We start from the raw sequence: 57671 nt of genomic DNA on the forward strand, positions 1-57671 counted from the left end.
CCCAGGGCCCGGCCCGAGACCGGGCCGGGCCCTGGGACCGGAGCGGGAGAGGGCGCGGACCCGCACAGTCCGCACGCTCTCCCGCCGGTGGAGGTCCGCCCGGGACGGCCGACGGCCCCGGGCGGACGGGGTCAGCAGTGGCCGCCGGCTCCGGCCTCGCGGTCCACGAGCGCGGGAACGGCGCGCGGCGAGTCGACCTTGGTCCGCAGGACGGGGGTCCATCCGGCGCCCGAGGCGAGCTGCTCGGCGGGGACGCCCGCGTTGTGGACGGCGATCAGGTCGGTCTTCTTGCCGTTGACGTAGTTGTCGCCCGCGGTCAGCGGGGACTCCTTCCACTTCTTCAGGATGAGCGCCGGGTCGTGGTCCGCGGAGAGCGTGAACGCGTTGTGCTCGGCGACGAGCTGGGACTCGATGCCGATGCCGTAGGAGTAGCCGTACGGGCTGCCGGCCGTGGACACGAAGTGGTTGTTGTACGAGTCGACCTGGCCGAAGCGGACACGCGGGGCGCGCTCCTTGAGGTTCTGGAACAGGTTGTGGTGCAGGGTCACCCGGAGCTTGCCCCGGTCGGTCGCGCCCGCGCTGTCGCTGTTGCCGATGAGCATCGTCTTGTCGTGGTCCTTGAGGACGTTCCACGAGACGGTGACCAGGTCGGCGCCGCGCACGATGTCGAAGAGCCCGTCGTGCTGCTGGTAGACCGTGCCGAAGTAGTACGGCTGGGCCGAGTCGGGACGGTCGCCGTCGCTGAAGGTGTTGTGGTCGACCCAGACGTGGGTGGAGCCGGTGACGACGAGGTTGTCGTACTCGGAGTTCCAGGCCCCGGTGTCGGTGTCGGTCGGGTCCCACTGCGGGAAGCAGTCGTAGGTGTCCTCGAAGGTCAGGTTGCGGACGATGACGTTCGAGACGTCCTTGATCTGCAGGCTGGCCCCGATGACGGTCGCGTCGTCGCCGACGCCGATCAGGGTGGTGTTCGAGGGGACGTTGACGTTGACGGCCGCCGCCTGGAGTGCGGCGGAGGCGGCGCGGGCGTCCTCCAGCGGGCCGCTGGGCACGGTGTCCGTGCCCCAGACCGCCGGGTCGTAGGCGGCGAGGTACTTCTCCAGGGTGTAGCCGCCGGTGTAGTAGTCCTCGCAGCCGATGGGGGTGCCGTTCACGTCGGAGTTGCCGTGGACGGTCCCGTCGATCTTGACGATCTTGGGGGCGTCACCGGCGTCCTCGAACGCCGCGATCAGCTCCGCGCGGTTGGTCACCGTGTAGATGTGGTCGCGGGTGGCCGCCGAACCGCCGGTGGTCGAGCCGTCCGCTGCGGCCCAGCCGTCGTGGGCGGGGAGCACGGCGCGCTCGATCGGGTTCGCGTGCGGCCGGGAGGCGGCCTGGGCGGGCAGCGACACGGCGAGGGCGAGGGACGCGCAGCCCATCACCACGGTGATGGCACGGATGTGACGCATGCGTGCGGGCATGGGGTTCCTTCGTTCGTTGCGACGGATGGGGGTGGGACGTGCGACGGAGTGGGGGGACGGGCGGTGCCGTGGTCCGGTGGGGCGGAGATCGGGGGTCATGGCCGCGGCCAGGTGATCCACTCGGTGGGGACGGGGGCGTCGAGCCGGCGCACCTCGCCGGGCGCGAGCACGCGGGCGTCCAGGAGGGCGCGGACGGTCGTCCGGGCCACGTCGAGCGCACCGCGCGGCTGGAAATGCGTGTTGTCCTGCACTCCGTCCGGGTAGTTGGGGGACTCCCCGGGCGCCTGCCAGTTGAAGTAGTCCTGGGTGGCGTCCGGACCCAGCTGCTGCCAGCGGGCCAGGGTGAGTGCCTGGGCGTCGATCAGCGGTACGCCTTCCTCGGCGGCCAAGGCCCGCATGGCGGCCGGGTACTCGCCGTGGCTCGGCCTGGCGGTGCCGTCCTCGGCGAAGCGGCGGCGCTCGACCGGGGTGAGCAGGACGGGCCGGGCGTGGCGTGCGTGGGCCTGGGTGACGTACGTCCGCAGGTGGTCCTGGTAGGTGGTCCAGGGGTCGGTGCCGCGCAGCGGGTCGGTGGTCTTCTCGTCGTTGTGCCCGAACTGGACGAGCAGGAAGTCACCGGCGCGGACGTCCCCGAGCAGCGCGGCGAGCAGCCCTTCGTCGATGAAGCTCTTCGAACTGCGTCCGTTCATCGCGTGGTTGGCGACGCGCAGGCCGGGGCCGAGGAAGAACGGCAGGGCCATGCCCCACCCGGTCTCGGGCGCCGCGTCCGCGTACTTCTGCGCGGCCGTCGAGTCGCCGGCGATGTGCAGGGTGCGGGGACGGGGGCGCGGTCCGGTGCTCTTCGCCGTCGCCGGTGTGGCGGCGAGGGCGAGGGGCAGGGCCGCGAGCGCGGCGGCGGTCCGTCTGCGGGTGAGTGACACGGTGTACCTGCCTCACTGGACGGGATGGAGGGGACGGGATGGAGGGGACGGCGGCGGTGGGTGGTCCCGGGCCGCCGCCGTCCCCGGCGTGCGGGGTGGGTGCGAACGGGCGGGCGCCGGTCAGCCGTTGCCCAGTTCCTTCCACTCCTTCTGGGCCGCGTTCAGCTCGTTGGCCAGCTTGTCCAGGAAGTCCTTCGCGGAGACCTTGCCGAGCAGCAGCTTCTGGAACTCCGGCTCGTTGTCGGCCTTGCTGATGTTGTTCCAGTCGGGCAGGTAGTACGGCAGGTTCACGATCTTGGTGGATCCGTCGGTGAGGGCCTTGGCCGCGAGCGCGGTCGGCTCGGAGGCGGTGATCCACGGGTCCTGCGCGGCCTCGGTGTTGGCGGGGATGGCGCCGGCCGACTCGTTCCACTTGCTGTTGGAGGCGTGCGAGGCGGCGAACTCGATGAACTTCCACGCGGCGGTCTTGTTCTTGCTGCTGCGGAAGAGGCCGAGTCCGTCGACCGGGTTGGAGACCTGGACGCGGGTGCCGCTGTCACCGATGGGGTTCGGGATGCCGGCGAACTTGCCGTCGCCGAGCGCCTTCACGTGGTCCTGGTAGGAGCCGAGGTTGTGGCTGAGCATCCCGATGGTGCCGGTGTCCCACTGCGCCACCATCTTGGTGAAGTCGTTGTTGACGTCGGCGGACGGCGTCGCCTTCTTGAACAGCCCGACGTACTTCTCCAGCGCCGCGACGTTCTTCGGGTCGTTGACCGTCGTCGTGTCGCCGTTCCAGAAGTCCGTGATGCCGGACTGGCCGTAGGCGGCGTCCAGGGCCTGGGCGATCGAGCCCGCCCCGCCTCTGATGGTGTAGCCGAACTTGTTGTTCTTGGAGTCGGTCAGCTTGTCGGCCGCCTCGTAGAACTTCGCCCAGGTGGACGGGGCGTCCAGGCCCGCGGCCTGGAACAGGTCGGTCCTGTACCAGAGCGTTCCGTTGTTCGCGGAGGTCGGCACGGAGTACATGTCGTCGCCCCGGCCGCCGGCGTCCTTGACGCTCGCGACCATGCCCTCGACGAGCTTGCCCTTCAGCGAGGACTTCTCGATCCGGTCCTGGACCGGCTCCAGCGCCTCCTGGGAGACGATGTTGGCGAGGTAGGCGGTGCCCACACCGCCCACGTCCGGCAGGCCGCCGCCCGCGATGGCGGTGTCGTACTTGGACTGCACGTCGGCGATCGGGATCGGGACGTACTTGACCTTGATGTCCGGGTTCTCCTTCTCGAAATCCTTGATGATCTCGGTCCAGATGGCGGTGCGCGGACCGCCGTTGTTGTCCCAGAAGGTGATCTCGCCCTTGCCGCTGCCCTCGGTGCCGGAGCTGCTGCCGTCGTCGCCGCAGGCGGTGGCCGTGAGGGCGAGCATCGCGGTCAGCGAGACCGCTGCCGCGGCGCGCCCCCGGTACTTCTTGAACATGGTCATGGTTCTGCTCTTCTCTGTGGGTGGGTACGGATGTGCCGTGTACGCCGTGCAGGTGGGGGGCGTCAGCGCCGGCGGTGCGGTGCCCAGCCGTCGTCGCCCGCGAGGTAGTCGCCCACCTCGTGGAGCGCGGCGTCGGCCGGGGACATCTGGGGGCGGTCCGGGGTGGCGGCGGCGCCGGGACCGTGGGTCCGGTACTCGCTGAACCGGGCTTCCCGCCAGGAGAAGCCACTCATGTCGGACCAGGGGCTCGCCTTGACGGCGGCGGGCAGCGAGGTCTCGCGGATCAGCACCTGGCCGATCGCGTCCGGGTTGCCGCTCGGGTGCCAGGGGCGGCCGAGGTGGAAGGTGTCCCGAGGGGCGTCACTGATGATCCGGCTGCGGGTGATCAGGATGCCGTACGGGTTCTCCTTCCAGGTCGAAGCGGCCGTGATGTAGCCGTTGTTGGTGTCCGAGCCGCGGCTGAGCGCCTTGATCACGGAGTTCTCGACGACGGTGGTGGCGCGGCCGTAGAGGAAGTCGACGTCACCCTCGATGTACGAGCCGGTGAGGTAGACGCGGGCCTTCTGGGTGAGCGCGGGGGTGTCGGTCATCAGGGTGTCCTGATTGCCGAGGAACGCGGTGTTCTCGAAGGTCAGGCGGTCGCCGGTGGTCTTCACGGCGAGCGCCTGCTCGCCGCTGATCTCCACGGCGGCCTCGTCGAAGTCGTTGGAGAAGGTGAGGTTCTCGGCCGTGAAGTCGTGGCCCTCCACCAGGACGGTGGCGCTGCCGGTGGATCCCTGGGTGGTGCCGTCCGGCTTGAGTTCGCCCTGCGGCGTGTCGAAGACGATCAGGGTGTCGGACCGGCGCTCGCCGGTGCCGACGAGGGAGACGTACGGCTGGTTCTTGCCGACGCGGACGTGCTCCCGGTAGGTGCCGGGCGCCAGGCGCACGGTGATCCGCCCGTCGTTGCCCTGCGGCACGGCGTCGACGGCCGCCTGCACGGTGGGGTAGTCGGCGGGGACCCGCAGCACGGTGTCGGTGCCGATGTCCTGCTGCGGGCCGGAGTCACGGGTGACGATCCCCGGCACGTCGGCGGCGCGGTCCAGCCGGTACGGGTAGAAGGCGTGCGGGTCGAAGGCCGCGCCCCGGGCGTCGGTGCGGCCCGTGGTGTGCCTCAGGATCGAGCCGCGCTGCACGAGCTGGGCGGTGGCGTCGGCCTGGTACGGGTGCTGGACGTCCCTGTAGTAGCTGTTCTCGATGACCATCTTCGTGGCGCCGCGCGCCCAGTTGCCGTAGGTCCACACCGGGTCGCCGTCCGCGACCTGCGCGGAGACGTAGTTGTTGTAGAGGTGGGCGTAGGCGCAGTTGTCGGCCGAGGGGTTGCGCTGCTTGGTGCCGGTGAACCAGTTGTGGTCGATGGTGATCTCGGTGGTGACGTTCGTCGTCCAGCCGATCCCGAACGCCTTGTTGTGGTCGGCGAACTGGTTGTACGAGACGGTGATGTACCGGCTGTCCTTGCGGATGTCGAGCAGCCCGTCGCCCATGCGCGTGAAGCGGTTGTGGTCGATCCAGACGTGGTCGGCGGTGTCCATCTGGATGGCGTCGAAGTCCGTGGTCTTCCCGTCCCAGTCGCCTTCGACGTAACTGTCGCGGATGGTGAGGTTGCGGATGATCACGTTGTGCGTGCCGGGGTTCAGATGGAGTTCGCCGTGGACGATCTCAGCGGTGTCCCCGACGCCGACGATGGTCTTGTCCGAGGTCACGTCGATGTCGTGACCGAAGGGCTCGACGGCCAGCGAGCCGGCGACCCGGATGGTGTACGGCCCTTCGGCACCGGCGTACCGCGCCAGACCGGCGGCGGTCGTGACGGTGACGACCGGGCCGCCCGCCCCACCGGTGGTCCCGCCGGCCAGCGAGGCGAACCCGTGCGGGGCGTCGGACCATGTCCCGTGCCGGGCGGAGGGTCCCGCGCCGGCCGGTGCGGATGCCGGGCCCGCCGCGGCTGCCGGGCTCGCGGGCAGGAGGAAGGACCCGGCCAGGGCGAGCGCGGCGGCGAGCGCGCTTCCCCGGGTGCGCGAGGTACGGAGGTGCGTCATTGCGGCTCCCCTGCGTGCGGTGCGGATGTGTCCGTACGGCGGTACGACGTGCCGTGCGGGCGGTACGTGACGTGCGGCGGTGCGGGCGGTGCGGCAGTACGTGACGTGCGGCGGTGCGGGCGGTGCGGCAGTGCGTGACGTGCGGCGGTGCGGGCGGTGCGGCAGTGCGTGACGTGCGAGGTGCCGGTGCGAAGGTGCGTGACGTGCGGTGGTGCGGGGCGACCGGTGTGCGGTGGTGCCCGTACGCGCGACGGTGCGCGTACGGGCGGTGGCGCGGGTTCCTCGGGTGGTGCGGGGTGGTGCGGTCCTGCGGGTACGTGCGGTGCGGGTCGGGCGGGTGATGCGGGTCAGGCGGGCGGGGCGGGGACGCCGAATGCGGTGAACTCGGCGGTGCCCGCGGGGCCCGTACCGGCGGGGGCGGTGGCGAAGAGGCCGAGCAGCGCGCCGACCCAGCGCCACGGTTCGGCGGCGAAGACCTGGCCGGAGGGGCGGAAGCCGTCCCCGGTGTCGGCGTGGAAGCGGCAGCGGGCCCCGGCGCTCACCTCGACGCGGAGCCGGACCCGCCCCCCGGGTGCCAGGCGGCCCGGTGCGGCGTCCCGTTCGTGCTCGGCGACGCTCTCGGCGTACCGGTGCACGAGCGACACCGAGCCGTCCTCGCCGCGTTCGAGGCCGATCCAGCTGAACGCGTCGCCGAGCACGGCGAGTCCGGCCTTGGCCCCGGGGACGTCACTGCCGAGGGCGAGCTCCACCTCCACGGTGAACTCCTCGGCGGGCAAGCGCTGGACGAGTACGTTCGCCAGGGTCCGCAGGTCGTGCGCGTGCGGGGTGCGGACACAGGCGAGGCGCAGCCCGTCCCCGGCGTGCTCGACGGTCCAGCCGGCCCGCGGGTTGGCGGTCCACTGCCACTGTCTGCCGTACCGGCCGCCGGGGAAGCCGTCGGCGAACGCCGGTGCCTCCACGGGCTGTTCGGGGGCGATCGGTTTGGCGTGCGTGAGGACGGGTTCGCCCTCGTCGCCGAGGACCGGCCAGCCCTCGCCGTCCCAGCGCATCGGCTGGAGGTGGACCACCCTGCCGTACGCGCCCCGCTCCTGGAAGTGCAGGAACCAGTCCTCGCCCGCCGGGGTGCGGACCCAGCCGCCCTGGTGGGGGCCGTTGACGGCGGTGCGGCCCTGGGCCAGGACGACGCGCTCCTCGTACGGGCCGAAGAAGTCCTTCGACCGGAAGGCTCCCTGCCAGCCGGTGGTCACCCCGCCGGCCGGGGCGAGGATCCAGAACTCCCCCTCGTGCCGGTAGACCTTGGGGCCCTCCAGGGTGAACCAGCCGGGGATCAGGTCCCCGTCGATCAACGTCGTACCCTCGTCGAGGAGTTCGCGGCCGTCGGCGCTCATCCGGTGGCCGGTCAGCCGGTTCTTGATCCCGGAGCGGGACTTGGCCCAGGCGTGCACGAGGTAGGCCTCGCCGGTCTCCTCGTCCCAGAGCGGGCAGGCGTCGATCAGGCCCTTGCCCGCCTTCACCAGGTGCGGTGCGCTCCACGGGCCGCGCACGTCCTCGGCGTTGATCTGCTGGATGCCGTGGTCGGGGTCGCCCCAGAAGATCCAGAAGCGGCCCGCGTGGTGGCGGATCGAGGGCGCCCAGACGCCCCGGTCGTGGCGCGGCGCGGCGAAGTCGGCCGCCGGTTCGAGGGTGTCGAGGGCGTGCCCGATCAGGGACCAGTTGACCAGGTCCCGGGAGTGCAGCAGCGGCAGTCCGGGGGCGCGGCCGAAGCTGGACGCGGTGAGGTAGTAGTCGTCGCCGACGCGCACCAGGTCCGGGTCGGACCAGTCGGCGTTGAGCACCGGGTTGCGGTAGGTGCCGTCGCCGAGGTCGGCGGTCCAGGGTCTCGGGTTCACGCGGTCACCACCTTGCGGACGAGGGCGGCGGCCTCGTCGCGGCCGAGCTTCCCGTCCGCGACGACGGTGACGATCCGCCGTACGACGGTCGCGCCGGGCTCCACCGGCAGCCGGTCCTCGGCCGCGAGGGAGGAGCCGACGCCCGGGTACTCCGCGGTGCGGACGAACCACGGGTCGCGCCGGGTGTCCCCGGTCGCCCCGGCGAAGACGAGGGTCCAGCCGTCGCCGGCGAGGGCCAGCCAGTCGGCCCGTGCGCCGTGCACCGCCGCCTCGCCCTCGCGGGCGGCGCTGAACACCTCGGGCGCCCGGTCCTCCTTGGGGGCCCGCCAGAAGAAGCCGCCGTACCCGGCGCCGGGGCGGCCGTTGGTGGCGGGACTGCCGATGGACAGGGGGTTACGGCTCCGGTTGGTGAGGGAGAAGGAGAAGTCCAGCGCCCAGGCGGTGTCGGTCAGCGGGACGACGGCCACCGTGCGGTGTTCGCGCAGGAGTTCGGTGCCGTCGGCCTCCCAGCCGAGCTCCTCCACGAAGCCGTCCGGGTCGCGGAGCTTCCACCCGAGGTGGCGCTGCACGCCGTGGTTGTCGAGCACGGTGGGGCCTTGGCCGCGGACGAAGGTGCGCCCGCCCCAGAAGTTGTACCCGGCGACGTCGGGCACGGCGACCGAGGCACCGAGGTGGTGCAGGTGGTCGGCGGGGCGTTCCTCGGTGACCGGGGTGCCCGCGAGGGTGGTGACGGGGTGGAGGTAGGGGCGGCCGTCGTGGACGTCGGGGTGGTAGCCGTAGCGGCCCACGGGGCGGCCCGCGCAGCTGAGGCGCACCGTGTTCACGAGGCGCTCACCTCGCGGGAGCGGGCCCAGGGGACGCCGAGTTCGGAGAAGAGGGCGAGGGAGTCGGCGCCCGCGTCGACCACGGCGTCGATGCCCTTGACCACGCGCCGGGGCCCCTGGGTGGCGGGTTCGCTGTACCAGGCGTCGGCGGGCAGGGCGGCGGGCTCGGCTCCGGTGCGTACCGCCTCGACCACGCGCATGAAGGCGCCGGTGCGGTGCGGGGGGACCAGGAGGGGGGTGCCGTCGGTGAGGTGGGCGGCGAGGTTCTCCAGCAGGTCGGTGCGGCCGTGCACGGTCTCCTCGGGGCCGTGTCCGGCGCGCTGGAGGAGGACCCGGTCCTGCTTGTACCAGAAGGTGATCCGGCCCCGGTCGCCGTGGACGACGACGTACGGTTCGGCGGCGCGTTCGGCGCAGAGGGTGACGCAGACCGTGACGGTCAGGCCGTCGGTGGTGGTGACGCGGAGGCTGCTGGTGTCGTCGGCCTCGATGTCGTGGGCCCGGAAGAGCTCGGTCTCGATGTCGGCGACGTCCGCGGCGGTGCCCCGGTCCGCGAGTTCGAGGGAGGTGGCGACGGCGTGGGCGAGCGGGTTGGTGAGGACCCCGTCGACCACGTCGGTGGAGCCGAGCCGGCGGCGCCCGGCCCAGGGCGCGCGCCGGTAGTAGGCCTCCTCGCGCACCCAGGCGCCGGCCGCGCCGATCCCCCGGAGCGAACCGATCGCGCCGTCCGCGACGAGGTCGCGGATGGCGGGCACGGCGTGCGAGCCGAAGGACTGGAAGCCGATCTGGCAGGCGGTGCCCGCCTCCCGTACGCCCTCGCTCATCCGGGTGAAGTCGGCGAAGGTCGCCGCCGGGGGCTTCTCCAGGAGGAGGTGGACGCCGCGCCGCGCGGCGGTCAGGGCGAGGTCCGTGTGGGTCGGGATCGGGGTGCAGACGACGGCCGCGCGGGCTCCGGTGGCGTCGAGCAGTGCCCCGAAGTCGGAGGACTGCCGCACGTGTTCCCCGGCGAACGCGCCGAGTTCGGCGTCGGTCAGGGGGTCGAGTTCACAGATCCCGGCGAGCCGGACGACGCCTTGGCGCTGGAGGCGTTCGATGTTGGCGAGGTGCCAGCGGCCGTGGCCCCTGGCGCCGGCGAGGACGATCGGGAGGGGGGTGGTCATCGCGGGTCAGCCCTTCACCGCACCGGCGCTGAAGCCGGTGATCAGCCACTTCTGGATGAAGGCGAAGACGATCACCACGGGGACCGCGGCGATGACTCCGCCCGCGGCCAGCGCGCCCAGGTCGACGCTGTCCGCGCCGATGAGGGTGTTCAGGCCGACCGGGATCGTCTGCTTGTCCTGCTCGCTGAGGAACATCAGGGCGAACAGGAAGTGGTTCCAGCTGTGCACGAAGGCGAAGGAGCCGACGGCGATCAGCCCGGGGCGCAGCAGCGGGAGGACGACGGCACAAAAGGCGCGGAAGCGCGAGCATCCGTCCACCCAGGCGGCTTCCTCCAGCGTGACGGGCACGTTCTTGATGAACCCGCTGATGAGGATGATCGACAGGGGGAGCTGGAAGACGGTCTCCGCGATGACCACACTGCCCAGCGAGTTGATCATCCGGAGGTTCTTGAAGATCTCGAAGAGCGGTACGAGCATCAGCGCGCCCGGGATGAACTGCGAGCAGAGCAGCGCCAGCATGAAGGCGCCCTTGATCTTGAAGTCGAAGCGGGCGAGGGCGTATCCGCCGGCCAGCGCGACCAGGGTGGTGGCGATCAGGGTGGCGATGCCGACGATCATGCTGTTCTGGAAGAAGACGGCGAAGCTGCGTTCCGTCCAGACCTTCTCGAAGTGCTCGCCGGTCATCGGCCAGGGCACCAGCGAGGTGGAGCCCGCGGGGCGGACGGCGAAGAGGAGCATCCAGTAGAACGGGATGAGTGTGAAGAGCAGGTAGACGCCGAGGGGCACGTAGATCTGCCAGCGCGGGACGTCGTCGTACCCGCGCTCGCGTCCGCGGCGGCGGTTGCCGGCCGGGGGCGGCACGTCGGCGACCGGAGGCGAGGTGGTGCCGGTCTTCTCGGCGAGTGCGGCAGTCATTTGTGGTCGCCTCCGAACTTGCTCAGGCGCAGATAGACGATCGAGCAGAAGAGCAGGATGACGAAGGCGACGGTGGTCAGCGCGGACGCGTAGCCGAAGTCGTGTCCGTCGATGCCGGTGTTGGCGACGTAGAGCGGGAGCGTGGTGGTGACGCCCGCAGGGCCGCCGCCCGTGAGGGTGTACAGCAGGTCCACGTTGTTGAACTCCCAGACCGCGCGGAGCAGGGTGGAAAGGACGATCGCGTCCCGCAGGTGCGGCAGGGTGATGTGGAAGAACTGCCGGAACCGTCCGGCCCCGTCCACCGAGGCCGCCTCGTAGAGCTCCTTGGAGACGGACTGGAGGTCGGCGAGGATGAGGATGGCGAAGAAGGGGACGCCGCGCCAGAGTTCGGAGACGGTGGCGGCCCAGAACACGGTCCCGGTGTCGGAGAGGACCGAGGTGCCGTAGTCGCCGATTCCGGCGTCCGCGAGGTAACGGCTGAACCCCGTCGAAGAGTTGTAGAGCAGGATCCAGATGGTGCTGGTCAGTACACCGGAGACGGCCCAGGGCGAGAAGACCATCGCGCGGGAGATGCCGCGGCCGATGAAGGACTGGTTGACGATCAGCGCCAGGGCGAGTCCCAGCACGAGCTGGAGGCTGACCTGGGTGACGACCCACTGGGCGCTGAAGCCGAGGGTGGTCCAGAACTGGTCGTCGTCGGTGAAGATCCTGGTGTAGTTGTCCAGTCCGGCGAAGCCGTTCCGCCAGGGCTTGGTGACGTTGTAGTTCTGCAGGCTGTAGTAGAAGACGCTGATGACCGGATAGGCGATGAACCCCACCATCAGCAGACCGGCGGGCGCGATCAGCAGATAGGGCAGCTTGCGGGGGTTCGCCGAACGGCGCCTGGGCACCTTGGGCGGTTTGGCCACGGCGGCGGCTTGTGCCATGACACCTCTCCGTTCTCTCGTGTTTCCGGTCGTGGTGCGGTCCTGCTGCAAGCGCTTTCTCCTTGCCGTGCGAGGCCCCGGAGGGCTTCGCGGACGGAGGGGGTGCGCCGGAGTGCTGCGGCGGCCGGTGTCAGCCGGCGTACGGGTCGGGTACGTCGCCCTCGCGGGCCAGGAAGGCGAAGTCGCAGCCGGTGTCGGCCTGGGTGATCTGGTCCTGGTAGAGCGCGCCGTAGCCGCGGCCGTACCGGGCGGGCGGCGGGGTCCAGGCGGCGCGGCGGCGCTCCAGTTCCTCGTCGTCGATGTCGAGACTGAGGCGGCGGGCCGCCACGTCGAGGGTGATGGGGTCGCCGGTGCGGACGAGGGCGAGCGGGCCGCCGACGAACGACTCGGGCGCGACGTGCAGCACGCACGCCCCGTAGCTCGTGCCGCTCATCCGGGCGTCGGAGATCCGCACCATGTCGCGCACCCCCTGCTTCAGCAGGTAGTCCGGGATCGGCAGCATGCCGTACTCGGGCATCCCGGGGCCGCCCTTGGGGCCGGCGTTGCGGAGCACCAGCACGTGGTCCGGGGTGATCGCGAGGGCCGGGTCGTTGATGGTGCGTTGCATCTCCCGGTAGTCGTCGAAGACGACGGCGGGCCCGGTGTGGCGGAGCAGGTGCTGCTCGGCCGCGATGTGCTTGATGACCGCGCCGTCCGGGCAGAGGTTGCCGCGGAGCACCGCGACCCCGCCCTCGTCGGCGAGCGGCTTCCCACGGTCCCGGATGACGTCGTCGTCGTGCACGAGGGCCCCGGCGAGCTGTTCGCGCAGGGTGTCGTGGGTGACGGTGGGCCGGTCCAGGTGGAGGACGTCGGTGAGCCGGGAGAGGAAGCCGGGGAGCCCGCCCGCGAAGTGGAAGTCCTCCATGAGGTACTTGCCGCCGGGGCGGAGGTTGGCGAGCACCGGCACGGTGCGGGCGATGCGGTCGAAGTCGTCCAGGGAGAGCTTGATGCCGGAGCGGCCGGCCATCGCGATGAGGTGGATGACGGCGTTGGTGGAGCCGCCGAGCGCGAGGACGGTGGCGACGGCGTCCTCGTACGCTTCCGGGGTGAGGATCTGCGACAACGTTCGTTGCTGCCACACCAGTTCGACGATACGGAGGCCGGACTGCGCGGCCATCCGGTCGTGGCCGGAGTCGACGGCCGGGATCGAGGAGGCGCCCGGGACGGTGACGCCCAGCGCCTCGGCGGCGGCCGTCAGGGTGGACGCGGTGCCCATCGTCATGCAGTGGCCCGGGGAGCGCGCGAGCCCGTTCTCCAGTTCGGCCATCTCGCAGTCGCCGATGATGCCGGCCCGCTTGTCGTCCCAGTACTTCCACATGTCGGTGCCGGAGCCCAGGACCTCGTTGCGCCAGTGGCCCGGCAGCATCGGTCCGGCCGGTACGAAGACGGCCGGCAGGTCGACGGAGGCGGCGCCCATCAGCAGCGCGGGGGTCGACTTGTCGCAGCCGCCCATCAGCACCGCCCCGTCGACCGGGTAGGAGCGCAGCAGCTCCTCGGTCTCCATGGCGAGCATGTTCCGGTAGAGCATCGGGGTCGGCTTCTGGAACGTCTCCGACAGGGTGGAGACGGGGAATTCGAGCGGGAAGCCGCCCGCCTGCCACACCCCGCGCTTGACGGCCTGCGCCCGGTCACGGAGGTGGACGTGGCAGGGGTTGATGTCGGACCAGGTGTTCAGGATCGCGATCACCGGCTTGCCGAGGTGCTCCTCGGGGAGGTAACCCAGCTGCCGGGTACGCGCCTTGTGGCTGAACGAGCGGAGTCCGTCGGTGCCGTACCACTGGTGGCTGCGGAGCTCCTCGGGAGCGATGCGGGTGTTCACACGGACCACCCGGCGATCTGGTCGGCGACCTCGGCGCGCTGCGCCTCGGGCAGGACCCGGCTGGGGGCGCGGACGTCGCGGCGGCAGAGGCCGAGGACCGCGAGCGCCTCCTTGACCACGGTGACGTTGTTGGCGGACTGCCGGTCGGCGCGCAGCTCCTCGAAGCGCCGGATGCGCTCCCAGACCTTCATCGCGGCGGCGTAGTCGCCCGCCCGCAGCGCCTCCAGCATGCCGAGCGAGACGGCGGGGGCGACGTTGACGAGGCCGGAGGTGAAGCCGGTGGCGCCGGTGGCGAAGTACGAGGGGGCGTACAGCTCGGCGAGGCCGGCGATCCACACGAACCGGTCCAGTCCCGCGTCCCGGGCGAAGGCACCGAAGCGGGCGGCGTCCGGGACGGCGTACTTGACGCCGATCACGTTGGGGCAGTGGTCGGCGAGTTCGGCGAGCCGCTCACCGGCGAGCAGCGGGTTGCGGATGTACGGGACGACGCCGAGCTCCGGGACCGCCTCGGCGATCGCGCGGTGGTAGTCGACCCAGCCGTCCTGGGAGACGTACGGGTGGACCGGCTGGTGCACCATGACCAGTTCCGCGCCCGCGTCCCGGGCGTGCTCGGCGGCGGCGACGGCGGTGGGCACGTCGTGCCCGACGCCCACCAGGACGGTGGCCCGGCCTCTCACCTCGTCGATGGTCAGCTCGGTGACGGCCCGCCGCTCCTTCGGGGTGAGCGCGTAGAACTCCCCGGTGTTGCCGTTGGGCGTGACGATGCGGACGCCGCCGTCGAGGAGCCGCCGCAGCAGCGCCCGGTGGGTGTCCTTGTCGATCGTCCCGTCCTCGGCGAACGGGGTCACGGGGATCGCCACGACGTCGGCGAGGGCCGCCTTGAGCGGGATGAGGTCCATGCCAACTGGCCTTTCGTCGATGTGGTTCACGCCTGACCACCCTCGTCCGCGGCGACGGTGCCGTCGGGGAAGGCGCGGCGCACGAAGGACGCGATGTGGTCGTGGAGGGCGGCGGCGGCCCCGGCCGCGTCGGCCGCCAGCGCGAGCCGCAGGATCTCCCGGTGCTCGGCCGCCTCGCGCTCCCAGGACGGATCGGCCGCCCAGGCCACGGTGGAGACGAGCGCCGCCTGGTCGCGGACCTCGTCGAGCATCCGGCCCAGCAGCGGGTTGCCGCACGGGAGGTACAGGGCGCGGTGGAAGTCCCGGTTGGCGAGGGAGCGTTCGGCCTTGTCGGGCGCCGAGTCGGCGCGTTCCAGAGCGTCTTGGGCCGCGTCGAGGGAGGCTCCGCAGGTGATCGTGCGGCGCAGCGCCTCCGGTTCGAGGAGCAGCCGTACGTCGTAGACCTCGCGTGCCATCCCGGCGTCCACGAGCCGGACGGTGGCGCCCTTGTACTGGCTCATGACCACCAGACCGGTACCGGCGAGCGTCTTCAGCGCCTCGCGCACCGGCGTCTTCGACACCCCGAAGCGCGCGGCGAGTTCGGTCTCCACGAGCGCCTGCCCCGGCTGGAGCCGGGCCGTCAGGATCGCGTGCTTGATCGCCTCCAGCACGAACTGCGTCCTGGACGGGATCGGGGTGGGCGCAAACGTCATGAAGGGCTCTCGCATCTCGCGTATCGCGTCTCATATATGACGTACGAAGTACGACGCGATGAAGCTAGAGCGGGCGCGAATGTTTCGTCAACGCTTCGGACAGAAGAAGTTGGCTCGACTTCTCGGACGCGCTGCCGTGTGCCGGACACCGGCGGCCGGCCTGGACGTGATCCTCGGGAGGCCGCGGCGCAGGTCGGGACGGGCGCCGGGGCGCGTGCCGGAGCGGCGGTGGGCGGGCGCCGGAGCGGCGACGGAAGGGCTGCCGGAGCGGGCGGTGGGACGGCGGCCGGTGCGGCGGCGGGGGCGGCGGCGGTCGGCGTCGGAGCGACGGTCCGGGCGGCTTCAACCGCCGCTCGCGGTCCGGGCGTACGGGACGCGTGTCCCTGGACGCGGGCATGCCGACGACCGGCGGGAGGTCAGGTCTCCCGCCGGTCGTCGTGTCGGGGCGGCCGGTGCGGCCCGTACCGGAATCCGGTACGGGCCGTCTCATGCCCCGGCGGGCGTCGTCCTATGCGGCCCGTGCGGTTCATCCGGCTCGTGCGGTTCACACGGCCCGTAGGGTTCATCCGGCCCGTGCCGCTGCTCCTACGGCTGTCCGGTGATGCGTTCCAGCGCGCCGGAGACGGCCGCGAGGTCGGCGTCGGAGGCCAGTCCGGCGTGGTAGAGCCGGAGTTCGGTGGCGCCCAGGGACGCGGCGTGGGCGGCGTCGCGCTCCAGCGTGGCGGGGCTGCCGCCCATGCCGGAGACCACGCCGAAGTTGGCGGCGAGCACGCCCCGGTGGTCCGCGAACGGCCCGAGGACCGCCTCGCGGGCGGCCTCGCCCCCGGTGCACGGCAGCACCACGCCGTCCGCGACGGAGAGGATGTGCCCGGGGTCGACGCCGACGTTGGCGCCGGTCCGGTGGAACGCGGGGTCCGCGTGCAGCAGGACCTGGAAGTCCGCCCCGTCCGCGGCCCCGGCGGCTGACTCCCGTACGGCTGCGACGGCGGCCTCCTGGAGGCCGTGGGCGACCTCGCGGCGCCAGCCGAGGGTGGCCGCCGCCGTTCCGGCGCCGAGCAGTTCCTCCACCCCCGCCCAGCCGGCGGCGGGCTCGGCCCCCGTCCACACGGGCTCCAGCGCGCGGCGCGCGGCGGCGCGCAGCCCGTCCGGATCGAGCCCGTGCCGGGCGTACCCGGCGGCGCACTCCGCGCAGAAGCAGAGCGACATCAGGTACTGGGCCGCCTCACCGAGCGCCACCCCCTGGACCTTGTCGTGGCCGTGCAGGTGCGCGAAGCCGTACCAGCCGCACGACTCCAGTTCGGTGCCGCGCGCGCCGGGGCGGGTGGCCGCCTCGGCGGCCAGGTCCACGAGGAGGGCGCGGACCTCGGGCCGGGCGATGCACGGGGCCCACGGATAGCGGTCCCCGTAGGCGTTGACCACGGACGTCCCGGGGAACTCCTCGCCGAGGCGGGAGTTGTGCGCGAGGACGACCCAGCTGTGCACCTGCAGACCGGCGTCGGCGAGCGCTTCGGCGGCAACGGCCCAAGGGTCCTCACCCGGGGTCCAGTTCTGCCTTCGCGGCGCCAACTCCCGTCCCGCCCACCGCTTCTCGTCCGGCGGGTAGAGCACCGCCGCGTGCGAGGCGGTGACGATCCGGGTCGCGGGGTGACGCGGGGTGAGCGCCCGGGTGGAGTGGTACGCCGAGGCGAGGGTCACCTGCTGGACGCCGAGTCCCGCGATGCGGGCGGCGGCGTCCGGGTCGCCGACGACGTCCCAGGGGTAGAGGAAGACCGAGGACTTCACGCCCCGCCCCCCACGGCGCGCTCCGCCAGCAGGGCCCGGCCGTCGTCGATGATCTGGGCGAGTTCCTTGACGTGCGCGGCGGGCGGTTCGGTGAGCGGGGTGCGCACCTCGCCGACGTCGAGGCCCTGGAGCCGTACGGCGGCCTTGACCAGGGAGACGGCGTAGCCGCGCCCCTTGGCGCGCAGTTCGACCAGCGGCCGGTAGAACCGGTCCAGCAGGGCGTCGGCGAACGCGTCGTCGCCCGACTCGAGCGCGCGGTAGAAGGCGAGCGCGACGTCGGGGGCGAAGGCGAAGACGGCGGAGGAGTAGAGCGTGACGCCGATGCCCCGGTAGGCGAGCCCGGTGAGTTCGGCGGTGGGCAGCCCGTTGAAGTACAGGAAGTCGCCGCCGGGCAGCGCGGTGCGGACGGCGGAGACGATGCGCTGCATCAGGTCCAGGTCACCGACCCCGTCCTTGAGGCCGATGATGCCGGGCGTGCGGGCCAGGGCGACGACGGTCTCGGGGGTGAAGACGGCGTTGTCGCGCTGGTAGACGATCGTCTCCAGGCCGGTCGCCGCGGCGAGCGCGGTGTAGTGCGCGAGCAGCCCCCGCTGGTCGGCGACGACGAGGTACGGGGGCATGGCGAGGAGCCCGTCCGCACCGGCCGCCTCGGCGATCCTGGCGTACTCCACCGCCAGCGCGGTGCCGTATCCGGCCCCGGCGACGACGGGTACCTGTCCGGCGGTCTCCTCGACCGCCGCGGCGACGACCCGCCCGAACTCGGCGGGTGTCAGCGCGTGGAACTCACCGGTGCCGCAGCAGGCGAAGACCGCCGCCGCACCGGCGTCGATGCCCGCCCGGACGTGGCGGCGGAAGGTGGCGAGGTCCACGTCCCCGTCCGGGCCGTACGCGGTGACGGGGAAGAAGAGCGGCCCGGCGACTGCGGTGAGCCGGGCGGCGAGGGGGGCTGAGGTCACGGGCGCTCCCTGAGCGAGTTCCGGGCGTACACAATTCTGATTGATGTCCATATGCATGAACGACGTCACGCTAGGGCAGCGCCGGGGGGCCGGTCAAGGCGGAAACCACGATGGGCGAAGCGAGTTCGACGCGCCCCCCACCCCTTGACGAGGCGCGCCACCCGTCCCTACGTTGTCCACGCATGTGAATGTCGTCCATGAATCTGGCGTGTTGCGGTGCACCACCCGCCGCGCCGAGGAGGCCCAGTGCCCGGTTTGCCCGCTCCCCGCACGATTCTGCTCACCGGAGCCGCCGGCGGTCTCGGCACGCTGATGCGCGACCTGCTCCCGGCGTACGGATACGAGCTGCGCCTCCTCGACCTCGTGCCGGTCGAGGGCGAGCCCGGCGCGATCGTCGCCGACCTGGCCGACCGGGAGGCGCTGCGCGAGGCGGTACGCGGCGTCGACGCGATCATCCACCTCGCCGGCATCTCGCTGGAAGCCTCCTTCGACAAGATCCTGCGCGCCAACATCGAGGGCACGTACAACCTCTACGAGGCGGCCCGCGAGGAGGGCGTGCGCCGGATCGTGTTCGCCTCCTCCAACCACGCGATCGGCTGGACCCCCGCCCCGGCCGCCGGGGAACCGCTCGTCCCCATCGACACGCCGCGGCGCCCCGACACCTTCTACGGCCTCTCCAAGTCCTTCGGCGAGGACCTGGCCCAGCTCTACCAGGACAAGCACGGCATCGAGACCGTCTCGGTCCGCATCGGCTCCTGCTTCCGCGAGCCGACCTCGGTGCGGATGCTCTCGGTCTGGATGAGCCCCGAGGACGGCGCCCGCCTCTTCCACGCGGCGCTCACCGCCCCGGACGTCGCCCACACCGTGGTCTACGGCTCCTCCGCCAACACCCGCCTGTGGTGGGACCTGTCGACCGCCCGCGCGCTCGGGTACGAGCCCCAGGACGACTCGGAACGGTTCGCGGAGAAGCTCGTCGCCGAGTTCGGCGAGCTGGACCCGGCCGACCCGGCCCAGACGCACGTCGGCGGACCCTTCGTCACCGACCCGCCGATCTGGCCGTACTGAACCGGGGCCCGAAGGAGCGCCGGGGCCGGCCGGAGAGGGGCGTGCGGTCCCCTCCGGCGCGCTCGCCCGGACGGGTACCGTTCCGGAAGGGCACGGAAGGGACGGAAGGTAAGGGAACGGCAAAGCCGGGTCGTTCGTTACCCCGGTCATGACCGCAATGACCCCCGGCTCGAACATCCCTCTCTCCGCCGTCCGCGTGGCGGTGGACGTCGCCGCCCCGGTGCGGCTCGACGTCTCGGGCCTGCTGCTCACCGCCGACGGCAAGGTCCGCTCCGACGACGACTTCATCTTCTACAACCAGCCCTCGGGCCCCGGAGTGACCTACCGCTCCGGCGGCGGCACGGCACCGGACTCGATCGTGGTGGACACCGCGGCGGTGCCGCCCGGGATCGAGAAGATCGTCGTCACCGCGAGCCCCGACGCGGCGGGCCAGACGTTCCACGGCATCGAGCCCACCGCCACCGTGCGCGACGCCGACAGCGGCAGCGCCCTCGCGACCTTCACCCCGCCGCGCCTGGGCACCGAGACGGCGCTCGTGGTCATCGAGATCTACCGCCGCCAGGGCGCCTGGAAGGCCCGCGCGGTCGGCCAGGGATACGCCAACGGCCTGGCGGGCATCGCCACGGACTTCGGCGTGACGGTGGAGGAGGAGCCCGCCGCACAGGCCGCTCCCCCGGCCCCCGCCGCCCAGCCCGCTCCCCCGGCCCCGCAGGCGTACCCGCAGGCCGGGCAGGCGTACCCGCAGACCGCGCCCGTGGACCCGAGGATCGCGCCGCCGATGCCGCCGATGCCTCCCGCTCCCCCGGCCGCCGCGCCCCCGTCCTCCGGGAAGATCAACCTCGACAAGGGCCGGGTCAGCCTCCAGAAGAACCAGACGGTCTCGCTCGTCAAGGGCGGCCGTCCGCTGCTCTCGCGGGTCAAGATGGGCCTCGGCTGGGAACCCGCGTTCCGGGGCAAGGACATCGACCTGGACGCCTCGGTGATCGCCTACGGCCCCGACCGCAAGCACCTGGACAGCTGCTACTTCGGCAAGCTGTCCATCCTCAACGGCGCGATCAAGCACTCGGGCGACAACCTCACCGGCGAGGGCGCGGGGGACGACGAGGTGATCGTCGTGGACCTCGGCCGCATCCCCGCGGAGGCCACCGGTCTCGTCTTCACGGTGAACTCCTTCACCGGCCAGAAGTTCACCGAGGTGGCGAAGGCTTACTGCCGCCTGCTCGACGCGGCCACCGGCGAGGAGCTGGTCCGCTTCGACCTGAGCAGCACGGAGCCGCAGACCGGCGTGATGATGGCCAAGCTGATCAAGCAGTTCACCGGCGAGTGGGAGATGACCGCCATGGGCGAGTACGTGAAGTCACGCACCGTACGCGGCATGGTGAAGCCCGCAGCCGCGGCACTGTAGGCCGTACGGCCCCGAGCCGTCCGCTGTCCCGCGGACGGCGGGAAGGGCCCCGGAAAGGCTTCCGGGGCACCTGGTGTCCCTCAGGTGCCCCGGTTCCGGATGTCCTCCGGCGGACGGCCGCTGGTGCCCGTGGACATGTCCGTCCGACACGTCCTCGGCGCTCTCAGAGCTTGGTCAGCTTGGAGTACGGGCTGAGGATCCTCCCCTGACGCCCGGCGAAGTCGATCAGGACTGCGTCGTTGTCGCCCTCGACAGCGAGAACCCGCCCGAGGCCGAACTGGTCGTGCGACACCCGGTCGCCCACGTCGAAGCATTCGACCGGTGGGGCCGCCTGGGCCGGGCGGTTGAAGGGACTGGAAGGCAGGTGGCGCCGGGATCCGGCTGACTGTTTCATTACCTTGAGTATGCGCCACCCGGACGCCCGGCGCTATGCCCGTTCCCGCCCTCGGCCCAGTAGTGCCGCATTCGTGATGCGCCCGCGACCAGGGCCGGTAGCCGCCGCGAAGCGCTCCGGACGGCGCGGACGCCGGGGTCGCCGGGCCCGAAAGACCCCCGAAGGTGTGGCGGTTCGCCCGCGTCCCGCGGGTACCCAGGCGGGACGCGGAGGCGACCTGCGCCCGATCCGCAATGCGGCCGGCCCGGCGTGCCCGATCCGCAGCGCGGCCGACGGGCTGCCTCCACCCGGCCGGCCGGACACCGTGCCCCGGCCCGGCTCCGCGCGCCGTGCGTCGCCGCGCGCATCGCCCCGTCCTCCGCCGGACGCCACGCGGGCTGTAATGCCCGAGTAACGGCCTCTGCCTAACGTCCGGGCTCCCCCGTACCGTCCCTGGAGGAGCACCCCCGATGCACCTGCCCCGATCGTCCCGGCGCAGATCCGCCGCGCTGGTGGCCGCCGCGCTCACCGCCGCGGGTCTGCTGACCGTCCCACCGGCCGCGGCGGCCGGCGGCGCACCGTCCCCGTCCCCGAAGGTCGACTCCGCCCTGCGAGCCGCCGTCGACGGCGGCGGCGACGCGACCTTCTTCGTCACGCTGAAGGACCAGGCGGACCTGTCCTCCGCCAAGAAGCAGAAGTCCCACGCGGCGCGTGCCAAGGCGGCCTACGGCGAGCTGCGCGCCCACGCCGAGTCCAGCCAGAAGTCGCTCAACTCCTTCCTCGACAAGGAAAAGGTGAGCCACGAGGGTTACTGGATCGCCAACACCGTCAAGGTGACCGGTGACCAGGACCTGATCAATCGGCTGGCGAAGCGCTCGGACGTCGCGAGCATCGTCCAGGAGCGGCACTACCGGCTCGACGACATGGAGACGTCCGACGCGAGGATCACCGCGTCGCGCACCAACCCCTCGGCCGCGGGCTCGTCGGCCAAGAGCGCCACGGACTCCTCCGCGAACGGTGACACCACCCCCGAGTGGGGCGTGGCCGACATCAACGCCGACGACGTCTGGAACCAGTACGGCGACCGCGGCGAGGGCATCGTCATCGCGAGCGTCGACTCGGGCGTGCAGTTCGACCACCCCGACCTGGTGGCCCAGTACCGGGGAAACAACGGCGACGGCACGTTCACGCACGACTACAACTTCTACGACCCGTCGGGGAACTGCGCCGCCGACGGCACCCCTTGCGACAACAACGGTCACGGCACCCACACCATGGGCACCATGGTCGGCAAGAACGGCATCGGCATCGCCCCGAACGCCAAGTGGATCGCCGCCAAGGGCTGCGAGTCGAGCCAGTGTTCGGACGAGTACCTGCTCGCCGCGGGCCAGTGGATCCTCGCGCCGACCGACCACAACGGGCAGAACCCTCGCCCGGACCTGGCGCCGAACATCGTCAACAACTCCTGGGGCGGCGGCGACACGACGTTCTACCAGGACATCGTCGAGGCCTGGAACTCCGCCGGCATCTTCGAGGCGTTCGCGGCCGGCAACGACGGCGACGGGACCACCTGCTCCACCGCGCACGCCCCCGGTTCGCAGGCGCCCGCCTACGGTGTCGGCGCGTACGACGCGAACGGCAAGATCGCGTCCTTCTCCGGCTTCGGCCCCTCGCTGGTCGACGGTTCGGCCAAGCCGAACATCTCGGCCCCGGGCGTGAACGTCGAGTCGACGTGGCCGGGTTCCTCGTACAACACGGAGAACGGCACCTCGATGGCCACCCCGCACGTCGCGGGCGCGGTCGCGCTGCTGTGGTCGGCGGCCCCCTCGCTGATCGGTGACATCGACGGCACCCGCGCGCTGCTCAACCAGGGCGCCCGTGACGTCGACGACACGCACTGCGGCGGCACCGCCGACATGAACAACGTCTGGGGACAGGGCAAGCTCGACATCCTCGCCTCCATCGACGCCGCCCCGCACACCGCGGCCACCGTCAGCGGCACGGTCACCGACAAGGCGACCGGTGCGGCCCTGGCCAACGTCACGGTGAAGGCCACCGACGCGGCCGGCTCGGTCCGCACGGTCACCACCGGAGCCGACGGCACCTACCGCATCCAGCTGACCCCCGCCACGTACTCCTTCGCCTTCGGCGGCTACGGCTACGCGGCCGGCACGACCACGGGTGTCACGCTCACCGAGAACCAGGTCTACCCGCAGGACGTCGCGCTGACCGCCGTCCCCTCGCACAAGGTCTCCGGCACCGTCCTCGACGTCACCGGCAAGGCCCTGGCCGGCGCGAAGGTCCAGCTGGCCGGTGCTCCGCTGGACGCCGTCACGACCAACGCCAAGGGCAGGTACAGCTTCGCCAAGGTCGCCGAAGGCTCCTACGGCCTGAGTGTGAAGCCCGCCGCGCCGGTCCTCTGCAACGGTGACTTCGCCGGTACGGCCGCCGTCGGCGCCGCCGACCTGACCGAGGACGTGCGGGTTCCCAACCGGACCGACAGGTCCGGCAACTCCTGCGCCCCGGCCGCGTACGCGTGGGTCGCGGGCTCGAAGAAGGTCGCCCTCTCCGGTGACGAGGACGCGGCCACCGTCGCGCTGCCCTTCTCGGTGAAGCACTACGGCGTCGCCTACTCCTCCGTCTCGGTCACCACCGACGGTCTGATCAACTTCGTCTCCTCTCGCGTCGGCGACTACGGCAACACCGCGCTGCCGACCGCCGGAGCCAACGGCGTCAAGGGCATCGTCGCCCCGCTGTGGAACGACCTGACGCTGGACAAGAAGTCCTCCGTGCAGACCGCCACCACCGGCACCAAGGGCAGCCGCACCTTCGCCGTCGTGTGGAACGACGCCGCCTACGCCGACGGCACCACCGGCCGCGCCACCTTCGAGGCCCTCTTCGACGAGGCCACCGGCGCCGTGACCCTGCAGTACAAGTCGGTCGCCGACCACGGCGCGGGTGCCACCGTCGGCATCGCGAACCAGGCGGGCACCGACGCCCTCCAGTACTCCTACAACCAGTCCGTGATCGCCGACGGCACCGCCGTCCGCTTCACGCAGGGAGCGAAGTGATGAGAACTCAGCCCTCACGGCGGGCCCTGGCGCTCGCCTCGGGTCTGGTCGCCGCCGGACTGTGCCTGACCGCCGTCCCGCAGGCGCTCGCCGCCGACAGTTCCACCGGCTCCGCGATGAAGCTGACCGCCGCCGAGGCGACGACGCTGGCCGCCCACGTCACCCTCGACCCGTACGTCAAGGCCGAGGACACCACCGGCACGCGCACGGACGACGGCTCCGCCACGACGGACTCCGGTTCCGGCAGCGGCTCCGGAGCGGGGCTCGACGCCGCCTCCACCGACGTCGACCCGACCACCAAGGTCACCATGACCGCCACGTCCACGCTGGAAGGCGTGCGCGGCATGGGCGCGACGGTGCCGGTCGGCGAGGACGGCGACTACTTCTCCGTCAACAGCATGGGCAACGTGCAGCGCCACGCCGCCGACGGCAGCGAGACGTGGGCCCGCACCAGCAGCTCGTTCTTCACCGACTGGCAGGTCAAGCCGCTCCAGGTGTGGCGGGTCGAGCCGTACCCGCCGCAGATCCTCATGGGCTACAACGCGGTCGCGCCGTTCTCGCCGCACTCCGACAACGGCTACTCGACCGGTGACCTGACCGGCGACGGCGTCCCGGACCTGGTGTTCTCGGCACTGGTCGGTGCCACCCCCTATCCGCGGGCCTTCACCTCCCCGGGTTCGGCCCTGAGCAGCGGCACGTTCGTGACGGTCCTCGACGGCAGCACCGGTGCCACGGTCTGGTCGAAGCTGTACAACTACGCCTCCATGGTCAAGATCGTCGACGGCACCCTCATGATCGCCGACGCCCCCCGGATGAGCGGCGACGCGAAGGTCCCGGCCGCGGCGACGGCCACCCTCACCGGCATCCGCTTCACCTCGGCGGGCGGGAAACTGACCCCGGCGCAGACGTGGACGTACGACACGGGGGAAGCCCGGACCGCGAACTGGGGCGACATCCAGGACCTCGGCAAGGGCAAGGTAGCCGTCTCCTGGAACCTCGCCAAGGACGAGGGCGTCGACGCCCGGGGCCGTACCGCCGTGATCAACACCGCCGACGGCTCCGTCACCTGGCGGACCGACAGCCTGCTCTACAGCCGCAAGACGCGCCTGGACGCCGGCCGCAAGCGGCTCGTCGCCATCGAGCAGACGGACACCACGGACGAGGTCCGTTACGAGGTCGCCGCCTACGACCTGAAGACGGGCGCCCGATCCACCCTGGCGAGCCGCGAGAACGTGCTGCCCACGGCGCTGACGGTCGGTGACCTCACGGCCAAGCCGGGCGACGAGTACGCGGTGGCCGAGTCCTCGCTGGACGAGAACCTCTTCGTGAACGCCAGCACGGTCCGGGTCCTGGCCGGCGACGACGCCGACAAGCTCCTGTGGTCGAGCACGCTCAAGCGGGACGCCGCCAACGGCCATGACGCGCCCAGCTTCTGGGGCCTGACGGTGGCCGACGGCTCGCTCGTCACGTCCGCGCAGGACGACCGCGAGATCTTCGAGCCGAACAACCGGGGCGGCCAGCGCTACGCGTCGCTGACCGTGTTCTCCGGCAAGGGCGCGGTCAAGTGGCAGGAGAAGGGCACGGACGCGGCGCCCATGTACCAGGATGTGTACGGCGACGCCCAGGGCACCCACGTCCGTGTCGTCGACCAGTCGCAGAACATCCGCACCTTCAGGCTGGGCAACGGCAAGGCGGAGAACGTCACCCCGCTGCAGGGCGACATCGCCTACGCCAAGAGCGCGGACCTGAACAAGGACGGCAAGAACGACCTCGTCATGGGCGGTACGTCCAACGGCGTCTGGGCCTACTCGGGCCCGTCGCTGGTGGGCGGCGCCAAGCCCGAGAAGCTGTGGCGGGCCACCGTCCCCGGCACGGTCCACGACATCGAGATCGGTGACGTCGACGGCGACGGCAAGCCCGAGATCGTGGTGGCGGCCGACACCGCGACGGTCGTCCTCAACGGGAAGACCGGCAAGACGCTCGCCACCATCGACGGCGCGGGACAGTACGTCCGCTCGGCGAGGCTGGCCGACCTCGACGGCGACGGGGCGCTGGACATCCTCGTCCCGACGGACGCGCTGCGCGCCTACTACGGCGACGGCCACGCCCTCTGGACCTACAAGGCTCCCGCCGCCGCCGGCGACGTGCGCTTCGCGGACCCGTCGACCGGTGACGGCAAGGTCTACGCCTCCTACTCCAGCGTCGACTCGCTCGACCTGGACACGCCGGCGGAGAACGCCGTCGCGCTGAACGCGAAGACCGGCAAGGCCCGCTGGTCGGTCGCCCCGACACCGCCGGCCGTCGCCCTCAGCGGCATCCGCGGAAACGTGCTGAACGAGGGCGTCTTCGCCTCCAAGGAGATCCCGTACGCCGACGGTCACGCGGTCGTCTACGCGTGGGTGCTCGACGCGCCGTACGACTTCGGCGTGGACGGCAGCGGCACGCAGAACCTCTTCGAGATCCGCGACGGCCGGACCGGCGAGGTGCTGCACACCTGGATCAGCGGCGGTCTGTGGACGCACTTCAGCTTCTTCGCCAAGGACGGGGAGCTGTTCGAGGGCGGTACGGCCTCGTTCCGGCGCTTCCGGGCGGACGGCGACGACACGAAGCAGGGCGTCACGCCGCAGTCGTACGGCGGCGGGTTCATGACCGGCCCCGGAGGGCGTTCGCTCCTCGTCGCCGGCTCGGAGGCCGGCCTGGACCTGTGGGATCCGAGCATCATGGACTCCGAGGACAGCTGGGCCCCCTCCGTCGGGGGCATCCCCGCCCTCAACGGCGCCCGCAACTACTTCGCGGGTGACCTGGACGGCGACGGCGTCGACGAGGTGATGACGCTCAACGGCGACGACTCCGGCCTGGACCGCACGGCCGGCATGCTCGGCGGCGGCTACTTCCTGACCGACAACGGAATCCACCAGGTCACCACCTACAAGCTGTCCTGACCGGCGCGCCCGCGCCGCTCACCCGGACCCCCTGGGCCCCGGCCGTGTCCGACACGGCCTCGCCCGGGGGGTCCTCAGCGTGCTCGGTTAGAGTGACGCCCTGATGGACGCACAGCAGACGAACGGGACGGAACCCACCGCCCCACTGCTCCGTCTGCACCTTTTCGGCGGCTTTCGGGCCAGTCGTGACGCGGGTCCGCCGCTCGCGGAACGCTGGCCGCGCCCCGGTGCACGCGCCCTGGTGAAGCTGCTCGCCGTCGTCCCCGGGCACCGCCTCCACCGCGAGGAGGCCATCGCCGTCTGCTGGCCCGACGCCGGTCCGAAGGCCGCCGCCGGAAGCCTGCGGGTCGCCCTGCACGCCGCCCGCCGCGCCCTGGAACCCGAACTCGCCCCGCGCGCCAGCTCCTCGTACCTGGTCTCCGACGGGGCCCTTCTCCATCTCGATCCGGCCACCGTGTGGATCGACGCCGACGAGGCCGAATCCTCGGCCCGCACCGCCCTCGCCGACGGCGGGGTCGACGAACTGGCCGCCGCGATCGGCCGGTTCACCGGCGAGCTGCTGCCGGAGGACCGGTACGCGCGCTGGGCCGACGACCGGCGCGGACGGCTCGCCCTGCTCCGCGAACAACTGCTGCTCCGGCTCGCCGGGCGTCACCTGGAACGGGGCGCGGCGGCCGACGCGGCGGCCGTCGCCGAACAGGTCCTCGTGGGCAGCCCCGCCGAGGAGCTGGCCCACCGCATCCTCATCGACGCCTGGCTGCGCCAGGGGCTGCGGCGCCGGGCCGTGCACCAGTACCACGTGTGCCGCGAGGCGCTCGACACCGAACTCGGGGTGCGGCCGGGGCCGGAGACGGAGCGTCTGCACCGGGCCGCGCTGGCCGCCGCCCCCGCGCCGGTACCCGCCACTCCCCTGCTCCCGGCCCCGCTGCGGGCGGCGACCGCACCCCCGCTGCGGGGCCGCGACGCGGTGCTCGGCCGCCTCCTCGCGGCGGACGGCCCGCCCCTCACCCTCCTCACCGGTGAGGCGGGAGTGGGAAAGACGCGCCTGGTCGGCGAGGTGGCGCGGCGGGCCGCGGCGGCCGGTACGGCCGTGCTCTGGGGCGGCGCCCAGGACGCCGGGGGGCACACGCCGTACGGGGCGTTCGCGGAGGCACTCGACGGCTGGCTCGCCGAGCACAGCGCGGCCGAGCGGGCCCGGGTCGGCGCCGAGTACCCCGAACTCGCCGCGTTCCTTCCGTCGTTGGGGCAGGTGGGAACGACCGGCGAGCGCAGCCCGGAGGAGGAGCGGGACCGGCTGTTCCGGGCGAGCACGGCGCTCCTCGGTGATCTGGCGGCGGTCCGCCCGGTGCTGGTGGTGCTGGACGACCTGCACAGCGCCGACGCCGGTTCGTACCAGCTCCTCGGCCACCTGGCCCGGCGGGCGGTGCAGCGGGGGACGGCGCTGCGCTTCCTGGCGACCTACCGCGAGGAGGAGCTTCCCGACGGGGACGCGCGCCGCTCGGTGGTGGCCTCCCTGATGCGCCAGCGCCTCTGCGCGCGCGAGGAGTTGGAGCGCCTGGACAAGGAGGCGTGCCTGGCTGTGGTACGGGACGCCGGTGGCGGGGCGCCGGACGGCGGCGGGGCCCACCGGGTGTGGGAACTCTCCCTCGGCAACCCGCTGTTCGCCCTCGAACTCGCCCGCGACCTGCCCCGCGGCGGCAGGGTCGGCTACGCCCCCGAAGGGGTGCGGGACCTGGTGGCCGACCGGCTCGAACGGCTCGACACCGACGCGCGCCGCTTGGTCGAGGCGCTTTCGGTGGCCGGCGGTGACGCGGCCCTCTCCGAACTGCTCGACGTCGCCGAGCACGGGCTGAATCCGCAGGTGTCCGGCGCGGCGGCGGCCGACGCCCTGGAACACGCCATCGCCGCCTCGCTCGTCGAGGAACGGCAGGTGGTGGTGGCCGGACGGCCCGAGGCCGGGCTCGCCTTCCGCCACCCGCTGGTCCGGCTGACCTGCTACGAGCAGTTGGCCGTGGTCCGCCGCAGGCAGCTGCACGCCGCGTTCGCGCAGGCGGTCCAGCGGCGGCGGCCCGACGCCGTCGACACCCTCGCCTCCCACTTCGCGCGCGCCGACGATCCGCGCGCCGCCGAGTACCTGCGCCGGGCCGCCGAGCGGGCCGCCGCCCTGTACGCCAACGACGCCGCCGACCGCTACTACCGCGACCTGGTGGCCCGCCTCGACGTCGACGCGGCCCGCGCCCGCCTCGCGCACGCCCATGTCCTGCGCAGGATGGGTCACTTCGAGCAGGCCGCCGACGCGGTGCGGCTCGCCCTGGCCGAATTCGAGCGGCGCGGCGACCACGACGACGCGGTCATCGCGGCGGCGCTGCTCGCCGAGACGCTCGCCAAGACGAGCGGCCCCGACACCGGCCTGCGGACCCTGCGGGACCACCCGGTGACCGGGGACACCGCGCCGGAACCGGCCGCCGGCCACTTCCTCGCCCTCTCCCTCATCCGCTGCGTCCAGGGGCTGTACGCGGCCGGGGCGGAGGCCGCCCTGGACGCCCTGGCCGCCGCCCGGAACGTACCGGGAACCCGCGGACAGGGCCTGTCGGCCCGCGCGTTCGGCCTGCGGGCCGCCAACCTGGGCCTCGCCGGCCGCCTCGACCAGGCACGCGAGGCGGGCGACCGGGCCCTGGCCCCGGCCGAGGCGTACGGGGACCCGACGCTGCTCGGTACGGTCCTGTCGACGCTGCGGGAGAACGCGCGGCGGGCCGGCCGGCTGCGCGAGGCCGTCGAGATCGGCGCCCGCGCGCTCGGGCTGGCCAAGCAGTCCGGCGATCCGACGGCCGCCGCCTTCGAGCGCGGGAACCTCGCCGAACTCCGCCTGCTCCTCGAAGAACCCGAACCCGCCCGCGCCCTCGCCGAACAGGCCGTGGCGGGCGCGGAGGCCTACGAGGCGTGGTGCCTCCCCTACGCCCTGGCCACGATGGCGCGCGTGCGGGCGTTCCTGGGCGACCCGGCGGAGGCGACCGCCCTGCTGGACCGCGCCGGGGCTGCCGCCGACGCTCTCGGCGACCGCCAGGCCGCGTACGAGGTGCGCACCGCCCGGGCCGAATTCGCCCTGCGCGCGGGGCACCCCGAGGACGCTTTGCGCGCCCTGGAGGGCCACCCCGGCGACGCCCCGGCCCTGGTGGCCTGGGCGGAACTCCTGTCGGGACGCCCCGAGCGCGCGACGCGTCTCGCCCGCGCCGAGGTGACCCGGTCCGAGCGCACCGGGGAACGCCTCGCCGAGGTGGAGGCCCGGATCGTCCTCGGCACCGCCCTCTCCCGGCTCGCCCGGGAACGGGAGGGCGCCCTCGCCCAGGAACGGGAGGGCGCCAGGGAGCTGGCCCGCGCCGAGACCCTGGCCAGGGCCCTGCCGTACCCGGCGGGGACCCGCAGGACCGAGCGGGCGCGGGCGTTGCTGCGGGGGGCGACGCCCGGGTGACGTCGGCCCCCACCTGGCCGGTGCCGCGCGTGTGGCACCGGCCGGCCCCGGGAACGGGAGGCTACTTGTTCGGCTGGCGCTTCCACGGCCCCGTGATGGCGAGCATGATGCCGGGGGTCTGGATGTTGGCGAAGAGCGTCTTGCCGTCGGGCGAGAAGGTCACGCCGGTGAACTCGCTGTACGCGGGCGCCTCGGCCGTGCCCTCGTTCAGCTCGTTGCGCGCGATGGGGTAGGTGGCGCCGCTGTCGGTCGCCCCGAAGAGGTGCTGGACGCCCTCGCCGTCCTCGGCGATGACCAGGCCGCCGTAGGGCGAGACGGTGATGTTGTCCGGGCCGTCGAAGGCGCCGTCCTTCGACGGGTCGGCGTTGACGCCGAGGAGGACCTTGAGGGTGAGGGTGCGGCGCTTGGGGTCGTAGAACCAGACCTGGCCGTCGTGCTGGACGGGGCTCTCCGAGCGGGCGAACGAGGAGACGATGTAGACACCGCCGTCGCCCCACCACATGCCTTCGAGCTTGCGGGCGCGGGTGACCTCGGCGTCGGTGAACTGCTTGCGCACGGAGACGGTCCTGGCGTCGCGGTCCGGCACGTCGACCCAGTCGACGCCGTACACGGTGCCGATCTTGGTGGCGCGGGACAGGTCGTCGACGAACGCGCCGCTCTTGTCGAAGCACTTGGTGGCCTGGAGGACGCCGGCGTCGTCGGCGAGCGTGCGGAGCTTGCCTCGGCCGTGCTTGAAGCCCTGCGGCGGGACCCAGCGGTAGAGCAGCCCGTTCGGGGTGGCCGCGTCCTCGGTGAGGTAGGCGTCGCCGCGCTGCGGGTCGATGACGACGGCTTCGTGGGCGTACCGGCCGAAGGCCTTGATCGGGCGCGGGTCGCGGTTGGCGCGCTTGTCGTAGGGGTCGACCTCGAAGACGTAGCCGTGGTCCTTGAGGAGTCCGTTCTTGCCCGCCCGGTCCTCGGTCTCCTCGCAGGTCAGCCAGGTGCCCCACGGGGTCGCGCCGCCCGCGCAGTTGGTGGACGTACCGGCGATGCCGACCCACTCGGCGGTGTGGCCGCCCTGGCGGGTCTCCACGACGGTGCAGCCGCCGGCCGCGACCGGGTCGTAGACGAGGCCCTCGGCGAGCGGGACGGCGCGCGGCCAGTCGGCGCGCGTCCCGCTGAGCTCGTGGTTGTTGACCAGGAGGGTGACGCCGCGCGGGCCCTCGAAGGCGGCGGTGCCGTCGTGGTTGGAGGGAGTGGTCTCGCCCGACTCCAGCTTGGTGACACCGCTGTGGGTGACGATCCGGTACGTGAACCCGGCGGGCAGCGCCAGGATGCCCTTGGGGTCGGCAATCAGCGGGCCGTAGCCGGGCGCCTTGGAGTGGCCGTGGCCCTCGTGGCCGTGGTCTCCGTGGCCGTGGTCTCCGTGGCCGTGCCCGTCGTGGTCGCCGTGACCGTGGCCGTCGTGCTCCGCGGCGAGGGCACCGGGCGCGGTGGCCAGGGTGCCGACCACCCCGGTGAGGGCGATTCCGGCGCCGGCTACGGCGGACTGACGGGTGAATTCCCTGCGCGTGAACGACATGACGGGCTCCTGTGCGGTGTCCGGGACGTTGGCGCGCTCACATTCGCGGCCCCAGGCCAACTCCGCATGAACTCCAGGCGACTTGTGAGCACACCCTTGCCGTGCAACGGACGCCTCCGGCCACCCGGACGGGCGACTTCCTCACACCGCACCGGAGTCGGCTGCCACCCGCCCGCGAGCGGCAGCCGACGCACCGTCAGGACCCGCTGCGGGAGCGGGCCTTGAAGGCGGCCTTGCGCGCTTCCTTCGCCGTCTTCTTGTCGCCGTGCAGCCGGCCCATGGCGTCGAGCACCTCGGCGGTCGCCGGGTGGTCGACCCGCCAGATCTGGTCGAAGAAGTCGCCGTCCCGGCTGACCAGACCCTCGACGAGCCCTTGCAGCTCCGCCGCCTCGCCGTCGGCGTCCAGCTGCGCCGCGAGCGTGTCCACGGCCAGCCAGAAGACCATCGACTCCGGCGGCGGCGGGACGTCCGTCGCGCCGTGTTCGGCGAGCCAGACCCGGGCGAGCCCGCCCAGCTCCGCATCGGCGAGCACCGCGCGCAGCGCGGGCTCGGCGGCGGGGCCGGTGAGGGCGAGCGCCTGCTGGCAGTGGAGCCGCCGCAGCGGGGCGCCCTCGTCGTCTCCCCGGGCGGCGGCGAGCAGGTCGGCGGCGGTCGCGACGGCGTCGGTGTCGCCGCGCCCGGCGATCCACAGCCCGATCTCCGCCTGGGCTGCCGCCTCGGGGTAGTACGCGACCCCGTCCAGGAGGGCGGCGGCGTCCTTGTCCGCCAGGTCGCCGATGGCGGGCGCGTCCACGCCCGCCTCCAGCATCCGGGACCGGATGCCGTAGAGCCCGAGCGGGGTGAGCTTGACCATGCCGTACCGGCTGACGTCGTCCTCGTCGCCGACGGGGTCGGCCGACGCCTCGCTCTCCTCGGTCATCAGCGTCTCGTCGACGGGGTGGTACTCGACGATCCCGATCGGCTCCAGCACCCGGAACTGGTCGTCCAGCCGCATCATCGCCTCCGACACCTGCTCCAGGATGTCGTCGGTGGGCTCGCCCATGTCGTCGGGGACGATCATGGAGGCGGCGAGGGCGGGCAGCGGTACGGGGCCGTCGCCCGGACCGCCCTCGGAGAGGGTGAGGAGGTAGAGGTTGCCCAGTACCCCTTCGAGGAACTCGGCCTCGGCCTCCGGGTCCCAGTCCAGGGCGCCGAGGTCGACCGTGCCGTCCTCGCCGACCAGATCGGCGAAGTCGTCGAAGACCGGGGCGGTGGCGTCGGCGAAGGCGGCCTCCAGGCCGTCGAGCCAGACGGAGAGGACGTCGGCCGGTGAACCACCGGTCAGCAGGGCGAGGCTCTCCCCCTGCGTGGCGGTGCCCTCGGCGGACTCCGTCCTCCCGTCGGCCCCGTCGGCCCCGCCGGCCGAGGAGTCGGAGTCGTCGGACGGATCGGTGACGTCGACCAGCCCGGTGTCCACGGCCAGGCGCCAGGCCTCGCTGGCGAGGGCGGCCCCGTCCTCGTCCGCGGGGAGGCCGAGGTGCTCGGCGGCTGCGGGGAGCTGCGCCTCGACGAGTTCGCCCCCGGCGCCGACGCGCGTACCGGGCCCGGCCCAGCGGGCGAGGCGTACGGCCCGCACGAGCAGCGGCGCGGCCAGGGCGTCCCTGGCCAGTTCGGCCTCGGCGGGGAGCCGCACCGGCGGCAGGGTGGGACGCTCTGCGGACATCGGGGGTTCTCCTCGGCGCGTGCTCGGGTGCACGGGTGCGTACACGGTTCAGGCCGTCCAAGCCTAGTGCCGCCGACCGGCAGGGTTCGCCCAGTCGCCCCACGGACGGGGGAACCCTTTCAGCGCGTTGACGAGCAGGTCCGAGGGGCGGAGGGCGGGCGCGGGGTGGTGCTCCCGCTCAGCCGGGCAGCTTCGTCCGCCAGGCCGTCATGTTCAGCTCGTCCATCAGCCGGAGGTCGTGCTCCACCAGCGGAACGTTCCGCGATCCCGCGTCCGGGGCCGCCGCGAGCTCCAGGGAGTCGCTCTCGATGAGGTCGCCGCCCTCCTTGGTCGAGACCCAGGCGAGGACGGACTTCATGGTCCCGCCGGGCTTCAGCGCCACCGGCTCGGGGCCGAGGTCGGCGCCGAACATCGAACGGCCCGGGTTGACCGGGACCGGCAGCCGGTCGCCGTTCTCGTCCAGGACCCGGACCGAGGGGTAGCCGTCGACCTGGTAGGGCTCGGTGCCGCAGTTGACGAGGGTCAGCACGACGGCGCGGGCGAACATGGCCGCTTGCACGGGCCCCATGTCCACCCGGACGCCGGAGGCGGGGCAGTCGCCGGTCGGCGTGGGGTCCGGGGCGGGAGTCGGGGCGGCGGCCCGAGGAGGAGCCGGCCGTGCGGTGCCGCCCGCCGGAAAGGCGGAGGGGTCCAGGGTCTCCGCCGCGACGGGCCCGCCCGGCGTGACCGCCGCGCGGCTCGCGGCCGGCGTCGACGGCGGTTCACCCTCCCCCGCGGGCACGAAGACCCCCGCACAGCCGGTCAGGGCCAGCACCCCCGCCCCGACCAGCGCGGCGGCGCCGCTCCCCCGCCGTATCCGCTCACCCGCACGTACAGGCATTCGCTCCCCTTGCCGCTCTCCCGGGACCCTTCCGGACCATGTGAGACGCCACCGCGCCCCGGACGGTTCGGTCCCGGACGCGGCCGGCACACCCCGGACGGTTCGGTCCCGCACGCACCGCCGCGGGCCACGCCGGTCCGCCCCCGCCCCCGCGAGCGGGGCCGTGTCCGCCCTCGGCCGGGCCCCGCACATTCCCGCTCTTCCATGCACGAACTCGGCACCCCGGCTGCCCTTTTGACAGTTTCTTGGCGAATGCATGCCCCTTACATGAAGGGTTCCTCGCAAGAGTGACGGGACTACATGTGCACATCATCCAGCACATGCTCCGCACGCGAACACCCAGATCGCAGGGGGTTACATGAGAATCAGCCGCGCCGGAAGCCGCGCCGGACTGAGCATGGCAGCGACACTGCCGCTGCTCGCCGGCGCACTCGCCCTCGGAATACCGTCCGCCAGCGCGGACTCCGCTCCGGGCGGGCGCGACGCGCTGCAGGGCACCAAGCCGGCCTGGGCGACGGCCCAGGCCGACCAGGGTGCCACGGCCGACAGCGGCAAGGTGAGCGTCCGTGTCCACCTCGCCGGGCGGGACGCGGCCGGACTGGCCGCCTACGCCGCCGCCGTGTCCGACCCGCGGTCCTCCTCGTACGGGAAGTACCTGAGCGCCGAGCAGGCCCAGGCCCGCTTCGGCGCGACCCAGCAGCAGATCGACGAGGTCAGTCAGTGGCTGACCTCGAACGGCCTGACCGTCACCGGTGCGAACCAGCACTACGTCTCCGCCACCGGTGACGTCGCCGCGGCCGAGAAGACGTTCTCCACCCAGCTGCACAACTACCGCAAGGGCAGCCGGACCTACCGCGCCCCGAGCGCGACGGCCTCCGTGCCGGCCGGGCTGGGCAAGGCGGTGCTGGCGGTCTCCGGCCTGGACAACATGCCGCACAAGTCGAGCCAGGACGAGGTCCTGCCGCCGCCGGACGCGGTGTTCCGCAACGCCGGTCCCTTCTCCACGTACTACGGCTCGAACACCGCCTCCTCGCTGCCGAGCGCCTACGGCTCCAAGGTGCCGTACGCGGTCAAGGGCTACACCGGCGAGCAGCTCCGCTCCGCGTACGGGGCGGGGAGCTGGACCGGCAAGGGAGTGACCGTCGCCATCACCGACGCGTACGCCTCGCCGACCATCGCGAAGGACGCCGCGGAGTACGCCAAGCGCAACGGCGACGCCCCGTACAAGAAGGGCCAGCTCCGCCAGGTGCTGCCGGCCGACTACACGGCGACCGAGGAATGCGGAGCCTCCGGCTGGTACGGCGAGGAGACGCTCGACGTCGAGGCCGTGCACGCCGTCGCGCCCGCCGCGGACATCGTGTACGTGGGCGGCGCCTCCTGCTACGACGCCGACCTGCTGGACTCGCTCAACAAGGTCGTCGACCACCGGCTCGCCGACATCGTCTCCAACTCCTGGGGCGACGTAGAGGCCAACGAGACCCCGGACGTCGCGGCGGCGTACGACCAGGTGTTCAAGCTGGGCGCGGTCGAGGGCATCGGCTTCTACTTCTCCTCCGGCGACGCGGGCGACAACGTCGCGTCCACCGGCACCAAGCAGGTCGACGTCCCGTCCAACTCCGCGTGGGTGACGTCGGTCGGCGGCACCTCGCTGGCCGTCGGCAAGGGCGACGCCTACCAGTGGGAGACCGGCTGGGGCACGCTGAAGGCGAACCTCTCCGACGACGGGAAGAGCTGGACCGACTTCCCCGGCGCCTACACCTCCGGCGCGGGCGGCGGCACCAGCTCGACCGTGAAGCAGCCGTCCTACCAGCGCGGTGTCGTGCCCGACGCGCTCGCCCGGGCGAACGGCAGGACCCGGATGCGCACCGCCCCGGACATCGCGGCGGTCGCCGACCCGAACACCGGCTTCCTCGTCGGCCAGACCCAGACGCTCCCCGACGGCTCGCTCGGCTACGACGAGTACCGCATCGGCGGCACGTCGCTGGCGGCTCCGGTCATCGCGGGCGTCCAGGCCCTCGCACAGCAGGCGCAGCACGGCCGTTCGATCGGCTTCGCCAACCCGGCGATCTACGCCCGTTACGGCTCGAAGGCGTACCACGACGTCACCGACCACCCGCTGGGTGGGGGCCGTGACCTCGCGGTGGCCCGGGTCGACTTCGCCAACGGCGTCGACGCGACGGACGGTCTTCTGACGTCGCTCCGGAGCCTCGGCCAGGACGCCTCGCTCAAGGCGGTCAAGGGGTACGACGACGTGACGGGCGTCGGCACCCCGGCGGCCGGGTACATCAGCTCCTTCCGCTGATCCCGGCGCACCGGCCCGACGCGTAAGACTGCCCCGGGGCTCCGGCCCCGGGGCAGTCGTGCGCTTCCGCCGGGCACCGCGCGGTGGGCACTGCGCGCAGTCGTACGCCCCCGCCGGGCGGTGTCCCGGTGCACGCCCACCGAACGGCGCCGAGAAGTGGCATCACCCGGCCGCCCCGGGTTCCCTGGACGGACGCGGCACACTGCGGTCCGGTGCACCCGGGCGGCGTGCGCCGGTGTCCTCCCCCGGCCCCTGGAGTCCGCCATGCCCCGCGGCACAGCACACCGCACCGCCGCCCGGTGGTGTCCGGCCGCGGCGCGGGAGGCGCGCCGATGAGGGAGTCCTCCGGCGACGCCGTCGAACACGTCCTGCACGCCTTCCTGGCGGAGGTGCACTCGACGGCTCCGACCGGCCTCTCCGTCCTCGTCAACCGCCACGCCGCGCGTCTCGGCCTCGGCCACGTGGACGTCTATCTGGTGGACATCCAGCAGCGGCAGCTGACCCTCCTCTCGGGCGAGGGCCGGCTGCCGGTGGACGATTCCCTGGCCGGCTGGGCCTACCGCGCGATGACCCTGCGCGTGCAGAACACCGACGCCCGGACGCTGATCGTCTGGCTGCCGCTGGTCGACGGCGAGGAGCGGCTGGGTGTGGCCGGCTTCCACCTGGACACGCTGGACGGCACCCTGCTGGAGCGGTGCGGGTCGCTCGCGTCCGTCCTCGCCATGGCGATCACGTCCAAGCGGGCGTTCAGCGACCGGCTCGTGCAGCAGGCGCGCACCGGGACCATGACGCTGCCGGCGGAGATGCTGCGGGCACTGCTGCCGCCCCGCACCGTCGGCGACGACAGGGCTGTCTCCACCGCCGTCCTCGAACCCGCCTACGAGCTGGGCGGGGACGCGTTCGACCACGCCCTGACGGAGTCGACGCTGCACGCCGTGATCCTGGACTCGATGGGGCACAACCTCGCGTCCGGGCTGACCACCGCGATCGCGATGGCCGGCTGCCGGAGCGCCCGGCGCCGGGGATCCGGGCTGGGCGAGATGGTGAGGACCGTCGACGAAGCGCTCGCGGAGTGGCTTCCGGACCAGTTCTGCACCGGGATCGTCATGCAGCTCGACCTGGCCAGCGGCATTCTGAGCTGGGTCAACAGCGGGCACCCGCCGCCCCTTCTGATCCGCGACGAACAGGTCCTGGAGAGCGCCCTCGAATATCCGGGCGAACCGCCCATGGGAACGCCCGGCGTGCTCGGCGGGCTCTCCCGCACGGTGCGCGAAGCGGCGCTGGAGCCGGGAGACCGCGTCATCCTCTACACGGACGGGGTGACCGAGGCGCGTCTTGCCGGGGGGTCACAGTTCGGCCTCGCGGGCTTCACCACCTCCATCATCCGCGCCACCGCGGTCGGCGAGCTCGCTCCGGAAGCGCTCCGTCAGCTCATCCACTCGATCCTGGAGCACCAGAACGACAAGCTCGCGGACGACGCCACCATCCTCATGATCGAGTGGCGGCAGCACCAGCGTTCGTGAGGGGCAGCCGCACGCCGGACCGCCGTCAGGGGTGCAGCAGCGTCTTGATCATGCCGTCCGCCTTCCGCTGGAAGGCGGAGTACGCCTGAGGCCCCTGTTCCAGCGGCAGGTGGTGCGTCGCGAAGGTGTCGACGCCCAGCGGGTCCGCGTCGGTGAGCAGCGGCAGGATGTCGTCGACCCAGCGCCACACGTTCGCCTGGCCCATCCGGAGCTGGATCTGCTTGTCGAACATCTTCAGCAGGGGCAGCGGGTCGACGGCGCCTCCGTAGACGCCGGAGAGCGAGATCGTGCCGCCCCGGCGCACCACGTCCACGGCGGTGTACACGGCGGACAGCCGGTCGAGACCCGCGGTCTCCATGAGGCGTTCGGCCACGGCGTCCGGGAGCAGCCCGACCGCCCAGTGGGCCGCCTTCGCCGTGGGGGCGCCGTGCGCCTCCATGCCGACGGCGTCGATCACGGAGTCCGTACCGCGCCCCTGGGTGAGTTCCCGGATCGCGTCGCCCGGTCCGTTGGCGTACCGGCGCAGGTCCAGGCAGGTGGCGCCGTACGTACTCGCCCTGGCCAGGCGTTCGGGTACGAGGTCCACGCCGACGACGAGTCCGGCGCCCCGGTGGCGGGCGATGCGGGCCGCCATCGCGCCGATCGGGCCGAGGCCGAGGACGGTGACCGTGCCGCCGGGCGGGATCGCCGCGTACTCGACCGCCTGCCAGGCGGTGGGCAGCACGTCGGAGAGGTAGACGAACCGGTCGTCCGGCGGGCCCGTCGGCACCTTGATCGGCAGGCTGTTGCCGAACGGGACTCGGAGGAACTGGGCCTGTCCGCCCGGGACCTGTCCGTACAGCTTGGTGTAGCCGAAGAGCGCGGCGCCCATGCCGCGGGAGCGGACCTGGGTGGTCTCGCACTGGGAGTGCAGGCCCTGTTCGCACATGAAGCAACGGCCGCAGCAGATGTTGAACGGGACGACGACCCGGTCGCCCCTGGCCACCGCGGTGACCTCGGGGCCGGTCTCCTCGACGATTCCCATCGGTTCGTGGCCGAGGATGTCGCCCGGGTCGAGATAGGGGCCGAGGACCTCGTAGAGATGGAGGTCGGAGCCGCAGATCCCGGTCGAGGTGATGCGCACGATCACGTCGTCCGGCTTCTCGATCGGCGGATCGGGGACCGTCTCGACCCTGACGTCCCGCTTCCCGTGGTAGGTGAGCGCCCGCACAGCGGATCCCCTCTCGAGCGTCGGCAGGTTCTCCACCCTCCACTCTCCGCGCCCGGAGCCACCCTGTCGCGTCGGCCGGGTACGGAACAGCCCCCGGGGGCACCGGGGGCTGTTCCGCGGGCCGCTCGCGCGGGCTCAGTTGTGCGCGTGCAGGATGTCGTTCAGTCCGTCCCAGACCGCGTTGTTCGGGCGGGCCTCGACGGTGCCGGTGACGGAGTTGCGGCGGAAGAGGATGTTCGAGGCGCCCGAGAGGTCGCGGGCCTTGACGACCTGGCCGTCCGGCATCGTGACGCGGGTGCCGGCGGTGACGTACAGCCCGGCTTCGACGACGCACTCGTCGCCGAGCGCGATGCCGATGCCCGCCTCCGCGCCGATGAGGCAGCGCTCGCCGATCACGATGCGCTCCTTGCCGCCGCCGGAGAGGGTGCCCATGGTGGAGGCGCCGCCGCCGATGTCGGAACCGTCGCCGATGACGACGCCCGCCGAGATGCGGCCCTCGACCATCGAGGTGCCGAGCGTCCCGGCGTTGAAGTTGACGAAGCCCTCGTGCATGACGGTCGTACCGGACGCCAGGTACGCGCCGAGGCGGACCCGGTCGGCGTCGGCGATACGGACGCCCTTGGGCGCGACGTAGTCCGTCATCCTCGGGAACTTGTCGACCGAGGTGACCTGGAGGTGCAGGCCCTCGGCACGGGCGTTCAGCCGGACCGTGTCCAGGTCGTCCACGGCGACCGGACCGAGGGAGGTCCAGGCGACGTTGGCGAGGAGACCGAAGAGGCCGTCCAGGTTCTGGCCGTGCGGCTGGACGAGCCGGTGCGAGAGCAGGTGCAGGCGCAGGTAGGCGTCGTGCGCGTCCAACGGCTTGTCGTCCAGCGAGGAGATGACCGTGCGGACGGCGACGACCTCGACTCCGCGGCGGGCGTCCACGCCGACGGCCTTGGCGGCGCCTTCGCCGAGCAGGTTCACGGCCTCGTCGGCGGTGAGCCGCCGCGTGCCGGCCGGGCCGGGCTCGGCGGTGAGCCCGGGGGCGGGGAACCAGGTGTCGAGGACGGTGCCGTTCCCGGCGATGGTGGCGAGGCCGGCGGCGACGGCGCCGGTGGTACGGGACGAGCCCTGGGAAGTCGTGTCGGTCATGACCAAAACCTAACCGTCCAGGTCCCGCCCGGGCGAACCGGTCTCAGGAACCGGCTGGTCGCGCCCCGGTGCCCCGCCCCTCCCGCGAACCTGTCCCCCGGCTCCGAGCGCTACGGTGTCCCCGCATCGACCTCCGGTCGAACAGCGGAACAGCGCATCGAACAACTCGTGGGGGGAACAGTGGCGCAGGACGCGGGGTGGGGCGGCGGAGCGCAGGGTGGCGCGCCGTACGGCTGGGGAGGCCACCAGGGCTGGGGCGGCCGGCGGGTGCCCCCGCCGCCGGAGCCCGGGGTGATACCGCTGGCGCCCCTGCAGCTCTCGAACATCTTCAACGGCGCCTTCTCCACGATGGGCCGCTACTGGAAGGCGCTGTTCGGTTTCACCGCGGCGACCTACGGAGCGGCGGCGGTCGCCGTCGCGGCGACCCTGCTCGTCGCCTTCTCCGCCGTCCACGGCCACATCGACAGCCTCAGCGCGTCCACCGAGGAGACGGACGTCCCCTGGGACGACATCACCCCGATCCTGGTGGCGCTCGGCATCGTGATGCTGATCGGGGTCGTCGTGTTCGTCCTGGCCCTCACCCTGGTGCAGGCGGCGGTGCCCGCGGTGCTCCAGGGAGCGGTGCTGGGCCGCCCGGTGACCTTCCGCATGGTCCGCGAGACCGCCGTGTCCAGGCTGCGGGCCATGCTGGGCACCGTGCTCCTGACCGGGCTGATCGCGGCGGTTCCCCTCGTCCTGACGATCGGATGCGAGACGTCCGTGATCGCACTGGCCGTGTCGAACGGTGATTCGAACAGCGCCGCCGCGTTCCTGGGGATTTCCTTCCTGCTCCTGCTGGCGGCGGGGCCGCTCTCCTCCTGGCTCTGGGTGAAGTTCTCGCTGGCGCCGACGGCGGTGGTCCTCGAACGCCAGGGACCGATCGCCGCGATGCGCCGCTCGTCCCGGCTGGTGCGCGGCAGTTGGTGGCGGATCCTCGGCATTTCGCTGCTGGGCCAGATGATCGCGGGCATGGCCTCGTACCTCATCCAGATGCCGTTCACCGTCGCCGCCGTGTTCTCCTCCGCGCTGACCACGTCGGGCCTGGACAGCGACGCGAGCCTCACCGCTGTCCTGCTCTCCCTGGCCGGCGTCGTCGCGCTCGCACTGGCCGGTCAGATGATCGGCCAGATCGTCGTGGGCACCTTCCCCCCGCTGATTCTGGGGCTGCTCTACGTCGACCGCCGCATGCGTACGGAGAACCTCGCCCAGGACCTGGCCACCGCGGCGGGCCTCACTCCGGCCCCCGCCCCCACGCCCCCGCCGTACAGCCACCAGACCCCGCAGCCGGGCCAGGCCCCGTACGGCCACCCGGACCCGCAGCCGGGTCCGGCACCGCAGCCGGACGACACGCCGCCCCCCGGCCCTGGCCCGCGGCCCGGCGACACGCCGCGGCCGGGCGCCGAGCCCGGCCCGGACGGGGACTCCGCGCCCTGACGCCCTGCGTCCGTCGGTCTCCGCGCCCGGTCCTGACCGGACCGGGCGCGGGCCTCTCAGTCGCGCAGCGTCCGCTTCGGGCGCAGTACGCAGAATTCGTTGCCCTCGGGGTCCGCCAGCACGACCCAGCTCACGTCGTCCCCCTGCCCGACGTCGACCCGCGTGGCACCGAGCGCGACGATCCGCTCGACCTCCGCGTCCTGGTCGTCGGGGCTGAGGTCGATGTGCAGGCGGTTCTTGACCGTCTTCCGCTCGGGTACGGAGACGAAGCAGAGGCCGGGCAGGGCCTCCGGGTTCGCCCCGATCGTCACCTCGTCCTCGTCCTCGTAGACGACCCTCCAGTCCAGCACCTCGCACCAGAAGCGGGCGAGCGACGGCATGTCGTGGGCGTCCACGACGAGCGTGTACCAGGAAGAGGCCATGGCCGTCACTCTGCCAGACCGCCATGGGCCCGGCCAGGCCACAACGCGCCGCCACGGCAGCGGCCGGCCGGCCGTCGCGTGCACGCTCTTTCGCCCATGCCCCCGGACCATGGACGCCTGGGCCGCTGGGGCAACACGTCCGATCAGGCGGAGTCCTCGGCATAGTCGTCCAGGCCGAGACGCCGGCCAGAGCTCTCGGCCCAGGGGCTACGCATCGGGGATGTCCGCCTTCGCGGCGGCGGCCGTCCTGCGGGGAATGACGACGATCCGCTCGTCCGGTGCGACGGTGAGCCCGGGAGGAAGACGGTTCAGATAGAACGGGGTGAGGTCACGGCCTACGACGGCGATGTCGCCGTTCTCCAGCTCCCAGATGTCCGGACACCCCTGTTCGCCCCCTGTGGTGCCGAGTTCGGCAGGGGTTTTGCCCAGGCGGCGCAGGAGCGGTGACGATGGATCGGCTTCCCAGCCCCGAGTCGTCATGATCCTCCCTTCGGCCTCCGCCAGGGTAACCGCGAGCGCACCCGGCGCGAGCGAGGAGAGCGGCTTCCGGCCAGGTGCGGGCCCGGCACGACGCGCCGGGGCCCGCCGGGCAGGCCGGATCACGCGGCTCGTCGCGACAGGCCGCCGGATCGGGCGGGCCGGAGCGACCAGGTTGCGCCCGTCAACAGCCGGACGGGCGGCCGGGAATCGAACCCCGGCCGCCCGCATCGCCGCCCCGCCCGTCGACGGCTCTGCCGGGCCCGGTCGCAGGCCCGCTCCGGTCAGCCGCCGACCGTGAACCAGGTGGCGCGGGACTTCTTGAACTCGGCGTGGTCCAGGTCCTTCGCCTCCGTGCCGTCCCCGTAGAGGTCGGCCGCGCCGGCGTCGGTGATCAGCTGGGCGCGGGTGCCCGCGACCGTCAGGTCGGGCACCGAGACGACGGCCTCCCAGCCGCCCGGGTCAGTGGTGGGCAGGTCGAGGCGCTTGACCGGGGCGTGGCCGGCGACGCCGTCCCAGCTGTAGAGGGCGTACGGGTCGGAGTTGTCGTCCGCCTCCCAGGAGCCGGCGACGACAAGGTACTGGTTCGCCGCGTTCTTCCGGATGTCGCGGATCGCGAGGCCGCCGAGGTCCAGCTCGATCGGGGTGCCGAAGACCGGCTTGGCGCCGCTGGCGACGACCTTGTCGAAGTTGGTCACCGGCACGATCAGGCCCTTGCCGCCCGACTTCGGCGGCACGAGGGGCGCCCGGAAGCCGACGTAGGCGGTGGTGGTGGAGCCGGGCGCGAACTCCAGGCCCTCCACGTTGAACCCGTCGATCTGCTTGGGTACTTGGCCGTCCTCGGTGCCGTCGGCGAAGCCGTACCGATCGTCGTTCGCCTCGTCCCACGCGACGAGGTCGTCCCGGAGCTTCTTGTACGAGCTGCCGACGGTGAGCGCGGTGGAGGCGCCGGAGCCGGAGACGGTCGTGGTGAAGACGGTGTTGCGGTCGGCCTTGTACTCGCCGTCCTTGTTGTTTCCGAGCGAGCCGGTCCAGTAGATGGTGTCGCCGACCCGGGCCGCGCCCTCGATGTCGATCTCCTTGTCCGCCCCGAGCTTGGACCCGACGTCCCAGGTCTTCACGGGTGCGCCGGAGACGGCCAGGTTGTAGAGGCGCAGGACGTTCGACTCGTCGTCGGCGACGACCGCGTACCCCCCGCCGACGTCGACGGCGGCCGACGCGTCCGAGGAGCCGGTGAGGTAGCGGGTGTCGGCGGCGTTCTGCACCGCGGCCGAGGCGGCGTAGTACAGCTTCTTGGTGGCCGTCTTGCCGCCGAGGCCGGTGACCTTGATGGTGAGGTCGGTGTATCCGCGGGCGTGGGCGGTGACGGAGATCTGGCGGGTCGCGCCGGTGCCGGTCACGGTCACGTCGGAGGTCGCGGCGACCGAGGTCTTGGAGCTGGCGGAGGCAGCGACGGTGAGGGCGGTGGCGTCGGCACCGCTCTGCGCCACGGTGACGGTGACGACCGGGTCGCCCGTCGCTCCCACCGCGCCGGAGAGGTACGTCGCCGACAGGGCGATGGTCGGCGTCCCGTAGGTCGCGGCGTGCGCGGGGGCGGTGATCCCCAGGGCGGCGAGCGCGAGCAGGCCGGCCGCTGCGGCGGCTGCCCGGCGGTGGCGGGGTGAAGGCTGGTGCGTCACTGCGTACCTCTCGTCGGCGGGTCGTCGCCGAGAAGATTCCGGCTCCAGGGACAACGAGGGGTACACGCCGGCGGTACGGCGGGCGAACAGTACGAGGACGGCCCTCCGGTCCACGCGTGGTGGACCGGAGGGCCGTCCTCGAAACCGCGGGTGAGCGGTGCGGCTGTGCGGTGGTGCTCAGACGTTGAAGCCGAGCGCGCGGAGCTGCTCGCGCCCGTCGTCCGTGATCTTGTCCGGGCCCCACGGCGGCATCCAGACCCAGTTGATCCGCAGCTCGCTGACGATGCCGTCGGTCGCGGACTTCGCCTGGTCCTCGATGACGTCGGTCAGCGGGCAGGCCGCGGACGTCAGCGTCATGTCGAGGGTGGCGATGTTGGCGTCGTCGATGTGGATGCCGTAGATCAGGCCCAGGTTGACGACGTCGATGCCCAGCTCGGGGTCGACGACGTCGTACAGCGCCTCGCGGACCTCCTCCTCGGAGGCCGGCTTCAGTGCCACAGTCTCGTTCTCGCTCATGAGGTCTTCCCTTCGGACAGCGCCTGCGCCGTCGCGTCCTTCCACGCCATCCAGCTCAGCAGCGCGCACTTGACGCGAGCCGGGTACTTGGAGACGCCGGCGAACGCGACCGCGTCCTCCAGTATCTCCTCCATCGCGTCGTCGGGCTCCAGCTGGCCCTTGGACTGCATCAGCTCCAGGAAGGCGTCCTGGATCTTCCGCGCCTGGTCCAGCTCCTTGCCGACCAGCAGGTCGTTCAGCACCGAGGCGCTGGCCTGGCTGATCGAGCAGCCCTGCCCCTCGTAGCTGACGTCGGCGAGGGTGTCGCCTTCGTACCGCACGCGGAGCGTGATCTCGTCGCCGCACGTCGGATTGACGTGGTGCACCTCGGCGTCGCCGTCCCGCAGGCCGCGCCCGTGGGGGTGCTTGTAGTGGTCCAGGATGACTTCCTGGTACATCGAATCCAGCTTCACCCGTCAGCCCTCAGCATCAACCGAAAAAGTTCCGTACGTGCTCCAGACCGTCCACCAGGGCGTCGACCTCGGCGGGCGTGGAGTACAGATAGAACGACGCCCGCGTGGTCGCGGGAATTCCGTACCGCAGGCAGACCGGCCGCGCGCAGTGGTGGCCCACCCGGACCGCGATGCCCTGTTCGTCGAGCACCTGGCCCACGTCGTGCGGGTGGATGTCGCCGAGCGTGAAGGAGATCGTGGCGCCGCGGTTCTCGGCCGTGGTCGGGCCGATGATCCGCAGGTCCGGCACCTCCAGGAGCCGCGCCACCGCGTATTCGGTGATCGCCTGCTCGTGGCGGTGGATGTTCTCCATGCCGATGGCGGTGAGGTAGTCCACGGCCGCGCCGAGGCCGACGGCCTGGGCGATCGGGGGCGTACCCGCCTCGAACTTGTGCGGTGCCGGGGCGTACGTCGACGAGTGCATCGACACGGTCTCGATCATCTCGCCGCCGCCGAGGAAGGGCGGCAGGTCCTCCAGGAGCTCCTGCCGTCCCCACAGGACGCCGATGCCGGTCGGGCCGACCATCTTGTGACCGGTGAAGGCCACGAAGTCGGCCTGCAGCGCCTGCACGTCCAGCACCATGTGCGGGGCGGCCTGCGAGGCGTCGATGCAGACCAGTGCGCCGACCTGCTGGGCGCGGCGGATGATCTGCTCGACCGGGTTGATCGTGCCCAGGATGTTCGAGACCAGCGTGAAGGAGACGATCTTCGTCTTCTCGGTGATGATCTCGTCGATGTTGGACAGGTCGAGCCGGCCGTCGTCCGTGATGCCGAACCACTTCAGCTTCGCGCCGGTGCGCTGCGAGAGCAGCTGCCACGGGACGATGTTGGAGTGGTGCTCCATCTCGGTGGTGACGATCTCGGTGTCGCGGTCGACCCGGTAGGGCTCGTCCGCCCAGCCGAGCATGTTCGCGACGAGGTTGAGCGACTCCGAGGCGTTCTTCGTGAAGATGACCTCGTCGCGGCTCGGCGCGTTGATGAAGGCGGCGACCTTGTCGCGGGCGCCTTCGTACAGCGCGGTGGCCTCCTCGGCGATCGTGTACACACCGCGGTGGACGTTGGCGTTGTGCCGCTCGTAGTACTCGCTGAGAGCGTCGAGCACCTGGCGCGGCTTCTGCGAGGTCGCCGCGCTGTCCAGGTACACGATCTTCTTGCCGTCGTGGACCGTGCGGCCCAGGAGGGGGAAGTCCTTGCGGATCGCCTCGGTGTCGAGGAGGCCGGTCAGCCCCTTGCGGGCGTCAGTCACGCGGAAGCGCCACCCTTCACGTACGCCTCGTAGCCCTCGTTCTCCAGCTTGTCGGCCAGCTCCGCGCCGCCGGACTCGGCGATGCGGCCGTTGGCGAAGACGTGCACGAAGTCGGGCTTGATGTAGCGGAGGATCCGCGTGTAGTGGGTGATCAGCAGGGTGCCGACCTCGCCGGTGTCGCGGACCCGGTTGACGCCCTCGGAGACGATGCGCAGGGCGTCGACGTCGAGGCCGGAGTCGGTCTCGTCGAGGATGGCGACCTTCGGCTTGAGGAGCTCCAGCTGCAGGATCTCGTGGCGCTTCTTCTCACCGCCGGAGAAGCCCTCGTTGACGTTGCGCTCGGCGAACGCCGGGTCCATCTGGAGCCCGGCCATCGTCTCCTTGACCTCCTTGACCCACGTACGCAGCTTGGGGGCCTCGCCGCGGACGGCGGTGGCGGAGGTGCGCAGGAAGTTGGAGACCGAGACACCGGGGATCTCGACCGGGTACTGCATGGCGAGGAACAGGCCGGCGCGGGCGCGCTCGTCGACGGACATCTCGAGGACGTCCTCGCCGTCGAGGGTGACGGTGCCGCTCGTGATCGTGTACTTGGGGTGACCGGCGAGCGAGTACGCCAGGGTGGACTTGCCGGACCCGTTGGGGCCCATGATGGCGTGGGTCTCGCCCTGCTTCACGGTCAGGTCGACGCCCTTGAGGATCTCCTTCGTGGCGTTGTCGGCCTCGACGGTGACGTGCAGGTCGCGGATTTCAAGCGTTGCCATGGGTGACTCAGGACTCCTGGGTGACGGAGACGAGCACATCGTCCCCTTCGATCTTTACGGGGTAAACGGGGACGGGGCGCGTCGCGGGAAGACCGGACGGCTTGCCGGTGCGCAGGTCGAAGGACGAGCCGTGCAGCCAGCACTCGATCATGCAGTCCTCCACCTCGCCCTCCGACAGCGACACATTGGCGTGCGAGCAGATGTCGTTGATGGCGAACACCTCGCCCTCGGTACGGACGACCGAGACGGCGGTGCCTTCGAGCTCCACCCGCTTCGGGGTGTCGTCCTCCAGCTCGCTCAGCGCGCACACCTTGACGAATGCCATCAGACGGACGCCTTCAGCTCTGCCTCGATCTTGTCGAGCAGGCGGGCCTCGACGTCCGGCAGACCGATCTGCTGGACGAGCTCGGCGAAGAAGCCGCGCACGACGAGCCGGCGGGCCTCCTCGGCCGGGATGCCGCGGGACTGGAGGTAGAACAGCTGCTCGTCGTCGAAGCGGCCGGTGGCCGAGGCGTGGCCGGCGCCGACGATCTCGCCGGTCTCGATCTCCAGGTTCGGGACCGAGTCGACGCGGGCACCGTCGGTCAGAACCAGGTTGCGGTTCATCTCGTAGGTGTCGGTGCCTTCGGCCTTGGCCTGGATGAGGACGTCCCCGATCCAGACCGCGTGGGCCCCGTCGCCCTGGAGGGCGCCCTTGTACACCGCGTTGGACTTGCAGTGCGGGGTGTTGTGGTCGACCAGGAGGCGGTGCTCCTGGTGCTGGCCCTTGTCCGTGAAGTAGAGGCCGAACAGTTCGGCCTCGCCGCCGGTGCCGGCGTACGCGACCCGGGGGTGCAGCCGGACCAGGTCGCCGCCGAAGGTGACGACGACGGACTTGAACGAGGCGTCGCGGCCGATCAGCGCGTTGTGCTGGCCGACGTGGACCGCCGTGTCGTCCCAGTCCTGGACGGAGACGACGGTGAGCTTCGCGCCGTCGCCGAGGACGTAGTCGACGTTGGCGGCGAGCACCGCGTCGCCGGTGTGGTCGATGACCACGACCGCCTCGGCGAAGGCGCCGACCTCGACGAGCAGGTGGCCGTAGGAGGTACCGCCCTCGCCGTGCACCGCGATGCGGACGGGCTCGGTGAGCACCGCTTCCTTGGCGATCGTGACGACCGACGCCTGGGTGAACGCGGAGTACGCCTGGGCGGCGACCCGGTCCACCGGGACACCGGCCCGGCCGAGCCGGGCGTCGTCGCGGCCCACGGTCTCCACCGTGACGCCCTCGGGCGCCTCGACGGCGACCTTCACGCCGCCGCCGTCGGCCACCGCGGTGCCGTCGTGCAGCCCGCGCAGCCGCTCCAGCGGCGTGAAGCGCCACTCCTCCTCGCGGCCGTGCGGGACCGGGAAGTCCGCCACGTCGAAGGAGGGCGGGGCGCTCATGCGCGTGGCGACGGTCGACTCGGCGGCCACCGCGATGGAACCGGCGGTGGTGGAGCCCACCGGGGAATTCTGAGCCTCAGCCATGGCTGTCGTAGTGCTCGCTTTCTTAAGTCAAGACGTAGGGGGTTCGGTCGGGGCGGTGACGGCGGGGCCGTACTAGCCGACCGAGCCCTCCATCTGCAGCTCGATCAGCCGGTTCAGCTCCAGGGCGTACTCCATCGGGAGCTCCTTGGCGATCGGCTCGACGAACCCGCGCACGATCATGGCCATGGCCTCGAACTCGGTGAGTCCGCGGCTCATCAGGTAGAAGAGCTGGTCCTCGGAGACCTTGGAGACGGTCGCCTCGTGGCCCATCGACACGTCGTCCTCGCGGACGTCGACGTACGGGTAGGTGTCGGAGCGCGAGATCGTGTCGACGAGCAGCGCGTCGCAGAGCACGTTGGACTTCGCGCCCGGCGCGCCCTCGCCGATCTCGATGAGACCGCGGTAGGAGGTACGGCCGCCGCCTCGCGCCACCGACTTGGAGACGATGTTGGACGAGGTGTTCGGGGCCATGTGGACCATCTTGGCGCCGGCGTCCTGGTGCTGGCCCTCGCCCGCGAAGGCGATGGAGAGCGTCTCGCCCTTGGCGTGCTCGCCCATGAGGTAGACGGCCGGGTACTTCATGGTGACCTTGGAGCCGATGTTGCCGTCGACCCACTCCATGGTCGCGCCCTCGTACGCCACGGCGCGCTTGGTGACCAGGTTGTAGACGTTGTTCGACCAGTTCTGGATGGTCGTGTAGCGGCAGCGACCGCCCTTCTTCACGATGATCTCGACCACGGCGCTGTGCAGCGAGTCCGAGGAGTAGATCGGCGCGGTGCAGCCCTCGACGTAGTGGACGTACGCGTCCTCGTCGACGATGATCAGCGTCCGCTCGAACTGGCCCATGTTCTCCGTGTTGATACGGAAGTAGGCCTGGAGCGGGATGTCGACGTGGACGCCCTTGGGCACGTAGATGAACGAGCCACCGGACCACACGGCCGTGTTCAGCGACGCGAACTTGTTGTCGCCGACCGGGATGACGGTGCCGAAGTACTCCTTGAAGAGCTCCGGGTGCTCCTTCAGCGCGGTGTCCGTGTCGAGGAAGATGACGCCCTGCTCCTCCAGGTCCTCACGGATCTGGTGGTAGACGACCTCGGACTCGTACTGCGCGGCGACACCGGCGACGAGGCGCTGCTTCTCCGCCTCCGGGATGCCGAGCTTGTCGTACGTGTTCTTGATGTCCTCGGGCAGGTCCTCCCAGGACTCCGCCTGCTTCTCGGTGGACCGCACGAAGTACTTGATGTTGTCGAAGTCGATGCCCGACAGGTCCGAGCCCCAGTTCGGCATGGGCTTCTTGCCGAAGAGCTTGAGGCCCTTGAGGCGGAGCTTGAGCATCCACTCGGGCTCGTTCTTCTTCGCCGAGATGTCCCGGACGACCTCCTCCGAGAGGCCGCGCTTGGCCGCCGCGCCTGCCGCGTCGGAGTCGGCCCAGCCGAATTCGTACGTACCCAGGCCCTCGAGTTCGGGGTGGGCAGTCTCCGTAGGGAGCGTCATGCGGGGTTCCTCCCGGCAGTGCTTGCTGATACTGAGGTGGTGGTGGTCTGTGGGGGCGCGCCGGCGTCGGTGGTACCGCCGCCCGGACCGCCCTTGGGTACGTACGTCGTGCACACGCCGTCGCCGTGGGCGAGGGTGGCCAGACGCTGTACGTGGGTCCCGAGCAGCTCGGAGAAGAATTCCGTCTCCGCCTCGCACAGCTGCGGGAACTGCTCGGCGACGTGCGCGACCGGGCAGTGGTGCTGGCAGAGCTGCTCGGCCTGCTGGGGGCCCGGCGCGCTGCGCGCCGTAGCAGCGTACCCGTCCGCGGACAAAGCCCTGGCCAGGGCTGCCGTCCGGTCTTCGGGGGCGGCGGCTTCGACGGCCGCGCGGTACTTCTGCGCCTGCGCGGCCATCCGGGAGCGGGCGAAGGCGACGACCGCCTCGTCGCCCGAGGTCTCGGCGATCCAGCGCAGCGCCTCGGCCGCGAGCTTGTCGTACGACTGGTCGAAGGCGTCCCGGCCGCTGTCCGTCAGCGCGAACACCTTGGCGGGCCGGCCGCGGGTCCGCGTGCCGTACACCCGCTGCTCGCGGGGTTCGACGACCCCGTCGCAGGCGAGGGCGTCCAGGTGGCGCCGGACGGCGGCCTGGGTGAGCCCGAGCCGCTGCGCGAGATCGGCGGCGGTGGACGGGCCGTGGTCGAGGATGGAGCGCGCGATCCGGTTGCGCGTCGGGCGCTCACCGGTCGCGAGTTCCTCCTGCGGAGCCTCGCCAACGTATTTCACAACGCCATTGTTGCGTAATTCGGAGCGGCATGACAACCACGGTCCGGAACGATCAACGGTGTGGTTCGTCACTTAGGGTTACCTAATCTGGCCACGGTTCCCCGCTCCCGCAAGGGCCCGCGAGGCCCCGGCGGGGGTCGCGAAATCCCCCGGGACTTAGACTTACCGGCCATGAGCAACGAGCCTGTCGTACGGGTCGAAGGCCTGGTGAAGCGGTACGGCGCCAAGACAGCCGTCGACGGACTCGATCTGAGCGTCGCGGCGGGCACGGTGACCGCGGTCCTGGGCCCCAACGGCGCCGGCAAGACCACCACGATCGAGACCTGCGAGGGCTACCGCCGCCCCGACGCGGGCACCGTCCGCGTGCTGGGCCTCGACCCGGTCGCCGACGCGGCCCGGCTCCGCCCCCGGATCGGGGTGATGCTCCAGTCCGGCGGCGTCTACTCCGGCGCCCGAGCCGAGGAGATGCTCCGCCACATGGCGAAGCTGCACGCGCACCCGCTCGACGTCGACGCCCTAGTCGAACGCCTCGGTCTCGGCAGCTGCGGCCGGACCACCTACCGGCGCCTCTCCGGCGGCCAGCAGCAGCGCCTCGCGCTCGCCATGGCCGTCGTCGGCCGCCCCGAACTGGTCTTCCTGGACGAGCCCACCGCCGGACTCGACCCGCAGGCCCGCCGCGCCACCTGGGACCTCGTGCGCGAGCTGCGCGCCGACGGCGTGTCGGCGGTGCTCACCACCCACTTCATGGACGAGGCCGAGGAGCTGGCCGACGACGTCGCCATCGTCGACGCCGGGCGTGTCGTCGCCCAGGGCAGCCCCGACGAGCTGTGCCGGAGCGGCGCCGAGAACACCTTGCGCGTCGAAGGGCCCCCCGGGCTGGACCTCGGCTCGCTGATCAAGGCGCTGCCGGACGGCTCAGGCGCCGTCGAGCCCGTCCCCGGCTCGTACCGCGTCTCCGGGACGATCGACCCGCAGCTGCTGGCCACCGTCACCTCCTGGTGCGCCCAGCACGGGGTCATGCCGGACGGCATCGCCGTCGAGCGGCACACCCTGGAGGACGTCTTCCTGGAACTCACCGGCAAGGAGCTGCGCGCATGAGCGCCGGTACGTACGCCCCCCGCCCGGGCGCCGCCCCGCTGTCCCGGATGATCGCCGCGCAGACCGCGCTGGAGACCCGGATGCTGCTGCGCAACGGCGAGCAGCTGCTGCTGACGGTGATCATCCCGGCGCTGCTGCTGGTGCTCTTCGGCTCGGTCGACATCGTGGACACCGGCGCCGGCGACCCCGTCGACTTCCTGGCACCCGGCATCCTCGCGCTGGCCGTGATGTCCACCGCGTTCACCGGCCAGGCCATCGCCACCGGCTTCGAGCGCCGCTACGGCGTCCTGAAGCGGCTCGGCGCCTCCCCGCTGCCGCGGTGGGCACTGATGACCTCCAAGACGCTGTCGGTCCTGGTGACCGAAGTGCTCCAGGTGGTCCTCCTGACCGTGATCGCCTTCGCGCTGGGCTGGTCGCCGCACGGCAACCCCCTCGCCGTGCTGCTCCTGCTGGTGCTGGGCACCGCCGCCTTCTCCGGCCTGGGCCTGCTGATGGCCGGCACGCTGAAGGCCGAGGCGACCCTCGCGGCGGCGAACCTGGTCTTCCTGCTGCTGCTGGTCGGCGGCGGGGTGATCGTGCCGATGGAGAAGTTCCCGGACGCGGTGGCCTCGGTGCTCGGCCTGCTGCCGATCGCGGCGCTCTCGGACGGCCTGCGGGACGTGCTCCAGCACGGTGCGGGCGTCCCCTGGGGCGACCTGGGCGTCCTCGCCGTCTGGTCGGTGCTGGGGCTCGGCGCGGCGGCGCGGTTCTTCCGCTGGGAGTGAGCGGGCCGCGGCGGGGCGGTGGTGACTCCGGTCACGGTTCGGGGTGACTCGTCCCCCTCGTGAAAGCTTGCACAAGCTTCCGCCTACCATGGTGCGCGTGCCCAAGCTGACCCGAGCCGAAGTCGCTCAAGCCGCGCGGAACCCGCTCCAGTACATCGCCGAACGGTGGACTCCGGATCCCCGGACCGTCCGCCGTGCCGCCCTGTCCGCCGTCGTGATGGCGGTGATCATCGTCGCCACCGGTGGCGCGGTGCGGCTGACCGGGTCCGGTCTCGGCTGCCCCACGTGGCCCAAGTGCACCGAGGACAGCCTCACGACGACCAGCGCGATGGGCTTCCACGGCGTCATCGAGTTCGGCAACCGGATGCTGACGTACGTGCTCTGCGCGGCCGTCGGCTGGGCGATCGTCGCGGCGCGGGCGCTCAAGCCCCGGCGCCGGAGCCTCACCCGGCTCGGCTGGGCCCAGTTCTGGGTGGTCATGGGCAACGCCGTGCTCGGCGGGTTCGTGGTGCTGGTCGGCCTCAACCCGTACAGCGTGGCCGCGCACTTCCTGCTCTCCGCCGCCCTGATCACCGTCGCCGTGGTGCTGCACCACCGGGTGGGCGAGGGCGACAGCGCGCCGAAGCCGCTGGTCGGCAAGGCGGTCTCGCAGCTGACCTGGATCCTCGTGGTGGCCGCGGGGCTGCTGGTCGCCGTCGGCACCGTGGTGACCGGCGCGGGCCGGCACGCGGGCGACTCCAGCGACGTGCACCGCATCCCGCTCGACTGGAAGCTGATCAGCCAGCTCCACGCGGACCTGGCCTGGGTCGTGGTGGCGCTGACGCTGGCGCTCTGGTTCGTGCTGAAGGCCGTGGACGCACCCCCCGGACCGCGCCGCCGCGCCGCCGAGCTGTTCCTGGTGCTGATGGGGCAGGGCGTCATCGGGTACGTCCAGTACTTCCTGGACACCCCGGAGATCCTGGTGGGCCTGCACATGGTCGGCGCGTGCCTGGTGTGGATCTGGGTCCTGCGGGTCCTGCTCTCCCAGCGCGAGCGCCCGGTGGCCGTCGCCGGCGCCCCGCTCCCCCGGCCCGGCGAGGCCCTGACGACCGTCTGAGCCCCGCGCACGTACGAAGCCCCCCGGCACCCTCAGGGTGCCGGGGGGCTTCGTCGCGTACGGGGCCGGGTCGGTCGGTGGTGCGGTGCGGGGCCGGGTCAGTCGCGGTTGGCCGGGCCACCCACCTGGATGCCCGCCATCCGGGTCCATTCGTACCGCCCGGTGCGCACCTTCGCGGCGAACTCCCCGTCGAAGCTCTCGTGGAGGGTGAGGCCGGACTTCTCCGCGGCGCTCTCGGCCACCGCGTGCGAGGGGGCCACCAGGTCGCCCCAGCCACCGTCCTCGCCCACCAGGACGATCCGGGTGCCCGCCTGGCCGATGTACGCCAGCTGCCCCTCGGCGCCGCCGTGCGCCTTTGCGAAGGCACCGATCTCCTTGGCGAGCCGGGCCGCCCTGCGTCCGTCGCGGGCCGCCCGCTTGCTGTCCACCCGCTGGGTCTCATCCGTCTGCGCCATGTCTGCCATGGAACAGGATGCTACCGACGGGTAGGCGAACGGGCGACGGGCGGGTGACGTGGCCTGGGCCACGTCACCCGCCCGTCGGCGAGAAGAGGACGTCGGGAGCGTCAGCGGAGGAAGGGGTCCACCGCGACGGCGACGAAGAGGAGCGAGACGTAGGTGATGGACCAGTGGAACAGCCGCATCTCCTTCAGCTTCGCACCGGCGATCCCGGCCTTGGCCCGGTTCTGCAGGCCGTGCGCCTCCCAGAGCCAGAAGCCGCCGGAGAGCAGCGCCACCGCGGTGTAGAACCAGCCCGTGTAGCCGAGCGGGGTCAGCAGCAGCGAGACCGCGACCATCACCCAGCTGTAGACGACGATCTGGCGGGCGACGACCCGGTTCGAGGCGATGACCGGGAGCATCGGGACGCCGACGCGGGCGTAGTCGTCCTTCACCTTCATGGACAGCGGCCAGTAGTGCGGGGGCGTCCAGAAGAAGATGACCGCGAAGAGGATGACCGCGGCCCAGGAGACCGAGTCGGTCACCGAGGACCAGCCGATGAGGACCGGCATGCAGCCGGCGATCCCGCCCCAGACGATGTTCTGGGCGGTGCGCCGCTTCAGCAGCATCGTGTAGACGACGACGTAGAAGAGGAGCGCGCCGAGGCTGAGCGCCGCGGAGAGCCAGTTGACCAGCAGCCCGAACCAGACGGTCGAGACGACCCCGAGGGTGATCCCGAAGGCCAGGCACTCGCGCGGGCTCACCATTCCGGTGACCAGCGGGCGCTGGGACGTACGGTCCATCAACGCGTCGATGTCGCGGTCGATGTACATGTTGAGCGCATTGGCACCGCCCGCGGAGATGTATCCGCCGACGGTGGTAGCGAGAACGAGCCACAGGTCGGGCACACCCTGAGCGGCCAGGAACATCACCGGAACGGTGGTGATGAGCAACAGCTCGATGATCCGCGGCTTCGTCAGCGCCACGAATGCCTTGATGCGGGCCCCGAACGGGCGATGGCCCACTGGGCTCGGAGTCAAGGCGACCCCTGCGGGTCGGGACTCGACGGCCGTCACGCACACCCCTGACAGAGAAATCCCAGCAAGCACCGGGCGTGAGGGCCCGGTAAAGACTTGCGCGAACCAGACCACTGTAGACGTTGGGGACAGGCCGCCCTTCGCGGGGGTGGACTCGTGTTGGGGTGGCACGTACGAGCGGCTGCGAAACCCGTCCGGGCCGCCCGTCCCGCCGAGCTCGGACGAGAGGCGGGCCGCTCGGCCGAGAAGCACAGAAGTACCTGGTCACGCTCATTGGAGAAGCCCAATGGTGAGCCGCCCCGCTCATACGGAAGGCGAACTCCGCCAATGCCGCGCACCCTGGAATCCAACCGGAAATCCCTTGTTGTCACAGGGGTAGGCTCAACAGCGTCCGGTGCGGTCACCAGCCCCCGGTTTTCCGAACAGTGGAGAGGAGCCCTGACTCAGGGTGAGCACCAAGCCGACCACCACAGACCTTCAGTGGACCGAATTGGACCAGCGGGCCGTGGACACTGTCCGCGTTCTCGCAGCCGACGCCGTACAGAAGGTCGGAAACGGCCACCCGGGCACGGCGATGAGCCTGGCTCCGGCCGCGTACACCCTCTTCCAGAAGGTGATGCGGCACGACCCCGCCGACGCCGACTGGACGGGCCGCGACCGTTTCGTGCTGTCCGCGGGCCACTCCAGCCTGACTCTGTACATCCAGCTGTACCTGGCCGGATACGGCCTTGAGCTGGACGACCTGAAGTCCTTCCGCACCTGGGGTTCGAAGACCCCGGGCCACCCGGAGTACGGCCACACCACGGGCGTCGAGACCACCACGGGCCCGCTGGGCCAGGGTGTCGCCAACGCCGTGGGCATGGCCATGGCCGCCCGCTACGAGCGCGGCCTGTTCGACCCCGACGCGGCGCCCGGCACCTCGCCGTTCGACCACAACGTGTGGGTCATCGCCGGCGACGGCTGCCTCCAGGAGGGCATCTCCGCCGAGGCGTCCTCGATGGCCGGGCACCAGAAGCTCGGCAACCTGATCCTGCTCTGGGACGACAACCACATCTCGATCGAGGGCGACACGGAGACCGCGGTCTCCGAGGACACCCTGAAGCGGTACGAGGCGTACGGCTGGCACGTCCAGCGCGTGGAGCAGCTTCCCAACGGCGACCTGGACCCGGCGGGTCTGTACGAGGCGCTGCAGGCCGCCAAGGCCGAGACCGAGCGTCCGTCGTTCATCGCGGCCCGCTCGATCATCGCCTGGCCCGCCCCGAACGCCCAGAACACCGAGGCCGCGCACGGCTCGGCGCTCGGCGACGACGAGATCGCGGCGACCAAGCGGGTCCTGGGCTTCGACCCGGAGAAGACCTTCGAGGTCTCCGACGAGGTCCTCTCGCACACCCGTGAGGCGCTGGACCGCGGTCGCGACACCAAGGCCGAGTGGGAGAAGTCCTTCGCCGCCTGGCGCACGGCCAACCCGGAGCGCGCCGCCGAGTTCGACCGGATCGACGCGGGCGAGCTGCCCGAGGGCTGGGAGGAGAAGCTTCCCGTCTTCGAGGCCGGCACCTCCGTCGCCACCCGCGCCGCGTCCGGCAAGGTGCTCCAGGCCCTCGGTGAGGTCATCCCCGAGCTGTGGGGCGGTTCCGCCGACCTCGCCGGCTCGAACAACACCACGATCGACAAGTCGTCGTCGTTCCTCCCGGTCGGCAACCCGCTGCCCGAGGCGAACCCGTACGGCCGCACGATCCACTTCGGTATCCGCGAGCACTCCATGGCCGCGGAGATGAACGGCATCGCGCTGCACGGCAACACCCGCATCTACGGCGGCACCTTCCTGGTGTTCTCCGACTACATGCGCAACGCCGTCCGCCTGTCCGCGCTGATGCACCTGCCGGTGACGTACGTCTGGACCCACGACTCCATCGGTCTGGGCGAGGACGGCCCGACGCACCAGCCGGTCGAGCACGTCGCGTCGCTGCG

Annotated in this window: 45 protein-coding genes (1 of these 45 running past the window's edge); 12 read left to right on the forward strand and 33 right to left on the reverse strand. The window is 71.9% G+C overall.

Going from position 1 to position 57671, the window contains the following annotated elements; genetic code table 11:
• Nucleotides 1-131: 131 nt before the first annotated feature.
• From ACFWEE_RS14965 to ACFWEE_RS15030, 14 genes are all read right to left on the reverse strand, one after another.
• A complete protein-coding gene (locus ACFWEE_RS14965; RefSeq protein WP_386889232.1) occupies nucleotides 132-1457 on the reverse strand; it encodes a polysaccharide lyase family 1 protein in 1326 nt (441 codons plus the stop codon).
• 95 nt (nucleotides 1458-1552) lie between these two features.
• Nucleotides 1553-2377 (reverse strand): rhamnogalacturonan acetylesterase, encoded by an 825-nt coding sequence (locus ACFWEE_RS14970; protein ID WP_386889234.1) that lies wholly within the window; start codon nucleotides 2375-2377, stop codon nucleotides 1553-1555.
• Nucleotides 2378-2497: 120 nt separating this feature from the next.
• Nucleotides 2498-3832, reverse strand: a complete 1335-nt coding sequence (locus ACFWEE_RS14975) for an ABC transporter substrate-binding protein (RefSeq protein WP_386889236.1) — start codon at nucleotides 3830-3832, stop codon at nucleotides 2498-2500.
• 62 nt (nucleotides 3833-3894) lie between these two features.
• Complete coding sequence (locus ACFWEE_RS14980; RefSeq protein WP_386889238.1) at nucleotides 3895-5907, reverse strand: pectinesterase family protein; 2013 nt, start codon at nucleotides 5905-5907, stop codon at nucleotides 3895-3897.
• 347 nt (nucleotides 5908-6254) lie between these two features.
• Nucleotides 6255-7796 carry a family 43 glycosylhydrolase gene (locus ACFWEE_RS14985; RefSeq protein WP_386889239.1) on the reverse strand — a complete coding sequence of 514 codons (1542 nt, stop codon included), beginning with the start codon at nucleotides 7794-7796 and terminating at the stop codon, nucleotides 6255-6257.
• A complete protein-coding gene (locus tag ACFWEE_RS14990; RefSeq protein ID WP_386889240.1) occupies nucleotides 7793-8620 on the reverse strand; it encodes a PmoA family protein in 828 nt (275 codons plus the stop codon). The genes ACFWEE_RS14985 and ACFWEE_RS14990 overlap by 4 nt, the downstream gene beginning before the upstream one ends.
• A complete protein-coding gene (locus ACFWEE_RS14995; protein ID WP_386889241.1) occupies nucleotides 8617-9777 on the reverse strand; it encodes a Gfo/Idh/MocA family protein in 1161 nt (386 codons plus the stop codon). Before ACFWEE_RS14995 ends, ACFWEE_RS14990 begins: the two co-directional genes overlap by 4 nt.
• A gap of 6 nt (nucleotides 9778-9783) precedes the next feature.
• Nucleotides 9784-10692, reverse strand: coding sequence for a carbohydrate ABC transporter permease (locus ACFWEE_RS15000; protein WP_386889243.1), 909 nt, complete (start codon nucleotides 10690-10692; stop codon nucleotides 9784-9786).
• Nucleotides 10689-11618 carry a sugar ABC transporter permease gene (locus ACFWEE_RS15005; RefSeq protein ID WP_327175087.1) on the reverse strand — a complete coding sequence of 310 codons (930 nt, stop codon included), beginning with the start codon at nucleotides 11616-11618 and terminating at the stop codon, nucleotides 10689-10691. The genes ACFWEE_RS15000 and ACFWEE_RS15005 overlap by 4 nt, the downstream gene beginning before the upstream one ends.
• Before the next feature lie 130 nt (nucleotides 11619-11748).
• Entirely contained in the window at nucleotides 11749-13476 is a 1728-nt protein-coding gene (gene araD / locus ACFWEE_RS15010) for an L-arabinonate dehydratase (protein ID WP_386889245.1), read from the reverse strand.
• Complete coding sequence (locus ACFWEE_RS15015) at nucleotides 13473-14375, reverse strand: dihydrodipicolinate synthase family protein (RefSeq protein WP_386889374.1); 903 nt, start codon at nucleotides 14373-14375, stop codon at nucleotides 13473-13475. The genes araD and ACFWEE_RS15015 overlap by 4 nt, the downstream gene beginning before the upstream one ends.
• A gap of 26 nt (nucleotides 14376-14401) precedes the next feature.
• On the reverse strand, nucleotides 14402-15067 hold the full coding sequence (locus tag ACFWEE_RS15020; RefSeq protein WP_386889247.1) for a GntR family transcriptional regulator: 666 nt from the start codon (nucleotides 15065-15067) through the stop codon (nucleotides 14402-14404).
• A gap of 585 nt (nucleotides 15068-15652) precedes the next feature.
• Entirely contained in the window at nucleotides 15653-16849 is a 1197-nt protein-coding gene (locus ACFWEE_RS15025; protein ID WP_386889249.1) for a hypothetical protein, read from the reverse strand.
• Nucleotides 16846-17805 (reverse strand): 5-dehydro-4-deoxyglucarate dehydratase, encoded by a 960-nt coding sequence (locus ACFWEE_RS15030; RefSeq protein WP_386889251.1) that lies wholly within the window; start codon nucleotides 17803-17805, stop codon nucleotides 16846-16848. Before ACFWEE_RS15030 ends, ACFWEE_RS15025 begins: the two co-directional genes overlap by 4 nt.
• A 255-nt stretch (nucleotides 17806-18060) precedes the next feature.
• Between ACFWEE_RS15030 and ACFWEE_RS15035 the strand changes: the two genes are divergently transcribed.
• Both ACFWEE_RS15035 and ACFWEE_RS15040 read left to right on the forward strand, forming a co-directional pair.
• On the forward strand, nucleotides 18061-18870 hold the full coding sequence (locus tag ACFWEE_RS15035; protein ID WP_386889376.1) for an NAD-dependent epimerase/dehydratase family protein: 810 nt from the start codon (nucleotides 18061-18063) through the stop codon (nucleotides 18868-18870).
• Between the two features lie 148 nt (nucleotides 18871-19018).
• Nucleotides 19019-20275 (forward strand): TerD family protein, encoded by a 1257-nt coding sequence (locus ACFWEE_RS15040; protein ID WP_386889253.1) that lies wholly within the window; start codon nucleotides 19019-19021, stop codon nucleotides 20273-20275.
• Between the two features lie 163 nt (nucleotides 20276-20438).
• Here the strand turns inward: ACFWEE_RS15040 and ACFWEE_RS15045 are convergent, their stop codons facing one another.
• Nucleotides 20439-20669 carry a hypothetical protein gene (locus ACFWEE_RS15045; RefSeq protein ID WP_266703095.1) on the reverse strand — a complete coding sequence of 77 codons (231 nt, stop codon included), beginning with the start codon at nucleotides 20667-20669 and terminating at the stop codon, nucleotides 20439-20441.
• Between the two features lie 449 nt (nucleotides 20670-21118).
• Here ACFWEE_RS15045 and ACFWEE_RS15050 point away from each other — a divergent pair, with 449 nt between their 5' ends.
• The 3 genes from ACFWEE_RS15050 to ACFWEE_RS15060 all read left to right on the forward strand — a co-directional run bounded on the left by ACFWEE_RS15050 (nucleotide 21119) and on the right by ACFWEE_RS15060 (nucleotide 30130).
• Entirely contained in the window at nucleotides 21119-23719 is a 2601-nt protein-coding gene (locus ACFWEE_RS15050; RefSeq protein WP_386889255.1) for a S8 family serine peptidase, read from the forward strand.
• On the forward strand, nucleotides 23719-26661 hold the full coding sequence (locus ACFWEE_RS15055; protein WP_386889257.1) for an FG-GAP repeat domain-containing protein: 2943 nt from the start codon (nucleotides 23719-23721) through the stop codon (nucleotides 26659-26661). Before ACFWEE_RS15050 ends, ACFWEE_RS15055 begins: the two co-directional genes overlap by 1 nt.
• Before the next feature lie 103 nt (nucleotides 26662-26764).
• On the forward strand, nucleotides 26765-30130 hold the full coding sequence (locus tag ACFWEE_RS15060) for an ATP-binding protein (protein WP_386889259.1): 3366 nt from the start codon (nucleotides 26765-26767) through the stop codon (nucleotides 30128-30130).
• A gap of 61 nt (nucleotides 30131-30191) precedes the next feature.
• On the opposite strand, the gene ACFWEE_RS15065 is transcribed toward ACFWEE_RS15060, so the two are convergent.
• From ACFWEE_RS15065 to ACFWEE_RS15075, 3 genes are all read right to left on the reverse strand, one after another.
• Nucleotides 30192-31691 (reverse strand): alkaline phosphatase PhoX, encoded by a 1500-nt coding sequence (locus tag ACFWEE_RS15065; RefSeq protein ID WP_386889261.1) that lies wholly within the window; start codon nucleotides 31689-31691, stop codon nucleotides 30192-30194.
• A gap of 196 nt (nucleotides 31692-31887) precedes the next feature.
• Nucleotides 31888-33393 carry a hypothetical protein gene (locus ACFWEE_RS15070; protein ID WP_386889263.1) on the reverse strand — a complete coding sequence of 502 codons (1506 nt, stop codon included), beginning with the start codon at nucleotides 33391-33393 and terminating at the stop codon, nucleotides 31888-31890.
• 178 nt (nucleotides 33394-33571) lie between these two features.
• On the reverse strand, nucleotides 33572-34273 hold the full coding sequence (locus tag ACFWEE_RS15075) for a DUF4232 domain-containing protein (protein WP_386889265.1): 702 nt from the start codon (nucleotides 34271-34273) through the stop codon (nucleotides 33572-33574).
• Nucleotides 34274-34670: 397 nt separating this feature from the next.
• Between ACFWEE_RS15075 and ACFWEE_RS15080 the strand changes: the two genes are divergently transcribed.
• Both ACFWEE_RS15080 and ACFWEE_RS15085 read left to right on the forward strand, forming a co-directional pair.
• Nucleotides 34671-36575 carry a protease pro-enzyme activation domain-containing protein gene (locus tag ACFWEE_RS15080; protein ID WP_386889267.1) on the forward strand — a complete coding sequence of 635 codons (1905 nt, stop codon included), beginning with the start codon at nucleotides 34671-34673 and terminating at the stop codon, nucleotides 36573-36575.
• Nucleotides 36576-36907: 332 nt separating this feature from the next.
• Nucleotides 36908-38098 (forward strand): PP2C family protein-serine/threonine phosphatase, encoded by a 1191-nt coding sequence (locus ACFWEE_RS15085; RefSeq protein WP_386889268.1) that lies wholly within the window; start codon nucleotides 36908-36910, stop codon nucleotides 38096-38098.
• A gap of 25 nt (nucleotides 38099-38123) precedes the next feature.
• Here ACFWEE_RS15085 and ACFWEE_RS15090 read toward each other — a convergent pair whose 3' ends face one another.
• The gene (locus ACFWEE_RS15090; RefSeq protein ID WP_386889270.1) at nucleotides 38124-39308 is read right to left on the reverse strand and encodes an alcohol dehydrogenase catalytic domain-containing protein; all 1185 of its coding nucleotides are present in this window, start codon (nucleotides 39306-39308) and stop codon (nucleotides 38124-38126) included.
• A gap of 135 nt (nucleotides 39309-39443) precedes the next feature.
• Nucleotides 39444-40442 (reverse strand): 2,3,4,5-tetrahydropyridine-2,6-dicarboxylate N-succinyltransferase, encoded by a 999-nt coding sequence (gene dapD / locus ACFWEE_RS15095; protein ID WP_386889272.1) that lies wholly within the window; start codon nucleotides 40440-40442, stop codon nucleotides 39444-39446.
• Between the two features lie 168 nt (nucleotides 40443-40610).
• Here dapD and ACFWEE_RS15100 point away from each other — a divergent pair, with 168 nt between their 5' ends.
• Nucleotides 40611-41915 (forward strand): hypothetical protein, encoded by a 1305-nt coding sequence (locus ACFWEE_RS15100; protein ID WP_386889273.1) that lies wholly within the window; start codon nucleotides 40611-40613, stop codon nucleotides 41913-41915.
• Nucleotides 41916-41971: 56 nt separating this feature from the next.
• Here the strand turns inward: ACFWEE_RS15100 and ACFWEE_RS15105 are convergent, their stop codons facing one another.
• From ACFWEE_RS15105 to ACFWEE_RS15155, 11 genes are all read right to left on the reverse strand, one after another.
• Nucleotides 41972-42337 (reverse strand): VOC family protein, encoded by a 366-nt coding sequence (locus ACFWEE_RS15105; protein WP_386889275.1) that lies wholly within the window; start codon nucleotides 42335-42337, stop codon nucleotides 41972-41974.
• A 207-nt stretch (nucleotides 42338-42544) separates the two neighbouring features.
• Complete coding sequence (locus tag ACFWEE_RS15110) at nucleotides 42545-42817, reverse strand: hypothetical protein (RefSeq protein ID WP_386889277.1); 273 nt, start codon at nucleotides 42815-42817, stop codon at nucleotides 42545-42547.
• A 281-nt stretch (nucleotides 42818-43098) separates the two neighbouring features.
• Nucleotides 43099-44493 (reverse strand): hypothetical protein, encoded by a 1395-nt coding sequence (locus ACFWEE_RS15115; RefSeq protein ID WP_386889278.1) that lies wholly within the window; start codon nucleotides 44491-44493, stop codon nucleotides 43099-43101.
• A 177-nt stretch (nucleotides 44494-44670) separates the two neighbouring features.
• Nucleotides 44671-45009, reverse strand: a complete 339-nt coding sequence (locus tag ACFWEE_RS15120; RefSeq protein ID WP_266703120.1) for a metal-sulfur cluster assembly factor — start codon at nucleotides 45007-45009, stop codon at nucleotides 44671-44673.
• The gene (gene sufU, locus ACFWEE_RS15125) at nucleotides 45006-45461 is read right to left on the reverse strand and encodes a Fe-S cluster assembly sulfur transfer protein SufU (protein ID WP_327175108.1); all 456 of its coding nucleotides are present in this window, start codon (nucleotides 45459-45461) and stop codon (nucleotides 45006-45008) included. Before sufU ends, ACFWEE_RS15120 begins: the two co-directional genes overlap by 4 nt.
• Nucleotides 45462-45477: 16 nt before the next feature.
• Entirely contained in the window at nucleotides 45478-46746 is a 1269-nt protein-coding gene (locus ACFWEE_RS15130; protein WP_386889279.1) for a cysteine desulfurase, read from the reverse strand.
• Nucleotides 46743-47507: a Fe-S cluster assembly ATPase SufC gene (gene sufC / locus ACFWEE_RS15135; RefSeq protein WP_386889281.1), complete on the reverse strand. Its 765-nt coding sequence runs from the start codon at nucleotides 47505-47507 to the stop codon at nucleotides 46743-46745. The genes ACFWEE_RS15130 and sufC overlap by 4 nt, the downstream gene beginning before the upstream one ends.
• A gap of 7 nt (nucleotides 47508-47514) precedes the next feature.
• Nucleotides 47515-47832, reverse strand: a complete 318-nt coding sequence (locus tag ACFWEE_RS15140) for a bifunctional 3-phenylpropionate/cinnamic acid dioxygenase ferredoxin subunit (protein ID WP_327175110.1) — start codon at nucleotides 47830-47832, stop codon at nucleotides 47515-47517.
• Nucleotides 47832-49013, reverse strand: coding sequence for a Fe-S cluster assembly protein SufD (gene sufD / locus ACFWEE_RS15145; RefSeq protein ID WP_386889283.1), 1182 nt, complete (start codon nucleotides 49011-49013; stop codon nucleotides 47832-47834). The genes ACFWEE_RS15140 and sufD overlap by 1 nt, the downstream gene beginning before the upstream one ends.
• A gap of 72 nt (nucleotides 49014-49085) precedes the next feature.
• On the reverse strand, nucleotides 49086-50507 hold the full coding sequence (sufB, locus tag ACFWEE_RS15150) for a Fe-S cluster assembly protein SufB (RefSeq protein WP_266703132.1): 1422 nt from the start codon (nucleotides 50505-50507) through the stop codon (nucleotides 49086-49088).
• Nucleotides 50504-51271 carry a helix-turn-helix transcriptional regulator gene (locus tag ACFWEE_RS15155; RefSeq protein WP_386889285.1) on the reverse strand — a complete coding sequence of 256 codons (768 nt, stop codon included), beginning with the start codon at nucleotides 51269-51271 and terminating at the stop codon, nucleotides 50504-50506. The genes sufB and ACFWEE_RS15155 overlap by 4 nt, the downstream gene beginning before the upstream one ends.
• Nucleotides 51272-51442: 171 nt before the next feature.
• Here ACFWEE_RS15155 and ACFWEE_RS15160 point away from each other — a divergent pair, with 171 nt between their 5' ends.
• From ACFWEE_RS15160 to ACFWEE_RS15170, 3 genes are all read left to right on the forward strand, one after another.
• On the forward strand, nucleotides 51443-52369 hold the full coding sequence (locus ACFWEE_RS15160) for an ABC transporter ATP-binding protein (protein ID WP_386889287.1): 927 nt from the start codon (nucleotides 51443-51445) through the stop codon (nucleotides 52367-52369).
• Nucleotides 52366-53133 (forward strand): ABC transporter permease, encoded by a 768-nt coding sequence (locus ACFWEE_RS15165; protein WP_386889289.1) that lies wholly within the window; start codon nucleotides 52366-52368, stop codon nucleotides 53131-53133. Before ACFWEE_RS15160 ends, ACFWEE_RS15165 begins: the two co-directional genes overlap by 4 nt.
• 88 nt (nucleotides 53134-53221) lie before the next feature.
• Nucleotides 53222-54229 (forward strand): heme A synthase, encoded by a 1008-nt coding sequence (locus ACFWEE_RS15170; RefSeq protein ID WP_386889291.1) that lies wholly within the window; start codon nucleotides 53222-53224, stop codon nucleotides 54227-54229.
• Nucleotides 54230-54327: 98 nt separating this feature from the next.
• Here ACFWEE_RS15170 and ACFWEE_RS15175 read toward each other — a convergent pair whose 3' ends face one another.
• Nucleotides 54328-54684, reverse strand: a complete 357-nt coding sequence (locus ACFWEE_RS15175; protein WP_386889293.1) for a hypothetical protein — start codon at nucleotides 54682-54684, stop codon at nucleotides 54328-54330.
• 110 nt (nucleotides 54685-54794) lie between these two features.
• Entirely contained in the window at nucleotides 54795-55748 is a 954-nt protein-coding gene (locus tag ACFWEE_RS15180) for a heme o synthase (RefSeq protein WP_386889295.1), read from the reverse strand.
• 403 nt (nucleotides 55749-56151) lie between these two features.
• On the opposite strand from ACFWEE_RS15180, the gene tkt reads away from it, so the two are divergent.
• Nucleotides 56152-57671: the 5' portion of a transketolase gene (gene tkt, locus ACFWEE_RS15185; protein ID WP_386889296.1), read on the forward strand. Its footprint extends 568 nt past the window's final position; 1520 of the gene's 2088 nt are visible here — the first part of the coding sequence; its start codon is at nucleotides 56152-56154; its stop codon lies off the right edge, out of view.

Source organism: Streptomyces sp. NPDC060184 (assembly GCF_042728795.1).
Lineage (GTDB): Bacteria > Actinomycetota > Actinomycetes > Streptomycetales > Streptomycetaceae > Streptomyces.

Coding starts and splice junctions, on each gene's coding strand:
- ACFWEE_RS14965 (WP_386889232.1), bottom strand. CDS start 1,457: ATGCCCGCACGCATGCGTCACATCCGTGCCATCACCGTGGTGATGGGC.
- ACFWEE_RS14975 (WP_386889236.1), bottom strand. CDS start 3,832: ATGACCATGTTCAAGAAGTACCGGGGGCGCGCCGCGGCAGCGGTCTCG.
- ACFWEE_RS14980 (WP_386889238.1), bottom strand. CDS start 5,907: ATGACGCACCTCCGTACCTCGCGCACCCGGGGAAGCGCGCTCGCCGCC.
- ACFWEE_RS14995 (WP_386889241.1), bottom strand. CDS start 9,777: ATGACCACCCCCCTCCCGATCGTCCTCGCCGGCGCCAGGGGCCACGGC.
- ACFWEE_RS15000 (WP_386889243.1), bottom strand. CDS start 10,692: ATGACTGCCGCACTCGCCGAGAAGACCGGCACCACCTCGCCTCCGGTC.
- ACFWEE_RS15005 (WP_327175087.1), bottom strand. CDS start 11,618: ATGGCACAAGCCGCCGCCGTGGCCAAACCGCCCAAGGTGCCCAGGCGC.
- ACFWEE_RS15015 (WP_386889374.1), bottom strand. CDS start 14,375: ATGGACCTCATCCCGCTCAAGGCGGCCCTCGCCGACGTCGTGGCGATC.
- ACFWEE_RS15020 (WP_386889247.1), bottom strand. CDS start 15,067: ATGACGTTTGCGCCCACCCCGATCCCGTCCAGGACGCAGTTCGTGCTG.
- ACFWEE_RS15040 (WP_386889253.1), top strand. CDS start 19,019: ATGACCGCAATGACCCCCGGCTCGAACATCCCTCTCTCCGCCGTCCGC.
- ACFWEE_RS15045 (WP_266703095.1), bottom strand. CDS start 20,669: ATGAAACAGTCAGCCGGATCCCGGCGCCACCTGCCTTCCAGTCCCTTC.
- ACFWEE_RS15050 (WP_386889255.1), top strand. CDS start 21,119: ATGCACCTGCCCCGATCGTCCCGGCGCAGATCCGCCGCGCTGGTGGCC.
- ACFWEE_RS15055 (WP_386889257.1), top strand. CDS start 23,719: ATGAGAACTCAGCCCTCACGGCGGGCCCTGGCGCTCGCCTCGGGTCTG.
- ACFWEE_RS15060 (WP_386889259.1), top strand. CDS start 26,765: ATGGACGCACAGCAGACGAACGGGACGGAACCCACCGCCCCACTGCTC.
- ACFWEE_RS15065 (WP_386889261.1), bottom strand. CDS start 31,691: ATGTCGTTCACGCGCAGGGAATTCACCCGTCAGTCCGCCGTAGCCGGC.
- ACFWEE_RS15070 (WP_386889263.1), bottom strand. CDS start 33,393: ATGTCCGCAGAGCGTCCCACCCTGCCGCCGGTGCGGCTCCCCGCCGAG.
- ACFWEE_RS15075 (WP_386889265.1), bottom strand. CDS start 34,273: ATGCCTGTACGTGCGGGTGAGCGGATACGGCGGGGGAGCGGCGCCGCC.
- ACFWEE_RS15080 (WP_386889267.1), top strand. CDS start 34,671: ATGGCAGCGACACTGCCGCTGCTCGCCGGCGCACTCGCCCTCGGAATA.
- ACFWEE_RS15085 (WP_386889268.1), top strand. CDS start 36,908: ATGAGGGAGTCCTCCGGCGACGCCGTCGAACACGTCCTGCACGCCTTC.
- dapD (WP_386889272.1), bottom strand. CDS start 40,442: ATGACCGACACGACTTCCCAGGGCTCGTCCCGTACCACCGGCGCCGTC.
- ACFWEE_RS15105 (WP_386889275.1), bottom strand. CDS start 42,337: ATGGCCTCTTCCTGGTACACGCTCGTCGTGGACGCCCACGACATGCCG.
- ACFWEE_RS15110 (WP_386889277.1), bottom strand. CDS start 42,817: ATGACGACTCGGGGCTGGGAAGCCGATCCATCGTCACCGCTCCTGCGC.
- ACFWEE_RS15120 (WP_266703120.1), bottom strand. CDS start 45,009: ATGAGCGAGAACGAGACTGTGGCACTGAAGCCGGCCTCCGAGGAGGAG.
- sufC (WP_386889281.1), bottom strand. CDS start 47,507: ATGGCAACGCTTGAAATCCGCGACCTGCACGTCACCGTCGAGGCCGAC.
- ACFWEE_RS15140 (WP_327175110.1), bottom strand. CDS start 47,832: ATGGCATTCGTCAAGGTGTGCGCGCTGAGCGAGCTGGAGGACGACACC.
- sufD (WP_386889283.1), bottom strand. CDS start 49,013: ATGGCTGAGGCTCAGAATTCCCCGGTGGGCTCCACCACCGCCGGTTCC.
- sufB (WP_266703132.1), bottom strand. CDS start 50,507: ATGACGCTCCCTACGGAGACTGCCCACCCCGAACTCGAGGGCCTGGGT.
- ACFWEE_RS15160 (WP_386889287.1), top strand. CDS start 51,443: ATGAGCAACGAGCCTGTCGTACGGGTCGAAGGCCTGGTGAAGCGGTAC.
- ACFWEE_RS15165 (WP_386889289.1), top strand. CDS start 52,366: ATGAGCGCCGGTACGTACGCCCCCCGCCCGGGCGCCGCCCCGCTGTCC.
- ACFWEE_RS15170 (WP_386889291.1), top strand. CDS start 53,222: ATGGTGCGCGTGCCCAAGCTGACCCGAGCCGAAGTCGCTCAAGCCGCG.
- ACFWEE_RS15175 (WP_386889293.1), bottom strand. CDS start 54,684: ATGGCGCAGACGGATGAGACCCAGCGGGTGGACAGCAAGCGGGCGGCC.